A 57,671-nucleotide genomic window follows, 5' to 3' on the forward strand; every position below is an offset into this window, starting at 1 on the left:
GAAGTGAAACGCAGCTGCGCCGATGGTAGTGTGGCTCAAGCCATGCGAGAGTAGGTCATCGCCAGGGGCTTTACCCCAAATCCCCGTCCCAAAAGGACGGGGATTTTTTATTGCGCGGGGGAAAAGCTAAAGAAAGCAAACAGCGCCCACGGCACAACACAAAACACCGCGCAGCAACGGCTTGGTGGGCGCTGGTGGAGCCACCAGCGCCGCCGAGCAATGCGGTTGTCCGAACGACGCCGCAAGCAGCTTGGCTCAGCTCCATCACGACACCCGGCTACGCACCGTGCATGCGGATACGGCAATGCCTTGCCAGGGACAGCGTGGATGATCGGCCGCGTAAGTTGCGGATAGATCGCCAGAGCCACCCTCATGCATATCGCGGCTACCGCGTGGAGGCACAGCGCGGCTGCTGTCGGCCGCCAGACCCACTGCGATCCGGCTGTTAAACGACGTCCAACGCGCCCGCGTCACGTAGCGCCTCGCCTGCGCAGTCGAGCGTCAACGGCACGCGTGCCGCTGACTTGCGACACGCGGCGGGGCTGCGCTACCGCAGCCCGCCGGTCAGCAGGCTGATCCCCAACCGCCAGGACGGCGTCCCGTGACCCAACTGCTGCGCCAGGCGCGCGCATGCCGGATCGTAGCCCGCAGCAAGCACAAGCAGCGGCACCGCGCCCTCCGCCGCGTACGGCGTGCCGATCACGTGGCCGGATTTGTCATCGTCGGGCTGCAGCAGCTGCAAGAGTGCACTGTCAAAGAGTTTGCCGACATCTATGTGCTACCCAAGTATCGTGGACTCGGCATCGCCACCGACGTGATCCATCAAATGGTGGTGGTTTCACACCACGCGTGGCTTATCTGCGTATTCCGCCTGGACGTGAATGCGCAGAGATTCTGGGAGCGCGTATTCCGCAGGCTGCCACTCTCTTCGGTGCGAGAGTTGCTCCCGCCCGAGTATCCGGACCTGCGCGAGTTCATCGTGCACTCGCTCCATCGTCTTCCATGTCGCGCTTCTCATCGATCACTGCGGTCCGCCCGGAAGTGGGCTTCGCCGATGCATCCTCGCCATCGTCTGCATGCCATCAGTGAAGTGCATCGACGTTCAGCTGAACACGTGCGCCAGTCCACAACTATCGCGTCTGCGCCGAGTTTTGAGCGAGCGCATCGCACCGTTCCATATGGCGATGCGTGCCTTTCATGCCATGGCGCTTAGACTTTTTCCCGATTTCGGCGACCGCGTCGGCATCTTTGCCTGACTCGCGCATCGCCTTTCGGCCCCTTTCACCCACCACGAGGCCTTCCCCATGAGCCAAGCCAATGGATACGCCGCCCAGGCATCCGATCAGCCGCTGACTCCCTTCACCTTCGAGCGCCGTGCGCTCGGCGCGCATGATGTCAGCATCGAGATTCTCTACTGTGGCGTCTGCCACTCCGATCTGCACACCGCTCGCAATGAGTGGCACAACACCCAGTACCCGTCTGTGCCGGGCCATGAAATCGTCGGCCGCGTCACCGCGGTGGGCGATCAGGTCAGTGCCTTCAAGGTCGGCGACCTGGCCGGTGTCGGCTGCATGGTCGACAGCTGCCGCCATTGCACTTCCTGCGCCGATGGCGAGGAGCAGTATTGCGAGAACGGGTTCGTCGGTACCTACAACGGTCCGATGTTCGGTGGCGAGAACACCTATGGCGGCTACTCCGACCACATCGTGGTCGACGAGAAGTACACGCTGCACATCCGCCACGATGCCGACAAGCTGGCGGCGGTGGCGCCGCTGTTGTGCGCGGGCATCACCACCTATTCGCCGCTGAACCATTGGAAGGTGGGCCCGGGCAAAAAGGTCGGCATCGTCGGCCTGGGCGGTCTTGGCCATATGGGCGTGAAAATCGCCCACGCCATGGGCGCGCACGTGGTGCTGTTCACCACCTCGGCCGGCAAGCGCGAGGACGCGCTACGCCTGGGCGCGAACGAGGTGGTGGTGTCGAAGAACGCCGAGGAGATGGCGGCGCACACCAACAGTTTCGATTTCATCCTCAACACCGTGGCGGCGCCACACGACCTGGATGCGTTCCTGACCCTGCTCAAGCGCGACGGCACCATGACCCTGGTCGGCGCGCCCGCCGAGCCGCATCCGTCGCCGGCGGTTTTCAATCTGATCATGAAGCGGCGCCAGCTGGCCGGTTCGCTGATCGGTGGCATCCGCGAGACCCAGGAGATGCTGGATTTCTGCGCCAAGTACGGCATCGTGTCCGACATCGAGACGATCGAGATGGCGCAGATCAACGAGGCCTACGAGCGTATGCTCAAGGGCGACGTGAAGTACCGCTTCGTCATCGACATGACCAGCCTGGCGCAGACCAAGCAGGCGGCCTGAAGAGGTTGTCAGCGGTAGTGGCTGGCTACCGCGGACAAATCCCGCGTTATCGCGCGACCATGGAAGCCCGGGCAGGAGCATGCCCGGGCTTTTTTATTGGGAGCATGCCGCCGAAATCTTGATCTGCCGAAAGGGTAGTGGATCTATCGCCTCCAAGTGACAGATCGCGCATCTTAGGGATGCCGTCATCAGGCACCGGATGATCGAGGCAGCCGTTAGGCAGAGCAGTGTATGGACGCAGAGGGAGCCACGCGTGTTAGGGGCGCTGCTCCGTGACGGCCGCGAATGTGGACTGTCGCGATCGAAAAAGGTCGTAAAAAAGTACCAGTCCGAGTCGCTACGCTACCGACAGACCGGCCGGCAGCCTACGATTGCGCGTTGCACATCGATGAGACCCGCGGACATCCAAGCGACCGATGCGCTATCCGCCGCTGTAGGAGCGGCTTCAGCCGCGATGGGCTTTGCCGGTAACTCCTGTCGCGGCTGAAGCCGCTCCTACGGGTGTGTCGCCTATTGCTGTTCAAAGCGCCACGAAGTCACTCTGCAATGGCACACACCGTAGCGTGCCGTGAGAGTGATTCTGATCGAAGCCGGACAGCGACGATCGGAATGCAACGCCATCGTGTCTCGTATGCCGTACACCTGACGGCGCACACAGACGACAACGGCGCCGAAGCGCCGTTTCCATGGGACCGGAGGATGTACGGTCACCTACTTGCCGGCAGCAGGCTCCGCTGCCGGCAGCGACGTCGGCCTGCCCATCATCTTGTCGCGTGCGGCCTTGAACGGATTGTCCGAGTACCAGTTCGGCCAGCTGTCGCCGGCCGCCAGTTCCTTGCCGACGCCGTACACCGCCTGCAGGTCGTCCATCACGCCGTCGAGCTTCCAGGTCGCCGGATCGTACTCGTCGGCCGGCGTGTGATAGCGCTTGGCGTACTCCGCCGCGGCACGGCGTCCGGCCTCGATGCCGCCGTCTACCAGGTCTTCGCCGCCGTCGATGTACAGCGCCGGCACGCCGGCCTTGGCGAAGTTGAAGTGATCGGAACGGAAGTAGAACCCGCTCTGCGGCGCGTCCTCGGCGTGCAGCACGCGGCCTTGCGCGGCGGCGATCGGCTTGAGCAGGTCTTCCAACTGCGAGCTGCCGAACCCGTTGACCACCAGGTCCTTGGCGCGCCCGGCCACCGGCATCGCATCCAGGTTGATGACGCCGGCGATCTTGTTCAGCGGAAAGGTCGGGTGCGCCACGTAGTACTTGGAACCGAGCAGCCCCGACTCCTCCAGCGTCACCGCCAGGAACACCACCGAGCGCTCGGGCTTGGGCTGCTGATGCGTGAACGCCTCGGCGATTTCCAGGATGCCGGCCACCCCCGTGGCGTTGTCGACTGCGCCGTTGTAGATGTTGTCGCCCGGTTCGCCGTCGTGCTTGCCCAGGTGATCCCAGTGCGCCATGTACAGCACCGCTTCGTCGGCGCGGCTGCTGCCGGGCAGCACGCCGACCACGTTGCGCGAGGTCTTCTCGGCGATGGTGCTCTTCAGGTCCACCGAGAGCTTGGCCTTCAGCGGGACCGGCTTGAAGCCGCGCTTGCTGGCGTCCTTGTACGCCTGGGCCAGATCCAGGCCGGCGTCGGCGAACAGCTGCTTGGCCGCCTCGGCGGTGATCCAGCCCTGCACCGGGATGCGCGGCTCCGGATCGTCCTTCGCCGGCAGATCGTACTGCGCGCCGGACCAGGAGTTCTTGACCACGTCCCAGCCATAGCTGGCGCCGGGCGTGTCGTGCACGATCAACGCGGCAGCGGCGCCCTTGCGCGCGGCTTCCTCGAACTTGTAGGTCCAGCGCCCGTAGTAGGTCATGCGCTTGCCTTCGAACAGGCTGCCGTCGCCGGTGTGGAAGCCGGGGTCGTTGACGAACATCACCACGGTCTTGCCTTTCCAGTCCTGGCCGGCGTAGTCGTTCCACTTCTGTTCCGGCGCGTCCACGCCGTAGCCGACGAAGACCATGTCGCTGCCATCGAGCTTGACCTCGGGCTGGCCGGTGCGCGTGCCCACCACCATGTCGGTGCCGAAGGCCAGCTGCCGCGCTGCGCCGTCGTGGGCGATGGTGAGCATGGTGCCGGGCGCCGCCGTGGTCTCGGTCATCGCCACGTCCTGGAACCAGCTGTCGCCGTTGCCCGGCTGCAGGCCGATGCGCTGCATCTGGTCACGGATGTAGGCCACGGTCTTGTCTTCGCCGGGCGTTCCGGGACCACGACCTTCGAAGGCGTCGGAGGACAGCGTCTTGACCAGTTCGGCGAAGTCCGCCGGCGCGATCCCGGTGGAAAACGCATGCGCGGGCGCCGCAGTGGGCGCGGGCGCAGCGGCCGGCGGCGCGGCGTCGGCGGCCGGGGCGGGCGCTTCGCGTTTGCACGCGGTCAGCGCGGCCGCCGCGGCCAGGCACAGCACGAGCTTGCGGGTCATGAGGGCTCCTGATGGCGAGGGAACCCTGGATTCTATAGGCAAGCCGCATGCGCCCGGGTGGGCGCGGCGGCGCGGTGAGGCTCAGTTGTTCGGCGCGGTGTCGCCGTCGAAGGGCAGTGCGGTGGCGCCGGTGATCGGCCCGGTCTTGGCACTGCGGTGCACGTACAGGGTGACTTCGCGTTCGAAGCGCAGCGGACCGTCGATCACCGCACGTGGGCCGACGATGACCCGCGGCTTGCGTGTCGGCTTGAACGACATGCTGAAGCTGGGCTTGTTGATCGAGATGCCGCCACCGACATGCGAATCGTGGCCGACGGTGATGTCGCCGTTGACCGTCTCGATGCCGTTGTCCAACTGTGTGGCGACCAGGCCGATGCTGCCGTTGACGCTCTCGATGCCGCCGCCGACGCGGCCGCCGCGGTCGACGAAGATGCCGCCGTTGACGGTCTCGATGGAACCGGCGACCTGCGCGCGCTCGGCGATGGTGATGCCGCCGTTGACCGTGGACAGCGCCTTGGTCTGCGCACCGTCGGCGACCTTGACGCTGCCGTTGACCGTTTCCACGCTGCCCACCTGGGCGCCGGCCTGGACGTTGATGCTGCCGTTGACGGTCTCCAGATCCCCGTACTGCTTGCCGGCGTCGGCGGTGATGCTGCCGTTGACCTTGCTGATGCCCTCGCCCGCAAACGCCGGACCGGCCGACAGGGCCAGGGCCAGCACAACTGCCAGATGCATGCGTTTCATCCCTCACCTCCCGGGCGCCGGCGATGCGGCAGCAATCAATCGTGGGGCGATCACAACACGCTTCGCTACAATCCACACCTGCCTGAAGTCACTGGACCTCCTCTTGCCCGCAGCCGCCCCTGTCCCGTTGCGTTCCGCCGCGCCCCGCGCGGTCGAGCGGCCTGCGCCCGGACACTGGCGCGGGCTGGTGCGCAGCCTGCTGGCCGCGGCGTGGCTGCTGACCGCCGGGTTGGCCGCGGCGCAGAATCCGCGCGAGACCGAGAAGCGCCTGGAGAAGGTGCGCGGCGAGTTGAAGAGCGTGGCCGAGGAGCGGCGGCAACTGGAAGGCAAGCGCGGCGACGCCGCGCGCCAGTTGCGCGACGCCGACGAAAAGGTCGCCGCCACCCGCCGCAGCCTGGCGCAGACGCAACAGGCGCTGCAGCGGCATCAGCAGACCCTGGCCGAACTCGAACGCAAGCGCGATGGCCTGCGCAGCGGCTTGACCCGCCAGCGCGCCGAACTGGCGCAGCTGCTGCGTGCGGCCTATGCCATCGGCGGCAATGCGCCGCTGAAGCTGCTGCTGGCGCAGGACCGCGTGGCCGATGCCAACCGTCTGCTGGCCTATCACCGCTATCTGCAGCGCGAACGCGCGCAGCGCATCGCCACGCTGACCCACGAACTGCAGGCGCTGGAACAGGTGCAGCGCGAGGTCGTCGAACAGAAGCAGCAATTGAGCGAGGCCCAGCGCCGCCAACAGGAACAGGCCCAGGCGCTGCAGCGCGACCGCAAGCAGCGCGCCAGCGTGGTCTCGGAATTGGACCAGCGCTACCAGGATCGCAGCGAACGCGAGAAGGCACTGGGCCAGGATGCCAAGGCGCTGGAAACCCTGCTCGCCAACCTGCGTGCCGCCGCGGCCCGCGCGGAGGCCGAGCGTCGCGCCGCGGCCAGGCGCGAGGCGGCCGAACAGGCGGCGCAGGCCAAGGCTGCAGCGAAGGCCGGGCGTGGCGGCGGCAAGGTGCCGCCCAAGGTGGTCGCCTCGGCGCCGCCGCTGAAGGTCGGCGGCCTGGGCTGGCCGTTGTCGGGCGACCTGATCGCGCGCTACGGCGGCCGGCTGCCCGACGGGCGCACCAGCAGCGGCGTGCTGATCGCCGCGCCGGCCGGCAGCACCGTCACCGCGGTCGCCGATGGCACCGTGGTGTTCTCCGACTGGATGACCGGCTACGGCATGATCCTGATCGTGGACCACGGCAACGGCTACATGAGCCTGTACGCGCACAACGACACCTTGCTGCGCGACGCCGGTGCCAAGGTCAAGCGCGGCGATGCGGTGGCCAAGGTCGGCAATTCCGGTGGCCAGGGCCGCCCGGCGCTGTACTTCGAACTGCGCCGCAACGGCCAGCCGGTGGATCCGTCGTCGTGGCTGCAGCGCCGCTGAGCGGCGCCGGCCGCGCGCGTTCAACGCGAATTTAGCTCGGCTTCGCGCATAATCCGGACAACCGCGCCGTGCACGGTGCGGGTCTTCCCCAATCGGAGTGCTTCATGCGCGTAGTCCTGTCCGCAGCCCTGTTGCTCGCTCTGGCGCCGTTGCCGTCGATGGCGCAACGCGCCGAGACGCAGACGCCCACGGCCCCGGCGGCCAGCGCCGACGATCCGGATTCCACCGAATCGGCCAGTGCCAAGGTGCCGCTGGACGAGATCCGCCGCTACGTCGCGGTCTACAACGCGGTGAAGGAAGCGTACGTCGATCCGGTCGACGACAAGAAGCTGATGCAGTCCGCCATCCGCGGCCTGCTGCTGGACCTGGATCCGCACAGCACGTATTTCAGCAAGGAAGACGCCGAAGCCTTCGACGAGCAGACCAGCGGCGCCTACGACGGCATCGGCGTAGAGCTGCTGCAGTTGCCGGACAACACGCTCAAGGTGGTATCGCCGATCGACGACACGCCGGCCGCGCGCGCCGGCCTGCGCTCGGGCGACATCATCATCGCCATCGATGGCAAGCCGATCAGCGCGGTCAAGGCGATGGAGCCGCTGCGCGGCGAGTCGGGCAGCAAGGTCGTGCTGACCATCGCCCGCGACAAGGTGGCCAAGCCGTTCGACGTGACCCTGACCCGGCAGACCATCCGCGTGGCCAGCGTGCGCAGCCGCATGCTCGAACCGGGTTATGGCTACATCCGCATCAGCACCTTCCAGGCCGACACCGGCGCCGATTTCCACAAGCAGTTGCAGCAGTTGCAGGCGCAGGCCGGCGGCAAGCTGCGTGGGCTGGTGCTGGATCTGCGCAGCAACCCGGGCGGGCTGCTGACTGCGGCGGTGCAGGTCGCCGACGACGTGCTCGACAAGGGCACCATCGTCAGCACCCGCGGACGCATCTCGGTCAGCGATTCCAAGTTCGATGCCACCCCGGGCGACCTGCTCAACGGCGCGCCGATGGTGGTGCTGGTGGACGCCGGTTCGGCCAGCGCCTCGGAAGTGCTGGCCGGTGCGCTGCGCGACAACAAGCGCGCGCGCATCGTCGGCAGCCGCACCTTCGGCAAGGGCTCGGTGCAGACCGTGCTGCCGCTGGACAACGGCGACTCGGTCAAGCTGACCACGGCGCGGTACTACACCCCCAGCGGCAAGTCGATCCAGGCCAGCGGCATCGTGCCCGACGTGGTGTTGCACCCGGAGGCCAGCGCGGACGATGCCGACAAGCCGGCGTCGATTGCCGACTACAGCGAAGCGACCCTGCCGGGCCATCTGCATGGCGACGACGAGGGTGAGGAAGGCTACCGCGCCGGCGACGTGCTGCCGGGCGATGGCCCGATCGCGCAGGCGCTGGCCGAACTGAAGCAGCCCGGCGCCGTGGCGCGGGCGGCTGCGGCGGCACCGGCCGGCAAGGGCAAGGCCAAGCCGGCACACAAGCCGGCGGGCGTGGCGCCGAAGGTGGCGCCGGCGAAGCAGCCCGCGGCGGAACCGGCCAAGCCCGAGCCCGCCAAGTCCGAACCTGCAAGGACCCAGTCCGACAAGGCCGAACCCGCGCCGGCATCCGGTCCCTGAGCCGGCAGCGGCCCACCATCGCCATTGCGCGGCTTGCCTGCTGCGCGGTGGCGGCCACCGATTCAGTCGGCGACGCGTAGGACCTCGGGATTGGCCAGGCGCTGCGGCGTGCCGGCGGCGAAGGCCAGCACGTTGTCGAAGGCGGCGCCGAAATACAGGTCGTAGCTGCTCTGTTCGACGTAACCCAGGTGCGGCGTCGCCAGCACCCGCGGATGCCGCAGCAGCGGATGCTGCGGATCCAGCACCGGCTCCTGCTCGAACACGTCCAGTGCCGCCTGCCCGGGACGGCCGGCGTCCAGCGCCGCCAGCAGCGCGCCAGGGGCGAGCAGTTCGGCGCGGCTGGTATTGACCAGCAGCGCATCGGGTTTCATCCGCAGCAGGTCGTCCAATCCGATCTGGTGACGGGTGGCCGCGACCAGGCGGCGATGCAGGCTGAGCACGTCGCTTTCGGCGAACAGCGCTTCGCGGCTGGCGGCAACCGTAAAGCCGTCGGCGCGCGCCTGCGTGCAACTGTCCTCGCTGCCCCACACCTGCACGCGCATGCCGAACGCGCGGCCATAGGCGGCAACGCGGCGGCCGATCTTGCCGTAGCTCCAGACGCCCAGGGTCAGGCTCTCCAGGCTGCGGCCCAGGTGCGCATCGCCGGTGGCCTGCCAGTGCCCGCCCAGCAGCGCATCGCGGTAGGCCGGCAAGCGCCGGCTGGCGGCCATCAGCAGTGCCCAGGTCAGTTCCGCCGGCGCCACCGGCGAGCCGACGCCCTCGGCCAAGGCCACGCCGCGCGCGGTGCAGGTGGCCAGGTCGATGTGCTCGCCGATCCGTCCGGTCTGGCTGATCAGGCGCAGCTTCGGCAGTTGCGCCAGCAAGGCGGCGTCGATGCGGGTGCGCTCGCGGATCAGCACCAGCGCTTCGGCCTCGGCGGCGTGGTGGACCAGGGTCTGGCGGTCGGGCGCCAGCGCGGTCAGCACCTGTACGTCGTGCGCCTGCAGCCTTGCGAAGCAGGGCAGGTGGCGCACCGCATCCTGATAGTCGTCGGCGATCAGGATGCGCATCGGTTCAGCGTGGCTTGCCGGGCATCGGGAACGGCGTGACCACTTTCTCGCCGGTGGCCGCATCGCGGATCGCCGACGGGCCTTTCTTCTCCACCTCTTCGATGCGCACGATGCTCTGCATCGGCAGGTGCAGCGTCCTGGTGGCGCCGAACTCCTCGCGCAGGCGTTCCTCGGTGGGATCGATCACCAGCCCGTCGTGCACGTCGAACACCAGCGTGCCGATCTCGGTGAAGCCCCACAGGTGGCTGCTGCCGACGTGCTGGCAATACAGCTCGTAGACCTTGCCGTGGTTGAGGAAGGTCACTTTGTACAGGTGCTTGAACATGTGCGCAGTATACGGGCGCCGTTGCCGCAGGCGGCTCAGAAGCCCTTGCGCTTGCGCAGCCGCCGCGCGATCGCCGCGCGCACGTACAGCCCGTAGAACATGCCGAAGGCGAAGCCGGCCAGGTGCGCCGACCACGCCACCATGCCGAACGCCGGGCCGATGTAGGCGAACACCACCTGCAGCGCCGCCCAGGTGCCGATCAGCAGCGAGGCCGGGGCGCGCACGAACTCCAGGAACAGCCCCAGCGGCAGCACCACGCCGAGCTTGGCCCGCGGGAACAGCGCCAGGTAGGTGCCGATCAGCGCCGAGACCGCGCCGCTGGCGCCGATGATCACCCGGTCCGGGGTGCCGATCGCGAACACCGCGGCCAAATTGGAGATCGCTCCGCCGCCCAGGAACAGCAGCAGGAACCGCCACGGTCCCAGCACGCGCTCGGCAGGCAGGCCGAAGATCAGCAGGAACACCAGGTTGCCGAGCAGGTGCGACCAGTCCGCGTGCAGGAACAGCGCGGTGAACAGGCGCAGCACGCTGCCGTCCTGCACCGTCGCCAGCCAGTCGCGCGGGCTGCCGACCCCGGCCGACAGCGCGCCCCAGTCCAGCCACAGGGTCGCGCGCGCCTCGTCGGGGCGGCTGATCGACCACAGGAAGGCCAGCCACATCGCCGCGAACAGCAGCGGGGTGGCCCAGCGCAACGTGGTGCGCTCGCGGGAAGGGATGGAAACGAACATGCGAAGGAGGGGGAACCGGGGACAGCCAGGGACGCCACGATAACGGCTTCATCCGGCTGAACGCACGCCGACTCCACACGAAGCTGAACGCATCATGTCGTTATTGTTTAGTTAACGGTGCGGGGTATACTCGCATACGGCGTCGTATGTCGGGAGGGGACTCCGGCGCGCAGTCCTGGGCCTTTGCGGTCCGGGTTTGCGCAGGCGCGAACACAGACACTTCGTCTTCCGGAGAAAAACTAGCCATGCAAAACGCAACCCAGTTCGTCCGTTTCACCGCTCTGGCCGTCGGCATCGTCGGCGCGCTGGCCATGGGCCAGGCGCACGGCGCCGCGTTCCAGCTCAAGGAGAACAGCGCCAAGGGCCTGGGCCGCGCGTTTGCCGGCTCCGGCAGTGCCCCGGGCGATGCCTCGATCATCGCCGTGAACCCGGCCGGCATGCGCCAGCTCGACGGCAAGGTGTTCCAGGCCGACGTCAGCGCCATCCAGTTCTCCGCCAAGTTCAGCGGCAGCGGTACCTACGCCAACGGTGCGCCGATGTCCGGCGGCAACGGCGGCGACGCCGGCATGATCGCGCCGGTTCCGGCCGCGTACTTCCACATGCCGTTCGGCGAAAACAACAACATGCACTTCGGCACCTCGCTGACCGTGCCGTTCGGCTTCAAGACCGAATACGACCGCGACTGGGTCGGCCGCTACAACGGCGTGAAGACCGAGCTGCAGGCGATCGACCTGAACTTCGCGTTCTCCTACGACGTCAACCCGTACGTGTCGTTCGGCGCGTCGGTGTTCGCCGAGCGTCTGGACATCGATCTGAGCAACGCCATCGACTTCGGCAGCGTCCTGGCCGCGCGCCGCGTGCCGGGCTTCGCGCCGGGCAGCGCCGATGGGTTCTCGCGCATCAAGGGCGACAACACCGCGGTCGGCTTCACCCTGGGCGGCCTGTTCAGCGTCGACGAGCACACCCACATCGGCTTCAGCTACCGCTCGCAGGTCGAGCATAAGATCACCGACGGCGACGCCGACTTCACCGTGCCGGGCAATGCCGCCACCGTGCTGGCCTTCGCCGCGCCGGGGACCTTCGTCGACACCAAGGGCCGCGCCACGGTCAAGCTGCCGGCCAGCGCCACCGCCAGCTTCACCCACGACATCAACGAGCAGTGGACGGTGATGGCCGACGTCACCCGCACCGCCTGGAGCAAGTTCGACAAGGTCACCGTCGACTTCGCCTCCAACCAGCCCGACAGCGTGCTGGACTTCTCGTACCGCGACACCACCTTCGTGTCGCTGGGCGCCGACTACCGCATGAGCGACACGCTGACCCTGCGTGGCGGCCTGGCCTACGACCAGACCCCGACCACCGACCAGCATCGCGACGTGCGCGTGCCGGACGCGAGCCGCAAGTGGGTCTCGCTGGGTCTGACCTGGAAGCCGTCCGAGCAGGCCGAGTACAGCTTCGGCTACACCCACCTGTTCACCAGCGACCCGAGCGTCGCCACCACCAGCGCGACCGGCAACACCCTGGTCGGCGACTACGACGTGAGCGGCAACGTGCTGGCCGCCTCGGTCAACTACAAGTTCTGATCGCAGGCGCTTCGCAGTCCACGAAAAAGCCCCGCTTCGGCGGGGCTTTTTTTGTGCCGGTCCGCAGCGTGCGGCGCGCGCTGCGGCAGATTGAGCGCTCAGCGCAGGTTCCGGGCGGAACGCTGCGCCGAAGCGGGCCGGTCAGTCGCCCAGGGTCAGCAGCGAGGCGTTGCCGCCGGCGGCGGTGGTGTTGACCGTCACCACCTTCTCGGTGGCAAAGCGCAGCAGGTAGTGTGGGCCGCCGGCCTTGGGGCCGGTGCCGGACAGGCCCTGGCCGCCGAACGGCTGCACGCCGACCACCGCGCCGATCTGGTTGCGGTTGACGTAGACGTTGCCCACCGCCACGCGCGAGGCGATGCGCTCGATGGTTTCGTCGATGCGCGAATGCACGCCCAGGGTCAGGCCGTAGCCGGTGGCGTTGATCTGGTCGATCACCGCGTCGAGCTGGTCGGCCTTCCAGCGGATCACGTGCAGCACCGGGCCGAAGATCTCGCGCTGCAACTGCGCCAGCGACTGCAGTTCGTAGGCGCGCGGGGCGAAGAAGCTGCCGTGTGCGGTGGCGTCGTCGGTGGCGGCCACGGCGATCGCGCGCGCTTCGCGGCCCATGCGCGCGGCGTGATCGGTGAGGATCTGCAGCGCATCGGCGTCGATCACGGGGCCGACGTCGGTGGACAACAGGCCGGGATCGCCGACCTTCAGTTCGGCCATGGCGCCGGCCAGCATGGTCATCACCTTGTCGGCGATGTCGTCCTGCACGAACAGCACGCGCGCGGCCGAGCAGCGCTGGCCGGCGGAGATGAAGGCGCTGGAGATCGCGTCCTTGACCACCGCTTCCGGCAGCGACGAGGAGTCGGCGATGAAGGCGTTCTGGCCGCCGGTCTCGGCGATCAGCACGCCGATGGCGGCATCGCGCGCGGCCAGCGCGCGGTTGATCGCGCGCGCGGTGTCTGTGGAGCCGGTGAAGGCGACGCCGGCCACGCGCGGGTCGCGGGTCAGCACGGCGCCGACGGTGGCGCCGTCGCCGGGCAGGAACTGCACCACCGCTTCCGGTACGCCGGCTTCGTGCAGCAGCTTCACCGCGGCATGGCCGACCAGGTTGGTCTGCTCGGCCGGCTTGGCGATGACGCTGTTGCCGGCGGCCAGCGCCGCGGCGACCTGGCCGAGGAAGATGGCGAGCGGGAAGTTCCACGGGCTGATGCACACGAACACGCCGCGGCCGTGCAACTGCAGTTCGTTGGATTCGCCGGTCGGGCCGGGCAGGCGCTCGGGCGCACCGAACTGCGCGCGCGCCTGGCCGGCGTAGTAGCGCAGGAAATCCACCGCTTCGCGCACTTCGGCGACGCCGTCGGGCAGGGTCTTGCCGGCTTCCTTGACGCACAGCGCCATGAACTCGGGCATGCGCGCTTCCAGCAGGTCGGCGGCGTGTTCGAGGATGGTGGCGCGGCTGGCCGCCGGGGTGCGGTTCCAGGCCGGGTAGGCGGCTGCGGCATTGCTCAGCGCCTTCTCCACGGTGGCGGCATCGGCCGGCTTCCAGTGGCCGACGACCTGGCGATGGTCGGCCGGGTTGGCGACCGGCAGCGCGTCGCCGGCGATCACCGCGCCGGGCACCAGCGGCGCGGCGTGCCAGGGCTTGAGCGCGGTGTTGAGCTGGTCGGCCAGCGCGCGCAGGTCGTTGTCGTTGGCGAGGTTGGCGCCCATGGAGTTCTTCCTGTTGTGGTTCTGGCTGCGCAGCAGATCGACCGGCAGCGGAATCTTCGGATGCGGGATGGAGGCGAACGCGGACACGGCTTCGACCGGATCGCGGATCAGCTCTTCGATGGCCACGTCTTCGTCGGTGATGCGGTTGACGAAGCTGGAGTTGGCGCCGTTCTCCAGCAGGCGCCGCACCAGGTACGGCAGCAGGTCCTCGTGCGAGCCCACCGGTGCATACACGCGGCAGGGCACGCCGAGGCGGTCGGCGGGGATCACCTCGGCGTAGAGGTCGTCGCCCATGCCGTGCAGCTTCTGGTGCTCGTAGTCGCGGCCGCCGGCGATGGCGCGCACTGCGGCGATGGTCTGCGCGTTGTGGGTGGCGAACATCGGATACAGCGCATCGCTGTGCGCGAACAGGCGCTTGGCGCAGGCCAGGTAGGACACGTCGGTGTTCTGCTTGCGGGTGAACACCGGGTAGCCCGGATGGCCCTCGACCTGCGCACGCTTGATCTCCGCGTCCCAGTAGGCGCCCTTGACCAGGCGCACCGGGATGCGGCGGCCGACGCGGCGCGCCAGGTCGGCGAGGAAGTCGATCGTGTACGGCGTGCGCTTCTGGTACGCCTGCACCGCCAGGCCATAGCCTTCCCAGCCATCCAGCGAGGGATCGGAGAAGGTGGCCTCGATGATGTCCAGCGACAGTTCCAGGCGGTCGGCTTCTTCGGCGTCGACCGTGTAGCCGATGCCATAGGACTTGGCCAGTTGCGCCAGTTCCAGCACGCCCGGCACTAGCTCGGCCATCACCCGCGCGCGCTTGGCATGCTCGTAGCGCGGGTACAGCGCCGAGAGCTTGATCGAGATGCTGGGCGCGGCGAACACCGGATCCTTGCCGCCGCCCTGCTGGCGCTGCGCGGCGAAATGCTTGCCGATGGCGTGGATCGCCTGGCGGTAGGCATCGAGGTAGCGCTGCGCGTCCTTCATGGTCAGTGCGCCTTCGCCGAGCATGTCGAACGAATAGCGGTAGTTGGCGTTGTCGCCCTTCTTCGAGCGGGTCAGCGCCTCGCCGATGGTCCGGCCCATCACGAACTGGTGGCCCATGATCTTCATCGCCTGGCGCACGGCCAGGCGGATCACCGGCTCGCCGACGCGGCCGATCAGGCGCTTGAACGCGCCGGACACGTCGACGCGGGTGAGGTCGTTGATCTGCACCAGCTTGCCGGTGAGCATCAGGCCCCAGGTCGAGGCATTGACGAGAATCGAGTCGCTCTCGCCCATGTGCTTCTTCCAGTCCGCATCGCCGAGCTTGTCGCGGATCAGCTTGTCGGCGGTGTCCTGGTCGGGGATGCGCAGCAGCGCTTCGGCCACGCACATCAGCAGCACGCCTTCCTCGCTGCCGAGGTCGTACTGGCGCATGAAGGCTTCGATCGCGCCCTGGTCCTGGGCGCGTGCGCGCACGCGGGTGACCAGGTCGGCGGCCAGCGCCTGCACCTTGGCTTGGTCGGCCGCGGGCAGGCGCGCCTGCTCGAGCAGTTCGCGCACGTGTTCGGCTTCGTCCTTGAGCCAGGCGGCGGTGATCGCCGCGCGCAGGGCCTGCGGCGCGGGCGGGAGTTCGGGGGACAGCAAGGGCGAAGGAGACGCGGACGGCATCGCCGGAACAGAGCCGGCGCCAGGCAGAGCGTTCATGCGGGAAAGGCCAGGGACAGAGCCCGCTATTTTATGTCAGCGCCTGCACGCGCAGGGGATTGCCGGCATCGCCCAGGCGACGCTGGGAGCGCCGAGGCTGAACACAAATCTGGTTGCGCTGCAGCATTTTTTATGGTGAACGCGCGCTTGCCGCCGCGCAGGCCGGGGGCTACCATCCAGGCGTGCTCGCGGCTCGGGCGCGAGCGGTTCGGAAGCGCGGTTCGACATGATCGAAATGTTTCCGTTTTCTCCGGAGGGGTCGGGTACGCAGCTGCGGCTGCGACCGCCGCGGGCGTTGAATGCCCGGCAATTCGTTCTGTTGTTCCTTGCACTGGCCGGGGCGATGTGGGCCGTGGCTGGGCTGGGGTGGCTCGCCGGCAATGTGTTCGCGCCTGCGTTCGCCCTGTTGCACAGCATCGTGGTGGCGCTCGCGCTGCATTGGTCGTGGCGCGGCGGCGAGCGCGAAGAGGATATCCGGGTGGGTCCGGCCTGCGTGGAAGTGACCCGTCCGAATGCAGGAACGCCGGCGTTCCGCGCCCATCCGCATTGGGTGCGGTTGCGGATCGAAGGCGACGACAGGGTGGTGCTGGCATCCAGCGGCAAGCAGGTCCGGGTTGGCGAATTCCTCGGCCCCGACGAACGCCGGCAACTGGCGCAGACCCTGGAAGGCTTGCTCGCGGCCGTGACCGGCCGCAACCGATGACGCTCCAAGGGGTCTAGGCAATGAAGCAACGCGGCGGGTGGGTGCAACAGGCGGTCAGGGGCGGGGTGGCGTTGGCAGCGGCGATGGCCGCACCGCTGGCGTGGGCGCAATCGGCCGATCCCAAGCCGTGGCAGCTCAACATGGGCAGGGGCGTCACCCAGAGCGCGCGCAACGCCTACGACGCGCACATGGTCGCGTTGTGGGTCTGCGTGGTCATCGGCGTGCTGGTGTTCGGTGCGATGGCCTATGCGATCTTCAAGTTCCGCAAGTCCAAGGGCGCGGTGCCGGCGCAGTTCAGCCACAACACCAAGGCCGAGATCGTGTGGACGGTGATCCCGGTGCTGATCCTGATCGTGATGGCGTGGCCTGCCACCGCCAAGCTGATCGCAATGTACGACACCCGCGATGCCGAGATGACGGTGAAGGTCACCGGCTACCAGTGGATGTGGCGCTACGAATACCTGGGCGAGAACGTCTCGTTCACCAGCCGCCTGGCACGCAGTTCCGACCGCCTGCGGCAGAGCGGCGCGGTGCCCACGGTCGAGCACGATCCGCACTACCTGCTGGACGTGGACAACCGGCTGGTGCTGCCGGTGAACACCAAGGTGCGCTTCGTCATCACCGCCGACGACGTCATCCACGCCTGGTGGGTGCCGGCGCTGGGCTGGAAGCAGGACGCCATCCCCGGGATCATCAACGAGGCCTGGACCAGCATCGACACCCCCGGGGTGTACCGCGGCCAGTGCGCCGAACTGTGCGGCAAGGACCACGGCTTCATGCCGATCGTGGTCGAGGCAGTGAGCAAGCAGGACTTCCAGAAGTGGCTGGCATCGCGCAAGCCGGCGCCCGCCGCCGCGCCTGCGTCGGCCACGCCGGCGGCGACCCCGGCGGCTGCGCCGGCCTCCGCCGACCCCGCTGCCGCGCCCGCCGACGCCCAGGCGCCGGAGGCCCCGCCGCAGGCACGGCTGTCGCGTCCTCGTTCCGACTCGCACCTGACCGTGCAAGCCGCCTGATCTCCAGCATTCCTTTTCTGAGGTAGCCGCCATGGCCCATTCGGCAGTCGATCACCACGACGAGCACGGGCATCAGCAGAGCTTCGTCGAGCGTTGGTTCTTCTCCACCAACCACAAGGACATCGGCACGCTGTACCTGCTCTTCAGCTTCACCATGTTCATCGTCGGTGCGGCGATGAGCGTGGTGATCCGCGCCGAACTGGCGGAGCCGGGCCTGCAGTTCGTCAAGCCCGAATTCTTCAACCAGATGACCACCGTGCACGCGCTGGTGATGATCTTCGGCGGGGTGATGCCGGCCTTCGTCGGCCTGGCCAACTGGATGATCCCGCTGCAGATCGGCGCGCCGGACATGGCGCTGCCGCGCATGAACAACTGGTCGTTCTGGCTGCTGCCGGTGGCCTTCACCCTGCTGCTGCTGACCCTGTTCCTGCCCGGCGGTGCGCCGGCCGGCGGCTGGACCATGTATCCGCCGCTGATGCTGCAGGGTGGCTACAACGTCGCCTTCTCGGTGTTCGCCATCCACGTCGCCGGCATCAGCTCGATCATGGGCGCGATCAACATCATCGCCACCGTGCTCAACATGCGCGCGCCGGGCATCGACCTGCTGAAGATGCCGATCTTCTGCTGGGCCTGGCTGATCACCGCGTTCCTGCTGATCGCGGTGATGCCGGTGCTGGCCGGCGCGGTGACCATGCTGCTCACCGACAAGTTCTTCGGCACCTCGTTCTTCAATGCCGCCGGCGGCGGCGACCCGGTGATGTACCAGCACATCTTCTGGTTCTTCGGGCATCCCGAGGTCTACATCATGATCCTGCCGGCGTTCGGCGTGATCAGCGAAATCATCCCGACCTTCAGCCGCAAGCCGCTGTTCGGCTACCAGGCGATGGTCTACGCGATCGCGGCGATCGCGTTCCTGAGCTTCATCGTCTGGGCGCACCACATGTTCACCGTGGGCATGCCGCTGGGCGGCGAGATCTACTTCATGTTCGCCACCATGCTGATCTCCATCCCCACCGGGGTGAAGGTATTCAACTGGGTCAGCACCATGTGGCAGGGCTCGATGACCTTCGAGTCGCCGATGCTGTGGTCCATCGCCTTCGTCATCCTGTTCACCATCGGCGGTTTCTCCGGGCTGATGCTGGCGATCGTGCCGGCCGACTTCCAGTACCACGACACCTACTTCGTGGTCGCGCACTTCCACTACGTGCTGGTCACTGGCGCGGTGTTCGCGCTGATCGCGGCGGTGTACTACTGGTGGCCGAAGTGGACCGGGCGCATGTACAGCGAGGCCTGGGCCAAGTTCCACTTCTGGTGGACGATGCTGTTCGTCAACCTGCTGTTCTTCCCGCAGCACTTCCTCGGCCTGGCCGGCATGCCGCGGCGCATCCCCGACTACAACGTGGTGTTTGCCGACTGGAATCTGGTCAGCTCGATCGGTGCGTTCGGCATGTTCGTCACCCCGTTCCTGATGGCCGGCATCCTGCTGGCGTCGCTGCGCAACGGCGCCCGCGCCGAAGCGCGCTCCTGGGAAGGCGCGCGTGGCCTGGAGTGGACGGTGCCGTCGCCGGCGCCGGCGCACACCTTCACCCTGCCGCCGGTGCTCAAGCCCGGCGACCTGGCCCACGACGACATCAGCCACTGATGACCGCGCAACCGCCGCTCGACGACCTCGTCCTGCGCCGCAAGCGTGCGGCGCGCACCGCGCTGGTGGTCGGCGTGGTGGCGTTGGCGATCTATGTCGGCTTCATCCTCTCGGGGGTGCTTGGCCGATGAACGCGCCAGCGCCGCAGGTGCACAGCAGTGCCGGGCTGTTCAAGCTGGTCGGCGTGGCGCTGGCGGTGTTCCTGCTGACCTTCTCGCTGGTGCCGCTGTACCGCATCGCCTGCGAGAAGGTGTTCGGCGTTCGCCTGGAACGCGGCCCGGGCGAAGGCCCGCAGGCAGGCAAGCCGCTGGCGGGCAAGCGCACGGTGACGGTGCAGTTCGACGGCGGCGTGAATTCCAAGCTGCCGTGGTCGTTCCATCCGGAGCAGTTGACCATGCAGGTGGTGCCGGGCGAACTCAACGAGGCGCTGTACTACGCGCACAACGACGGCACGCAGGCCATCGTCGGCAGTGCGGTGCCGTCGGTGGCGCCGGCACGTGCCTCCGGCTACTTCACCAAGACCGAGTGCTTCTGCTTCACCGCGCAGACCCTGCAGGCCGGCGAGAAACGCGACATGCCGGTGCGCTTCATCGTCGACCCCAACCTGCCCAGCGACATCAGCACCATCACCCTGTCCTACACCTTCTACAAGAACGATGCGCTGAGCGCGGAACTGGGATCGCCGAAACTGGCCGGTTCCGCGCGCGCGGCTCCCTGACCCGACCGGAATGCCTGCCATGGCCCAGCCCAGCACCGACGCCACCGCCAACGCCTACTACGTGCCCAGCCAGAGCCGCTGGCCGTTCATCGGCTCGATCGCGATGTTCGTGACCATGATCGGCGTGGCCAGTTGGCTCAACGACGCGTCCTGGGGCAAGTGGACCTTCTTCACCGGCATCGCGATGCTGGTGGCGACGTTGTTCATGTGGTTCGGCGACGTGATCCGCGAATCGATCGCCGGGCACTACAACCGCCAGGTCGACGTGTCGTTCCGCATGGGCATGGTGTGGTTCATCTTCTCCGAAGTGATGTTCTTCGGCGCCTTCTTCGGCGCGCTGTTCTACACCCGCACCTTCATCCTGCCGTGGCTGGGCGGCGAGGGCGACGGGGTGATGACCAACGCGCTGCTGTGGGACGGCTACTCCGCCGCCTGGCCGACCAACGGCCCGGGCGGCATCGGCGGCCAGTTCCAGACCATCCCGGCCTGGGGCCTGCCGCTGATCAATACGCTGATCCTGCTCAGTTCCGGCGTGACCCTGACCATCGCCCACCACGCGCTCAAGGCCGGCCAGCGCACCCGGCTGATGGTGTTCCAGGCGCTGACCGTGCTGCTCGGCTGCACCTTCCTGTACTTCCAGGCCGAGGAGTACATGCATGCCTACAAGGAGCTCAACCTGACCCTGGGTTCGGGCATCTACGGCTCCACCTTCTTCATGCTCACCGGCTTCCACGGCGCGCACGTGCTGTTGGGCACGATCATGCTGCTGGTGATGCTGCTGCGGATCAGCCGCGGGCACTTCAGCCGCGACAACCACTTCGCCTTCGAAGCGGCGGCGTGGTACTGGCACTTCGTCGACGTGGTATGGCTGGCGCTGTTCCTGTTCGTGTATGTGCTTTGAGGGCGGGGATTGGGGAGTTGGGATTGGGGATTCGTGGGTTTCCGCGCGTGCCGGCGTCCCCGTCGGCGGCGTGTCGTAGGAGCGGCTTCAGCCGCGACCCGTCATCGATAAGGCGTCGCGGCTGAAGCCGCTCCTACAAGGAATCAGTGTTTTTATGGATCGCTTGCGGCATCGTGACCACGCGGCAGCATGCTGCCATCCCGAATCCCGAATCCCGAAAGCAACGTCTACCGCCCGAGTCCATGAGGCTTGATCACTCCGGTATAGATGCCCAGGATCACCAGCAGGATCAGGCACACCGATAGGCCGATGCGCCAGGTCAACGCGTTCACCGTGCGCTTGCTCTGGCCGCGGTCCACCAACAGGTAGTACAGGCCGGCGCCCAGGTTCCACAGGATGAGCAGCAGGAACGCGACGATCAGCAAAGTCTTCAGCGAGTCGTTCATGGGCGTCTCGGCACATGGTGTGTCCGCATTATGACCCTCGCCGCGGCCTCGCGCGTGGGCACGCGCCGACGCATGCCGTTGTGGCTAGGCTGGAGCGTCGCGCTGGCGGTGGCGGCGTGCTTCTGCATGCTCGGCCGCTGGCAACTGCAACGCATGCACGAAAAACAGGCGCTGCTGGCGCAGACGGCGCATGTGCGCGATCGTCCGCAGACGCTGGCCGATGCGCTGCGGGCGACGCCGCCGGGACAGTTGCGCTGGGTGCATGGCGCCGGCCGCTTCCTGCCCGGGCAGATCCTGCTCGACAACCAACTGCGGCAGGGCCGCAGCGGAGTGAAGGTATACCAGCCGTTCCTGGCCGACGGCGCCGCGGCGCCGCTGCTGGTGGAACTGGGCTGGTTGCCGTTGCCGGCCGACCGCGCGCTGCCGGCGCCGGCGCCGCTGCAGGGCCGCTACACGCTGGTCGGCCTGCTCGGGCCGGCACCGTCGCATGGACTGTCCTTGGGGCCGGCCCTGGTCGCGGCGCCGTCGCCGCAGCGCTGGCTGGCGATGCGCATCGAGTCGGGAGCGATCGGCGAGGCGCTCGGCCGCCGCGACATTTTGTCGCAGGTGCTGCGCCTGGATCCGGCCCTGCCGCTGGGCTATCCGCGCGACCTGGACCTGCTGCCGAACACGCTGCCGCCCGAGCGCCACTTGGGTTACGCGGTGCAATGGTTCGGCCTGGCGCTGGCGGCGCTGGTCACCGCGGCGCTGCTCAGCTGGCGTACGCGCAGGGGACGGGGCGGGCGCTGAGCGCGCGCGCATGAGAAAATCCCCGGCATGAATGCTCCCACCCCGGCCCCGCGCCAGGCGGCCGCACGCGGCCGCTGGCCGCTGATCGTGCTGTTCGTCCTGTTCTTCGGCTCGATGCTGGTCGCCGGCGCGTTGCGCTTTTCCGGCTGGCAGCCGGCCGCCAGCCGCAACCACGGCGAACTGCTGCAGCCGCCGGCCGACCTGCGCGCGCTGCAGCCGCGGCTGGCCGATGGCCGCGTCTACGCCTGGGAGCCGCAGCGTCGGCTGTGGCGCATCGCGCTGGCGCCGCCGGCGGACTGCGGCAGCGCCTGCGCTGCGCTGGCGCGCGATCTGGACAAGGTCTGGCAACTGTTCGGCCACGACGCCGACCACGTGCAGATCCTGTGGATCGGCACGCCGCCGGCCGCCGCCCAGGCCCTGCCGCAGGTGCAGGCGCTGCGCGCGGATCCGGCGCTGCTGGCGGCGCTGCCGCGGGTGCGCGATACGGCCGGGGTGCCGGTCTACGTCATCGATCCGAACGGTTTCGTGGTGCTGCGCTATGCCCCCGGGTTCGACCCGGCCGGGCTGCGCGCGGACCTGGCGAAGCTGCTGAAACTCCTGTGAGCCGCTCCCTATGACCCTGTTCGCGCGCCCGGCGCTGTTCCGGCATTTCCACCGCATGGCCTGGCTGGCGGCGCTGTTCACCGCCAGCACCATCATGTTCGGTTCGTTCGTGCGCCTGTCCGATGCGGGCATGAGCTGCCCGGACTGGCCGACCTGCTACGGGCGCATCACTTGGCCGCAGACCAGCGCCGAAGCCGACACCCACGCCGCCAGCAAGATCCGGCCGCTGGAGACGCACAAGGCCTGGCGCGAGCAGATCCACCGCTTCCTGGCCGGCGCGCTGGGCGTGGAGGTGCTGGTGCTGTCGCTGCTGGCGGCGCGGCGGCGCCGGCTCGGCATTGCCCAGATCGTCACGGCGGCGGCGCTGGTCGCGTTGTCGATCCCGCTGTACATGTCCGGCTGGCCTGGGCTGGCGATGCTGGTGGCGGTCGGCGGCGAGGCCATCCTGCTGCTGGCGGCGCTGCGCTGGTCCAACGACGACCTGGCCCGCGCCGCGGTGCTGACCCTGTCGGTGGTGATCTTCCAGGCCTTGCTCGGCATGTGGACGGTGACCCTGCTGCTCAAGCCGATCGTGGTGATGGGGCATCTGCTGGGCGGGTTGCTGATGTTCTCGCTGCTGGTATGGATGGCCTGGCGCGCCACCCACCTGCCGATCACCCTGGCCGATGCGCCGCGGCTGAAATGGCTGCTGCGCCTGGGCGTGGCGGTGCTGGTGCTGCAGATCGCGCTGGGCGGCTGGGTCAGCGCCAACTACGCGGCGCTGGCCTGTGGCGGCGGCAGCTGGTCGGCCGACAACTTCCCGCGCTGCGTCAGCCAGTGGTGGCCGCCGCACGATTTCCGCGAGGGCTTCACCCTGTGGCGCGGCATCGGCGTGGATTACGAAGGCGGCGTGCTCGACGGCGCGGCGCGCATCGCCATCCAGATGGCGCACCGGATGATGGCGATGGTGGTGGCCGCGTACCTGCTGTGGCTGAGCTGGCGGCTGAGCCGCACGCCGGGCATGCGTGGCTGGGCCGCGGCGCTGGCGCTGCTGCTGGTCACGCAGGTGTGCCTGGGCATCCTCAACGTCAAGCTGGCGCTGCCCCTGCCGGTGGCGGTCCTGCACAACGCCGGCGCGGTGGCGCTGCTGTTCGTGCTGGTGTCCTTGCTGGCGCGCTTGCGGGCGCCGCAATGAGCGCGCACCGCGTCCACTGGCGCGATTACTGGGACCTGACCAAGCCCAAGGTGGTCGCGCTGATCGTGTTCACCGCGCTGGTCGGCATGTGCCTGGCGATCCCGGGGCTGCCGACCTGGGAGCAGGTGCGCACCGGCCTGCTCGGTTTCTTCGGCATCTGGCTGGCGGCCTCGGCGGCGGCGGCGATCAACCAGTTGCTGGACGCGCGCATCGACGCGCAGATGGCGCGCACCTCCTGGCGCCCGCTGGTGGTGGGCAAGGTGTTGCCGTGGCAGGTGCTGCTGTTCGCCACTTTGCTTACAGCGCTGTCGATGACGGTGCTGGTGGTGTGGGTCAACGGGATCACCGCGGTGCTGACCTTCGCCTCGCTGATCGGCTACGCGGTGATCTACACCGTGTTCCTCAAGCGCACCACGCCGCAGAACATCGTCATCGGCGGCCTGGCCGGCGCGGCGCCGCCGCTGCTGGGCTGGGCCGCGATCACCGGCATGCAGGGCCAGTGGGACTGGGCCTACGCCTCGCTGCTGGTGCTGATCATCTTCGTGTGGACGCCGCCGCACTTCTGGGCGCTGGCGATCTTCCGCCGCGCCGACTACGCCAAGGCCTCGATCCCGATGCTGCCGGTCACCCATGGCGTGGCGCACACCCGCCGGCAGATCCTGGTGTACACGGTGCTGCTGGTGGTGGTGACGCTGCTGCCGGTGGCGGTGGGCATGAGCGGGGTGTTCTACCTCGGCGGCACCCTGGTGCTGGACGCGGTGTTCCTCTGGTACGCCTGGCGCATGCTCGACCCGCCGGACGAGATGTTCTCGATGCGCATGTTCGGCTACTCCATCGTGTACCTGATGGCGTTGTTCGCGTTCCTGCTGGTCGATCACTGGATCGCCTGAACCGCTGTTCAGTTCCCCGCTCAAGTGTTGCCGGTCGTGGTCGCTACCGAGCGATCGACCAAACTCGGCAAAGCCGCGGAGACACGTATGTGGGGCAAGAGCAAGCAAGACGCGGCGAAGCTGCAGGCACTGACCGAGCGACTACGCGAGGCCGAGGCCGAGCGTGATCGCGCGCGTGCGCAGGCCGACGGCGCACGCACCGACCTGGACTATCTGCGTGGCCGCTTCGATCTGGTCACCGCCGGCACCACCGACGGCCTGTGGGACATGAGCGTGATCGCCGGCGACCCGATCAACCCGGCCAACGAATTCTGGTGGTCCTCGCAGTTCCGCGCGATGCTGGGCTTCTCCTCCGAGCTCGACTTTCCCAACGTGCTCGACAGCTGGGCCTCGCGCCTGCACCCGGAGGACAAGCAGGCCACCCTGGACGCGTTCGCCAAGCACCTGGCCGACCGCAGCGGCCAGACCCCCTACGACGTGGAGTACCGGCTGCAGCTGAAGAATGGCCAGTACCGCTGGTTCCGCGCGCTCGGCACCACCCAGCGCGACGCCCAGGGCGCACCGCTGCGGGTGGCCGGCGCGCTCACCGACATCACCGAGCGGCGCGAGCGCGAGGCGTTCCTGGACGTGGTCCTGACCCGCTTCGAGCTGGGCGCGGAGATGCTCAACGACGGCCTGTGGGACATGAGCGTGATCGCCGGCGATCCGATCAATCCAGCCAACGAATTCTGGTGGTCGCCGCAGTTCCGCGCGCTGCTGGGTTTCTCCTCCGAGGCCGAGTTCCCCAACGTGCTCGAAAGCTGGTCCTCGCGCCTGCATCCGGAGGACGCGGAGTTCGCGCTCAATGCCTTCGGCTCGCATATCAACGACCGCACCGGCCGTACCGGCTTCGACATCCAGTACCGGATCCGGCAGAAGAGCGGCGAGTACCGCTGGGTCCGCGCGCGTGGCCTGACCAAGCGGGCCGCCGACGGCACGCCGTTGCGTGCGGTCGGCGCGTTGTTGGACATCCATGCCGCACGTCAGCTCGGCGAGGCGGCGCACACCCTGCAGGCGGCGGCAGCGGAGATGGTCGACGACAACAGCGACCTGGCCCGCCGCACCGAGCAGCAGGCCGCGGCGCTGGAAGAGGCGGCCAGTTCCATGGAAGAGATCACCGGCACCGTGCAGCGCAACGTCGAGCACGTCGGCCAGGCCAACCGGCTGGTGGACGGCGCCACCGACGTCGCCCAGCGCGGTGGCGAGGTGGTGCGCGATGTGGTCGACACCATGGCCGGCATCGAGAGCGCGTCGCGCAAGATCGCCGACATCATCAGCGTCATCGACGGCATCGCCTTCCAGACCAACATCCTCGCCCTGAACGCGGCAGTGGAAGCGGCGCGCGCTGGCGAGCAGGGCCGCGGCTTCGCGGTGGTCGCCACCGAAGTGCGCAGCCTGGCCCAGCGCTGTGCCGATGCGGCCAAGGAAGTGCGTGGCCTGATCGCCAGTTCCAGCGAGCAGGTCGATCGCGGCTCGGCGCTGGTCGCGCGTGCCGGCGCCACCATGGAAGAACTGCTCGGTTCGGTGCGCGAGGTGCAGCGCATCATGACCGACATCGCCGGTGCCAGCCGCGAACAGAGCGCCGGCATCGGCCAGGTCAACCAGATCGTGGTGCAGATGGACACGGCGACGCAGCAGAACGCAGCGTTGGTCGAAAAGATGGCCGAGGCCGCGCGCGAGCTGGAGGGCCAGGCGCAAGGCCTGAGTGCGCATACCGCCGGTAGCGGTGGTCGCACCGACAACCAGGGCGCTGGCCATACGGTGGAGCTGACACGCGCGGCGGCCTGACCAGGCGGTTGACGGCACGGTCCTGCGCGCTTCGCGCCCGACCGCGCCTATCCCCTCGTGCGGCGCGGAATGAAGCGAGTCTTGTCACCGGCCGGATGAGAAGCGGCCTGTGACGCATCGAGACACCGCAATGCGGCCTTGGCGCGTCACAGGCATCTTGCGCGTGGATCGGCTGTTCGCGGCGGGGCCGGCGTCGCACGGTTTGCCTTGGTGCGACGCAAGCTGGCGGCTCGCGCCTCGGGTTCTGCATTGTGGACAGCCCATGCTCCTCGCCTCGACGTGCATCGCACGCGCCAATATGGCGTGTGCTATGTGGCGGATGCCGGGGAACCATCTCCCGCGCTGGGGACGTCTGACGCTGTCGCGGCCGCCAGCGCGCACTGTCGCGCTCACCCCAACCAATGCTGGCAGCTGTCGCCCGCCTGGCTGCCGCAACTTTCCTGCATCTTGTGCTGCAGCCGTGCGAGTACCGCGCTGCCATCGTGGCGCTTGCTCCAGGCCTGCAGGGTCTTGGCCAGGGTGTCGAAGCGCTGCCGGGTGCGCTGGTGATAGCCGTCCGGCTGGCCGGCCAGTTCGCCGATCACCTGGCTGGCGGCCGCCTCGATCGCGGCCGTATTGTCCGGCTGTAGCCGGATCAGCCCATCGACGTAGAGCACGCCCCACTGCACGCGCGTGGCGGGGCCTTCGGCACTCTCGTAGGCTTTCTTCAGCCAGAACAGCGCCGTTTGCCTGTCGCCGCGCGCCTCTGCCAGGCTGGCCAGTTCCGGCATGTAGTAGTACGGCGTCTTGCTGCGCTGGAGCTCGGCCAGCAGCAGTTGTTCGGCGCCGGCGCTGTCGCCGGCGTCGTCGAGCAACGCGGCGGCGGTGCTGATCGTGGACTGGCGTTCGTAGTCGGTCCTGGCGGCCTGCTCGGCCCATTGCACGCGCTGCTGCACCTTGGCGACCACGGCGGGCGGCAGCGGCGGATGCGGGCCATCGCCGGTATCGGCCGGCTGGCCTTGCGCCAACCGTGCCAGAGCGATGTCCGCGGCGGCGGTGTCCAGGCGGTCGCTGATCGGCAGGCTGCTGTCGGCGTAGACCTGGTCCAGCGCATGGGTCAGCGCGCCCGACAGTGCGCTGCGCTCGGCGGCGTCGCTGGCCGCGGCCTGCACCAGCTCGCGCGCCGCATAGGTCAGCGTGCTGCGATTGGCACGCACTTCGGCCGGGTCGGACAGCACGGCCTGCAAGAGGGCGCGCTCGGTCGCGCGGCGCTTGGCGTCCGTGGCGGCGGCCTTGGCTGGATCCTGGGCGGCCAGCGCCAGCAATGCGAAACGGCGCTGCAAGGCCGGCTGTGGCGCCGCGGCGGCCAGGCGCGCCAGCACGTCGTGCGCCTGACCCGGCTCGACCAACTGCGCCGCATCCACGGCCCAGCCGTATTCGCCGAGCAGGGTCCAGTCGTCGGCGCCGAGCGTGGCCGGCGCCTTCAGCGCCTGCTGCAGCAACTGCGCCGAGGTGGTGGTGCGGGTCGCGGCCACGCGCAGGGCCTCGGCCAGGCGCTGGGTGTCACTGTCGCCGGCCAGGCGGGTGATCTCGCTGCGGTCCGGGCGCAGCACGATGATGGTCGGATAGCCCTTGATGCCGAAGCGTTCGCCCCAGGCCTGCGCCCCTTCCGAATCGCCGTCCAGGTGTACCGCGACGAAGGCACGGGTGCGGGCGATGAACGCCGGATCCTTGAACAGCGTGGCCTTGAGCCGGTTGCACGGAGGGCACCACGCGGCGCCCCAGTACAGCAGCACCGGCTTGTCGTGTTCGCGCGCTTCGGCGAAGGCATCGTCGACGTCGCCCTCGCGCCAGGCGATGCCGGCGCTGTCGGCGGCGGGTGCCGGTGTGGCGGCCTTGGGCGCGGCAGGCGCGGGCGGTTTCTGGCAGGCACTCAGCGCCAGGAGCGTGGCCAGGCTGGCGGAGATCGTCGCGGAACGGCGAAACATGCGGCTCATGGGGGCACCGGATGGGGAAGGAAGCACGGCACCGGCCGCGCCGGCCGTCCACTGTACGCAGCCCCCGCCGCGGTTGCATATGCCGGCTGGGCATCTGCATATGCCGCTCGTACCGGTGTTGCGGCGGTGCCGCCGCGGAACATCGGTTCGCCCGACGCACCGCGCGGCTGCCGCCCGCCGCTCGCTAGGGCCGTGCGTCTGCCTTCGCCGCGCGCGCGTAGCGTTGCGCGATCACGGCGCAGACGATCAGCTGGATCTGGTGGTAGATCATCACCGGCAACACGATCGCGCCGAGACTGCCGCTGGCGAACAACACCTTGGCCATCGGCACGCCGGTGGCCAGGCTCTTCTTGGAGCCGCAGAATACGATCGGGATTTCGTCCTCGCGCGAAAAGCCCAGGCGCCGCGCGCCAAAGGTGATCAACGTCATCGCCAGCGCCAGCAGCACCGCGCCGACCGCGGCGACGCCGAGCAGTGCCGGCAGCGGCGTCTTGTGCCACAGGCCTTCGACCACCGCCGCGCTGAACGCGGTGTACACCACCAGCAGGATGGTGCTCTGGTCGGTGTAGCGCAGCACCGCGCGGCGGCGTTCGACCCAACCGCCGATCCAGCGCTGCAGCAGGTGGCCGGCGACGAAGGGCACCAGCAGTTGCAGCATGATCTTGCCCATCGCCTCCAACGGATTGGACATGGCGCTCTGCGCGTCGGCCAGCACGCCCATCAGCAGCGGCGTCAGGAACACCCCAAGCAGGCTCGACAGCGAGGCGCTGCACACCGCCGCCGGCACGTTGCCGCCGGCCATCGAGGTGAAGGCGATCGACGACTGCACCGTGGACGGCAGCGTGCACAGGAACAGCACGCCGATGTACAGGTCCGGGGTCAGCAGCCAGTGCGACAGCGGCTTGAACAGCAGGCCCAGCAGCGGGAACAGGACGAAGGTGGCGGCGAAGATGGTCAGGTGCAGGCGCCAGTGCAGCGCGCCTGCGACGATGGCCTCGCGCGAGAGCCGCGCGCCATGCAGGAAGAACAGCGCGGCGATCGCCAGATCGGTGACCACGTCCATCACCGACGCCGCGCGTCCCTGCACCGGCAGCAGCGAGGCCAGCAGCACCGTGCACAGCAGCGCCAGGGTGAACGGTTCGATGCGCAGGCGCGCAAGCCAGGACTTGATCATCGGGAGAAGGTCGAGCGGGGGAGTGGTGCATTTTAGAAAGCATGGCGCCCGCACGCGAATCCGGACGCACGGCGTAGACAACTCGCAGACATGTTGCGGTGCCGGCCGTTTCGGTCGAATGCGTGGATCGGCGGCTTGCTAGATTGCGTTGGCCCGACCGAGTGGGGGAGCGCGTCGGGCACGTTGGCGCGCCGTACATGCGCCAGCGCCTCCCGCTTCTCCAGGGATCAGGAGCACGCACATGCAATACGATCAATATCAGACCGTGTTTGCGCTATCGAGCTTGGCCAATTGGGTGGGGACGCGGACCGGAACCGGCCCAGCACTGCAGTCCGACTATCAGCGCATGTTGCTGGATACCCTGAAGTCGACGCCAGCGCAGCATAAGATCGGGACCTGGGAGCTGGTCTGGGGACCGCAGGTGTGGCAGGGGCAACACTCCGACCTTTCGGACAATGCAATGTTCGTCGCCAAGTGCGCGGATATGCCTGGCTTTTCGACCGCTGTCTATGTGGTGGCGATCTGCGCCACCAATCCGAAGTCTCCCTACGACTGGTTGGTCGAGGATTTCGATGTCGCTTCGGTGGTCGACTTCGCCACCTACGATCCATTGGCAAGTGCAATGCCGACAAGGGCATCCAAGCCGATCCCGCAGGATGCCGTGGTCATCTCGATGGGCACTGCGCTGGGCGTATGGCATCTGCTCAATATGGTGAGTCCAGACACTGCCATGGCGCCAAAGACGACCTTGTGCAGCTTTCTGCAGAGCAACGCGAGCAACGATGCCACGGTGATCTTCGCCGGCCACAGCCTCGGTGGCGCGTTGTCGCCGACCACCGCGGCCTGGCTCAAGCAGGCAGGCAAGCTCGATGGATACAACGCGGTGTACTGCTATCCCACCGCAGGGGCAACACCGGGTAACGCTGCGTTCGCCAGTCTCTACGCGCAGCTGTTACCGCCCACGCCGGCCAACGGTTACCAGGCATGGAACCGCGATATGTGGAATACCCTGGACGCGGTGCCTCACGCGTGGGTCATTGCCATGCTTCGGCAGATCAAGACGCTCTACGACAACAAGCCCATCTCGGACGTCGATCTGGCGGTGAATGCGGCCATCGTGCAGGCATGGGCGTCGGGTGTGGCCTACACGCAGATTGCCAATCAGCCGCTGACGGGAACGCCCAGCGGTAGCCCGCCGACCGACCTGAAGACTTTCCTGCAGCAGGTGGCGTTCCAGCACACGAAGGCTTACGAGCCGCTGATCGCGAACTGGCTGCAGCCGGTGTTTCCGCCCGGTGCCACGCCGCAGACGCTGCCGCTGGATGCAGATGCGCTGCTGGATGCGCTGGTCGCGCGTATCGAAGCCAAGGGGGCGGAGTGGGAGAAGCTGGAGGCGGACGCAATAGCTGCGTTGGCGCGCGCAGAAACGTCGGTATAGTTCCGACGGGATGAGATCAGAGGTGGCGGTCCGGCATACGGATCGCCGCCATTTCGGACGTCCGTGCGCGTTGCGTCAATGCAGCCCCGCGCGCGCCTTCAACAGTTCCCGCAACTCGTACTTGTCGGTCTCGTCCAGGCCTTGCGCACGCTGCTTGGCCTGCAGTTCGTCCAGTCGCTGCTGAAGCGTCTGCTTTTCCAGCTGCACGACCACGTCGTGCAGTTCCTGACGCCAGCTGGCGGTCTCGCCGGCGATCTCCTGCACCGCCAGCTTCTGCAGCGCGGCCAGTTCCTCGCGCTCGTGGAAGTGTTCGAGCAGGGCGCCGGTGGTGATCTCCGGGCGCGCATGCACGATCTGCAGCAGTTCGATCATCAGTTCGATGCCGGGCAGGCGCAGGCCGGCGAACGGGTAGGGCGGCGGCAGGTCCAGCGCCAGCGACGGGGCCTGCAGCAGGCGCACGATCGCCTCGCGGACCAGGCTGCGCTTGTGCGTCGGGCGTGGCGCGCGCGGTGCTGGCCGGCTTGCCGTTGCCGTGGCCGCCGCCGGTGCGGCGGCACCGATGCCGGTGAGTTCGGCCAGGCGCTGGCGCATCAGGTCGCCGAAGGCGCCATCGGGAATCTGCGCCAGCATCGGCCGCGCGCGTTCGGCCAGTCGTGCCTTGCCGTCGAGCGTGCCGAGGTTGATCTCGCGCGAGAGTTCGTCGAAGAAAAATTGCGACAGCGGCGTGGCCTGGACCAGCCGCGCGTCGAAGGCCGCGGCGCCTTCCTTGCGCACGATGGTGTCCGGGTCCTCGCCGTCGGGCAGGAACAGGAAGAACGCCTGGCGTCCGTCCTTCATCCGCGGCAGCACCGATTCCAGCGCCTTCCAGCCGGCGCGACGGCCGGCGGCGTCGCCGTCGAAGCAGAAGAACACGTCCGGCGCATTGCGGAACAGCAGTTCGGCATGGTCCGGCGTGGTCGCGGGGCCCAGCGTCGCCACCGCCTGGGTGACGCCGAACTGGAACAGCGAGACCACGTCCATGTAGCCCTCGACCACGATCAGCCGCTCGATCTTCTGGTTGGCCTGGCGCACCTGCCACAGGCCGTACAGTTCGCGGCCCTTGTGGAACAGCGCGGTCTCCGGCGAGTTCAGGTACTTGGGGCCGTCGTCCTTGTCGAGCACGCGGCCGCCGAAGGCGATGACCCGGCCGCGGCGGTCGAAGATCGGGAACATCACCCGGTCGCGGAACTTGTCGTAGACGTGGCCGCGGTCGTTCTTGGAGAACAGCCCGGCACGGTCCAGCAGCTTGAGCCGGCGCTCGTCGGTGCCCAGTGCGTCCTTGAGCGCGCCGTAGCCGTCCGGGGCGTAGCCGATCTGGAAGCGCGCGCGGTTCTCGGCGTCCACGCCGCGCCCGTCCAGGTAGGCGCGTGCCTTGTCGCTGCCATCGAACTGGCGCTGGAAGAACTTGGCTGCCGCTTCCAGTGCCGAGTACAGGTCGCGGTGATCGTCGCCGGCAGCCTGCGCCGCGCCGCGCTGTTGGGCGTCGCGCGGGATTTCCATGCCGGCGCGCTTGGCCAGCTCGTCGACCGCGTCGAGGAATTCGAGGCGGTCGTAGTTCATCAGGAAGCTGATCGCGGTGCCGTGCGCGCCGCAGCCGAAGCAGTGGTAGAACTGCTTGGTCGGCGACACCGTGAACGACGCCGAGCGCTCGTCGTGGAACGGGCAGCGCGCCGCGTATTCCTTGCCCTGGCGCTTCAGCGGCACGCGCGTGCCGATCACCTCGACGATGTCGGTGCGGGCGAGCAGGTCGTCGATGAATGCGTCGGGGATGCGGGCCATCCGCATAGGATGCCACGCGCCTGTGCCGCCACGCTCGAGGCGCGGCCTGCGCGGTTCAGCGCCGTGCCATCACGGCGTCGGCGGCGCCTGCGTGGCGCCGCGCGGGTCGATCCCGGCGGCGGTGAGTTTGCTGTGCGAGCGCAGGCGCTCGTCGATCACCGCGGTGATCAGCGCGCCGACGAAGAACACCACGGTCGCGTAGTAGATCCACACCAGCAGGATCACCAGCGCGCCCATCGAGCCGTAGGCGCTGCCGGGCGCGGCGGTGGCGATGTACAGGCCGATCGCATAGCGCCCGGCCACGAACAGGCAGGCGGTGATGGCGCCGCCGATGACCGCCTGGCGCCATTCCACCCGGCGGTCGGGCAGGTAGTGGTAGAGCACGGCGAAGGCCAGCACGTAGATCGCCAGGGTCGAGACGTAGCCGACCGCCGGCAGCAGCGAGGGCATGCGCGCGAACACCACCTGCAGCACGGTGGTCAGGATCATCGAGATCAGCAGCAGGAAGCCCAGCCCCAGCACCACGCCGAAGGAGAACACACGCTTCTTCAACCACGCCATGATGCCGTCCAGGCGCTGCTTGTCGGTGCGGAAGATCAGGTTCAGCGCGTTCTGCAACTGCGCGAACACGGCGGTGGCGCCGACGAACAGCAGCAGAGTGCTCCACAGCCCGGCCAGCGAGCCGATGTTGGGCTGGTTCTTGGCGTTGTCGATCACCGTCTGCGCGACTTCGCGCGCGCCGTGCCCGGCCAGTTGCCCGATCTGTGCGATCAGCGCCTCCTGCGCTTGCGGGTACAGCGAGGCGGTGAGCCACAGCAGCAGCACCAGCAGCGGCGCCAGCGACAGCAGCGCGTAGAACGACAGCGACGCCGCCTGGGTCATCACGTCGATCTCGACGAAGCGCCGCGCCAGCGCGGCCGGCAGGCTCTGCTGCAGGCGGTCGAGATGTTTGTGCAGGCGATCGGACGACAGGGGCAGGGACATGGGCGCGGGACCTTCGGCGCGCGGCGTCGCAACGCCGGTCCCGCACTGCGCGCTGAAGGAAGGGCGCGGGCTTGCCGGGCGTTGTAGCAGCCCGGCATCGAAAGGCGGGTGAAGCCCGCCGCCCGCCAGTCCGTCAGCCGGCCAACTGCTGCTTGACCAGCACCGAGACCTGGCCCATGTCGGCCTTGCCGGCCAGCATCGGCTTGAGCACGGCCATCAGCTTGCCCATGTCGGCCGGGCTGGCGGCGCCGGTCTGCGCCTTCGCCGCCTGGATCGCGGCGACGATCTCGGCCTCGCCCATCTTGCTCGGCAGGTAGCGCTCGATCACCACGATCTCCTCGCGCTCCACCTGGGCCAGGTCGTCGCGGCCGGCGGCCTCGTACTGGGTCACCGAGTCCTTGCGCTGCTTGACCATCTTGTCCATCACCGCGATCACCGCGGCGTCGTCCATCTCCACGCGCTCGTCCACTTCCTTCTGCTTGATCGCGGCGTTGATCAGCCGGATCACGCCCAGGCTGTGCTTGTCGCCGGACTTCATCGCGGCCTTCATGTCGTCGGTGAGCTGCTGCTTGAGGGTCATGAGGGGCTCCACAGGGATAGAGAAAAGGGGAAGGGCATTCTAGGTAGGCGCGCTGGCGCTGGCCGTTGTGGCCGAGACGGCACGGGAGCGCCGAGAGAACAGGGACGGGACCAAGACCCTGCGCGAGGCAGCGTGCAGGGTCAAAACAGCGGACGCACAAAAAGCCGGCGACGCTTGCGCGTGCCGGCTTCGTGGGCTTACCGTAGCGGATGCCGAAACCGGCACACCCCGCTACCGCAGGCCGCGATCCTCAGTACAGACGCTGGCGCTTGGTGACGTCGCGCGAGGTGCGACGCAGCTGGCGCTTCACCGCGGCAGCGGCCTTGCGCTTGCGTTCCTGGGTCGGCTTTTCGTAGAACTCGCGCTTGCGGGTTTCGGCCAGCACGCCGGCCTTTTCGCAGGTGCGCTTGAAGCGACGGAGCGCAAACTCGAAGGGCTCGTTCTCGCGGACTTTAACGCTGGGCATGGAATCTCCGGGACACAATGGTGACCGGGTCACGCCCGGCGAGCCGCACATTATAGCGACAGTTTCCGCGGCTGCAAGCACCCCGTTTGGCCTGCCGCCGATTCGGCCGCACAATGCAGCGTATGAACGTTCTCGGCATCGAATCCAGTTGCGACGAAACCGGCGTCGCCGTCTACGACACCAGCCGCTCCGGGGCGGCCGCGCTGCGCGCCCACGCGCTGTACAGCCAGATCGCCCTGCACGCCGAGTACGGCGGGGTGGTGCCGGAGCTGGCCAGCCGCGACCACGTGCGCAAGCTGCTGCCGCTGATCCGCCAGACCCTGTCCGAGGCCGGCCTGCGGGTGCGCGACCTGGACGGGGTGGCCTACACCGCCGGCCCGGGCCTGGTCGGCGCGCTGCTGGTCGGCGCCGGCGTGGCCCGCGCCCTGGCCTGGGCGCTGGAGGTGCCGGCGATCGGCGTGCATCACATGGAGGGCCACCTGCTGGCGCCGCTGATGGAGGATCCGGACCCGGTGCACGGCGCGCCTGCGCCGCCGTTCGTGGCGCTGCTGGTCTCCGGCGGCCACACCCAGTTGATCGCGGTGGAGGCCATCGGCCGCTATCGCCTGCTCGGCGAGACCCTGGACGACGCCGCCGGCGAGGCCTTCGACAAGACCGCCAAGCTGATGGGGCTGCCGTATCCGGGCGGCCCGCAGCTGGCGGCGCTGGCCACGCAGGGCACCTCGGGGCGGTTCCGCTTCGCCCGGCCGATGACCGACCGGCCCGGCCTGGACTTCAGCTTTTCCGGCCTCAAGACCCAGGTGCTGCTGGCCTGGCGCGACAGCGACCAGTCCGACGCGGTACGCGCCGATATCGCCCGCGGCTTCGAGGATGCGGTGGTGGACACACTGGCGATCAAGTGCGAGCGCGCGCTGGAGGCGGCCGGCAGCGACACCATCGTGGTGGCCGGCGGCGTCGGCGCCAACCTGCGCCTGCGCGCCAGGCTGCAGGCGATGGCGCAGGCCCGCGGCGGCTGTGCCTGCTTCCCGCGCCCGGCGCTGTGCACCGACAACGGCGCGATGATCGCCTTCGCCGGCGCCCTGCGCCTGCAGGCCGGGCTGCACGACGCCACGTCCGCGGTGCAGGTGACGCCGCGCTGGGATATGGCGGCGCTGCCGCCGCTTGCGGCGGCAGCGCGGGATTCGGGAGTGGGGATTGGGGATTCGTAACGCGGCTCCGCTGCTGCCTCTGCTTTTGCCTTTGCTCTTACCATTCCCGAATCCCCATTCCCCAATCCCGGCTCCTCATGGATAAAGTCTTCATCGAAGGTCTGGAAATCGACGCGCTGATCGGCATCTACGATTGGGAGCGGCGGATCCGGCAGACGCTGCGCTTCGATCTGGAAATGGGCTTCGACAACCGCAAGCCCGCGGCCAGCGACGACATCGCCGATACGCTCAACTACAAGGCGGTGAGCAAGCGCCTGGTGGAGCTGGTCGAGCAGTCCGGCTACGGGCTGGTCGAGACGCTGGCCGAGCGGTGCGCGGCGGCGGTGCTGGACGAGTTCGACGTGCAGTGGTTGCGGCTGAAGCTGAGCAAGCCGGGCGCGGTGCGCGGGGCGCAGGCGGTGGGGGTCATCATCGAGCGCCGCCGCGCATGACGGTGCAGGCGTTGCCGCCGTTCGCCAGCGCCGCGTTGACGGCAGCGCCCGGCGCGAATTTCTTCGCCGACCTGCAGCGCACCCTGGCACCGTATCCCTGGGCCTACGACGCGATGGTGATCGTGGCGCTGCTGCTGGCGGCGTGGCTGGCCAACTGGGTGACCAAGCGCATCCTGCTGCGCGGGCTGCGACGCGCGCTGCGCGCCACCGTGCTCAGCGACAAGGAAGTGAAGCTGAGCGTGATCCCGCGCTTGGCCAACGTGATCCCGGCGCTGGTGCTGTCGCTGGGCATCGGCGCGGTGCCGCACCTGCCGGTGGCGATGGTCAGCGTGGTGCGCAACGTCTGCGCCGCCTTCATCGTGCTGACCGTGGCGCTGGCGGTGTCGCGCGTGCTGGATCTGCTCAACCACGTCTACGAGCGGCGCCCGGACGCGCACAACAAGCCGATCAAGGGCTACATGCAGTTGCTCAAGATCGTGCTCGGCGTGGTCGCCGCGGTGCTGATGGTGTCGGTGCTGGTCGACAAGTCGCCGGTGATCCTGCTGTCGGGCGTGGGCGCGATGATGGCGGTGCTGATCCTGGTGTTCCAGGACACGCTGCTGTCGCTGGTGGCCAGCGTCACCATCAGTTCCAACGACATGGTCCGCGTCGGCGACTGGATCGAGATGCCGCAGCAGAACGCCGACGGCGACGTGATCGACATCGCGCTGCATACGGTCAAGGTCCAGAACTGGGACAAGACCATCACCACCATCCCGACCAAGAAGCTGATCAGCGACTCGTTCAAGAACTGGCGCGGGATGAGCGAGGCCGGCGGGCGCCGGATCAAGCGCGCGCTGTATCTGGACCAGCACAGCGTGCGCTTCCTCGACGCCGCCGAGATCGAGCAGATGCGGCAGTTGACGGTGCTGCGCGAGTACATCGATCGCAAGCGCACCGAACTCGACGCGTGGAACGGGGCGCTGGCCGAGCGCGGGGTGGCGCCGATCAATGGCCGCCGGATCACCAATCTCGGCACCTTCCGCGCCTACGTCGAGCACTACCTGCGCGCCAGCCCGCACGTGCGCCAGGACATGACCCTGCTGGTACGGCAACTGGAGCCCGGCGCCAACGGCCTGCCGCTGGAACTGTACTGCTTCGCCAACGACACCCGCTGGGCGATGTACGAGCAGATCCAGGCGGACCTGTTCGACCACCTGCTGGCGATCCTGCCCAATTTCGACCTGCGCGTGTTCCAGGCCTCCAGCGACGCGATGTTCATGGACAGCGCGCGCATCCGCCGCGCCCCGGACGCCGTGCCGCCGCCGGCGACTTGACGGCCGTCACGTCTGCGGGCATGTTGCGGGACAACATGCCGGCGCCTCTCGCCGCCGGCCCGCAGCAACAAGGGGCGCGATGGACTGGAGCAAGTACCGCACGGCCACCTTCGACGAGCTGATCCAGTCCGACGGGCAGCCACGTCCAGCCGCGCGCCGGGTCATCGAGTACCTGTCCAGCCTCAGTGGACGCGAATTGTCCGAACGCCAGCTCGCCGCCGACGTCGCCGCGCGGGTCATGGGCATCACCTTCACCGTCTACTCCGACGGCCGCAACGTCGACCGCACGCTGCCGTTCGACCTGATCCCGCGGGTGATCCCGCTGCACGAGTGGCAGCGCACCGAGGCCGGGCTGAAGCAGCGCATGCGCGCACTCAACCTGTTCATCGGCGACATCTACGGCGCCCAGCGCATCGTCAAGGACAAGGTGTTCCCGGCGATGCTGCTGGAGCACTCGGTGAACTTCCGCCCGCAGTGCGTGGGCATCACCCCGGCGCTGGGGGTGTGGGCGCACGTGTGCGGCTCGGACCTGGTGCGCGACGCCGACGGCACCCTGTACGCGCTGGAGGACAACCTGCGCATCCCCAGCGGCGTGTCGTACATGCTCGAGAACCGCATGGTCGCCAAGCGGGTGTTCCCCGAACTGTTCGAGACCAGCGCGATCCTGCCGGTGGACGACTACCCGGCGCAGCTCTACGACACCCTGGCCGCGCTGTCGCCGCGCCCGGGCGATCAGCCTGTGATCGCGCTGCTGACCCCGGGCATCTTCAACAGCGCCTACTTCGAACACGCCTACCTGGCACAGGCGATGGGCATCGAACTGGTCGAGGGCGACGACCTGTTCGTGGCCGACGACGACTGCACCTACATGCGCACGGTGTACGGGCCGCGCCGGGTCGACGTGATCTACCGCCGGGTCGACGACCTGTTCCTGGATCCGGAGGCGTTCCGCGCCGATTCGGTGCTGGGCGTGGCTGGGCTGATCCGCAGCTGGCGCGCCGGCAAGGTGGCGCTGGCCAATGCGCCGGGCGCCGGCGTGGCCGACGACAAGGTGGTGTTCGCCTACGTGCCGAAGATGATCCGCTACTACCTGGACGAGGAGCCGATCCTGCCCAACGTGCCCAGCTACCTGTGCCACGACGACACCGACCGCCAGTACGTGCTCGAGCACCTGGACGAGCTGGTGGTGAAGCCGGCCAACGAGTCCGGCGGCTACGGCATGCTGATCGGCCCGCGCTCGACCACGCGCCAGCGCGAGCAGTTCCGCAAGCTGATCCTGGCCGATCCGCGCAACTACATGGCGCAGCCGACCCTGGGCCTGTCCACCGCGCCGATCGTGACCGAGGCCGGGCCGGCGCCGCGGCACCTGGACCTGCGCCCGTTCATCCTGTCCCGCGATGACGTCTACGTCACCACCGGCGGGCTGACCCGGGTGGCGATGGAGGAGGGCTCGCTGGTGGTCAATTCCTCGCAGGGCGGCGGCGCCAAGGACACCTGGGTGGTGGATCTGGACGAGGAACTGGACTGATGCTCTCGCGCGTTGCCGACAACCTCTATTGGTTCAGCCGCTACGTGCGCCGTGCCGAGACCACCGCGCGGCTGGTCGGGGTGGGCAGCCTGCTGCAGCTGGACCTGCCGCGCTCGGTGCGCTTCGCCTGGCGGCCGATGATCGACACGGTCGGCGCTGGCGAGATCTTCGCGCTGTGGTTCCCGAATGCCGGTGACGACGTCGGCGACACCGACGTGGTGCGCTTCCTGCTGCTGGACGAGCGCAACCCGTCCTCGCTGCGCAGCTCGGTGCGCTACGCCCGCGAACTGCTGCGCAGCATCCGCGACACCCTGCCGCAGGAGATCTGGGAAGCGGTCAACGACCTGCACCTGCATATCGACGCCAACGGCGAGCGCAGCGTCGGCCGCCGCTACCGCATGGAGTTCCTGTCCCACGTCACCGACGCCTGCCTGAAGGTGTCCGGGCTGCTGACTGCCAACGTCAGCCGCGACATCGGCTTCCAGTTCCTGCGCCTGGGCACCGCGATCGAGCAGGCCGACATGACTACGCGCATCATCGATGCCGGCGCCTCGGGCCTGATCACCCCGCGCCAGGCCGACGACCGCGAGGCCTACCAGGCCATGCAGTGGATGAGCGTGCTGCGCGCGCAGGCCGCCTACCAGATGTACCGCCGGCACGTGCGGCAGCGCGTCACCGGCGAGCAGGCGCTGCGCTTCCTGCTGCAGAACAACGATTTCCCGCGCAGCGTGCAGTTCTGCCTGGTCCGCGCCCAGCACATCCTGCCGACCATGCCGCCGCGGCCGCCGGTGGAGCGCGCACTGATGCGCATCAGCGGGTTGGTGCGCAATGCCGACCCGGCCTACCTGGCCCAGCACAACCCGGCCGGGTTCATGGACGAGATCCAGACCCACCTCGGCCACCTGCACAGCGCCATCGCCGAGGCCTACTTCAGCTCCTGAGCCGCCGCAGGCACCGCCTTGGCTGTGGCCGGCGGTCGCGGCGCGGCGCCTGGTGCGCCGGGGTCACCCCTGCCGAGTCCCGCCGTCGCCCCCCTAGGCGGCGTACGTCCGCAGGCGTATGGTGCGCGGCGGCTTGGCCGCCCCCGGTCCGTAGACAGTTTTCTGAATAGGCGATTCTGGCGCCGGAACTTGCCCCATCGACTGGCCGCAGAGCTAGAATTGGCGGCTATGTAAACGTTTTCTCAAAGGACCCCATGGCTTCGGATCGTATCGAATCGCTCATCGCCCGCATGACCGTCGAGGAGAAGGTCGGCCAGCTCGGCGTTTTCGCCGACATGGTGCGCCCGTTCGCCCCCGACGTGAATCCGGAAGCCAACGTCCGCAATGCCGACGAGGTGCTGCAGCAGGTGCGCGCCGGCCGGGTCGGCTCGCTGTTCAACGGCGTCGGCGCGGAGCTGGGGCGGCGCATCCAGCAGGTGGCGCTGGAGGAGAGCCGGCTGGGGATCCCGGTGATCCTGGCCGCGGACGTGATCCACGGCATGCGCACGGTGTTCCCGATCCCGCTGGGCGAGGCCGCCAGCTTCGAGCCGGAGCTGGCCGAGCGCACCGCGCGCGCCACTGCGGTCGAGGCCACCGCCGCCGGCATCCACTGGACCTACGCGCCAGCGGTGGACATCGCCCGCGACCAGCGCTGGGGCCGCGGCGCCGAGGGCGCCGGCGAGGACGTGGTGCTGGGCTGCGCCTTCGCCGCCGCGCGCGTGCGCGGCTTCCACGGGCCGGACCTGCGTGCCGACGATGCATTGCTGGCCACGCCCAAGCACTTCGCCGCCTACGGCGCGGTCGCCGCCGGCATGGAGTACGCCAGCGTCGACATCGCCCCGCAGACCTTGCGCGACGTGCACCTGCCGCCGTTCCAGGCCGCCCTCGGCGCCGGCGCGCTGAGCGTGATGACCTCCTTCAACGACATCAACGGCGTGCCGGCCAGCGCCAACCACGAGCTGCTGACCGAGATCCTGCGCGGCGAATGGAAATTCCCCGGCGTGGTGATCTCCGACTACACCGCCGACATGGAGCTGATCGCGCACGGCTATGCCGCCGACGAGCGCGACGCGACCAAGAAGGCGTTCCTGGCCGGCATGGACATGAGCATGCAGAGCGGCTTCTACGCCGCGCACCTGCCGTCGCTGGTGGAGGACGGCGAGGTGCCGATGGCGCTGCTGGATGCTTCGGTGCGCCGCGTGCTGGAACTGAAGGAGGCGATCGGCCTGCTCGACGATCCGTACCGTTCGCTGGATCCGGCACGTGAAGCCGACCCGTCGCACATCGCCGCGCACGATGCGCTGGCGCGCGACGCGGCGCGGCGTTCGATCGTGCTGCTGAAGAACGACGGCCCGGTGCTGCCGCTGCGCAAGCAGGGGCAGAAGATCGCGCTGATCGGCCCGTTCGTGCAGGACCGCGACAACATCGAGGGCTGCTGGACCCTGTTCGGCGACAAGACCCGCTACGTGACCCTGGAGGCCGGCGTGCGCGCCGCGCTGGACGACGCGCAGGCGCTGACCGTGGTGCCGGGCTGCGCGCTGGAAGCGCCGCTGGACGGCGGCATCGAAGCGGCAGTGGCCGCCGCGCGCGCCGCCGACGTGGTGGTGCTGGCGCTGGGCGAGCCGCAGCGCTACAGCGGCGAGGCGCAGTCGCGCACGCAGATCGTGCTGCCGCCGGCGCAGCAGGCGCTGGCCGAGGCGGTCGCCGCCACCGGCACGCCGCTGGTGGTGCTGCTGCGCAACGGCCGCGCGCTGGCGCTGCAGGGCGCGGTGCGCGACGCCGCGGCGATCGCGGTGACCTGGTACCTGGGCACGCAGACCGGCCCGGCGGTGGCCGACGTGCTGTTCGGCGACTACAACCCGTCCGCGCGCCTGCCGGTGAGTTTCCCGCTGGATGCCGGGCAGCAGCCGTACTTCTACAACCACCCGCGCACCGGCCGGCCGGAACTGCCGACGATGAGCGAGTTCAAGTCGCGCTGGCGCGAGGTGCCGAACGCGCCGCTGTATCCGTTCGGCCATGGCCTCGGCTACACGCAGTTCGCCTACGGCACGCCGCAGCTCGACCGCACCCAGGTCGGCTGGGACGACACCCTGACCGTGACCGCGCGCATCGACAACATCGGCGAGCGCGAGGGCGAGGAAGTGGTGCAGCTGTACATCCACGACCGCGTCGCCAGCCGGGTGCGCCCGGTGCGCGAGCTGAAGGCATTCCGCAAGGTGCGGTTGGCGGCAGGCGAGGGCATGGAGGTCAGTTTCACTCTCGACCGCCACGCGCTGGCCTTCACCGGCCGCGACGGGCAGTGCACGGCCGAGCCGGGCCTGTTCGACCTGTGGGTGTGCGCGTCCTCGGCCAGCGGCGAGCCGGTCGCCTTCGAGCTGCTGCCGCAGGGCTGATCGCCGCGGCGCGGCAGTGCGGCAAGGCCTGCCGCCGCCGGTCGATGGAGGTGAATACGCGACGTGTCTACCGGACCCGTCGCCGTGACGTGACCGCGGCCACGCCCTTGGCCGCGGCATGCTTGCCGTGCACGCGGGGTCTGCTAGGTTCGGGATTCGACCCCAACCGATAGGTGCACGTCATGCAACGTACTCCCCTGGGTTTGGCTTGCGCGCTGGCCATGGGCCTGGCGATGTCTGCGGCACAGGCCGCGCCCGCCGACAAAGCCGCCGAGCGGCGCGGCGACTGGCCGTTCTCGGCGACACCGGTCGCCAGCTTCAACGAACCGTGGGCGATGAGCTTCCTGCCCGACGGCACCGCCCTGGTCAGCGAGAAGGGCGGCACGCTCAAGCGCATCGACCCGGTCAGCGGCCACACCGGCGCGGTCAGCGGCGTACCCACCGTGGCGTATGGCGGCCAGGGTGGCCTCGGCGACGTGCTGCCGCATCCGGGCTTCGCCAAGAACGGCTGGGTCTACCTGAGCTACGCCGAACCCGGCAGCGGTGACACCCGCGGCGCGGCGGTGATGCGCGCCAAGCTGACCCTGGACGCCAATGGTGGTGGCACCTTGTCGCAGCAGCAGGTGATCTGGAGGCAGCAGCCCAAGGTGTCCGGCAACGGCCACTTCGGCCACCGGCTGGCGTTCGGCCCGGACGGCAAGCTGTGGATCAGTTCCAGCGAGCGGCAGAAGTTCGATCCGGCGCAGGACATGAGCGGCAACCTGGGCAAGATCGTACGCCTCAACGACGACGGCAGCGTGCCGGCCGACAATCCGTTCGCCAACCGCGGCGGCGTCGCCGCGCAGGTGTGGTCGCTGGGCCACCGCAACGTGCTCGGCCTGGCCTTCGACGCCAACGGCCGGCTGTGGGAACACGAGATGGGTCCGGCCGGCGGCGACGAATTGAACCTGATCCAGCGCGGCGCCAACTATGGCTATCCGATCGTGTCCAACGGCGACCATTACGACGGGCGCCCGATCCCCGATCACAGCACGCGCCCGGAATTCGCCGCGCCCAAGGTGAGCTGGACGCCGGTGATCTCGCCGGCCGGCTTCGTCATCTACAACGGCAGCCGCTTCCCGCAATGGCGCGGCAACGGCTTCATCGGCGGGCTGTCGTCGCAGTCGCTGGTGCGGATCGAGTTCAACGGCGAGACCGCACGCGAGGCGGCGCGCTACGACATGGGCAAGCGCATCCGCGAAGTGGAGCAGGGGCCGGATGGCGCGCTTTGGCTGCTGGAGGATGGCGCGGGTGGACGGTTGCTGAAGTTGCAGCCGCTGGAGAGCTGAGGAGCGCGCCCGGCAGCGGCGGTTGCGCCGCTGTCGGGTGAGAGCGGCATGGGGCTTGCGCGCCTACCGGTGCGTCGGCGCGGGCGGGCGGTGGACATGCCCGTGCTGCCATCGTGGGAGCGGCTTCAGCCGCGATGGGCTTTTCCGGAAAAGCCCATCGCGGCTGAAGCCGCTCCTACATGTTCCGATAGCGCGCACCTGTGTCGGATGGCGGGCAAGCCCACCATCCGTCGACCATGTGCTCCCGCTATCGGGCGACGTGGCGCGCCCGCCTTATTCGCCGTTGCCAGCGCGCTCCCAGGCGCGGCGCACCGCGTGGCGCGCCTTGCTCCAGCTCAGCGTCTGCGAACCCTTGTTGTTGTCCCAGTCGCGGTGCAGTTCCGCTTCCACCTGCTCGTAGGCGCGGTTGAAGTCGCGGATGCGCGCCTCGTGGCCGGCGTGGTAGGCGGGCTCGTAGTCTTCGAATCGCTCGCCCTCGCTGTAGTAGGGCTCGTCGGCGAAGCGATCGCGCCAGTATTGCGAGACGCTATCGCGGTCGTTGTCGTTGGGGGCGCGGCCGGGAATCTGATACGGAACGCTCATCGTGGGTCTCCGTTGCGATGAATGCGCTCCACGCTAGCCATGCGGGCGTTAAACCGACCCCTGCGCGGCGTGATCGCGATATGAAACATTCATGCCTTCTGGCAGGCTGCGCCGACGCCCCGGGTGGCTTACGATCCGCCGCTACGCCCCCTCTCCGGCAGACCTCATGGCCGCCAACGGCATCGCCTTGTTGACCCCGTACCTGGCCACGGCCGGCGTCGGCTGGCTGTACTACCGGCGCATCCGCCGCTACTTCGGCCGCCAGCCCTGGCAGCCGCGACGTACCGGCTTGCGGCTGGGGTTCCTGCTGCTGGTTGCGGCCTTGCTGACCTGGCTGGCCGCGCAGCTGCCCGCCGTGCGCCTGGGCATGGGGCTGGGCGCGCTGGGCGGCGCCGCGCTGGGCGCCTTCGCCCTGCACCACACGCGCATCGAGCTACAGGATGGCGCGCGCTGGTACACGCCCAATCCGTGGATCGGCGCCGCGCTGAGCGTGCTGCTGCTCGGGCGCCTGGCCTGGCGCTGGGCCAGTGGCGCCTTCGCCGGCGGCAGCGCGGAGACCCTGCAGAACGCCAGCCCGCTGACCATGAGCATCGCCGCGGCGCTGATCGCGTATGGGCTGGTGTACGCCGCGGGCATGTTGGTGCGCATGCGGACGCTGACGCGGGCCTGATAGGCGGCACGCCCGTCGACGACGACGCGGTGGCGGTCGTCTCGGGGGCTTCAGGCCGCGCAAGCAGTCCAGCGGCAATAGCGAACTCTCGCGCAACGCGCCCAGCTGCTGGCGTGATGTCAGTGCGCGGCAGCCGCCGCTTCGTAAGGCAAGGCCGTCGTGCCGGCCGCGCGCAACGGCGCATCGGCGGCGTCCAACTGTTCGGGTTCGCCTTCGATCACCACCAGGATGCGGCCGGCTTCGATCTCCTCTTCGAAATTGCGCCGCACCGGATCCGGCACGGTGGACCCGACCAGGGCCGAGGACCAACTGCCGACCAGCGCCCCGGCGATCGCCATCACCCCGGCACCGGCCAGGGTGATGCCGAGCGGCGGCACCGCGATCGCCGCCAGCCCGGCCAGCAGCCCGGCAGCACCGCCGCCGAGGGCGCCACGTGCGGCGGCCGGCACGGTGTCGGTCTTGCCTTCCTTGCGATCGTCGGGGATGGCCTCCAGCTCGATGTCGCCACGCGCGACCAGCGACAGGTCGTCGTTGTCGAGGCCGGCGCTGCGCGCGGCCTGCAGCGCACGGGTGGCGGTGGGCAGATCCGGAGCGCTGTAGACGCGGCGTCGTTTCATGGCGGGCGACCCTTGCTGGCAGGCGTCCAGCGTCCGGGCGCCGCGGTTATCCGCGCGTGACCTGCGCGCAAGGCGGCGTGAAGGCGTTCACGCCGCATCCTTGCGCGGGAACCGATAGAACAGCGCGCCGACCAGCAACGCCACGCCCGCGGCGGCCAGGTTCTGCCAACTGGCGCTGAACAGCAGCGCCAACGCCAGCAACAGCGCCGCCAACGGAATCAGCGGCCCGCCCGGCAACCGCAGCGCGCCGGGACGGTCGCGGTAGCGCCGTGCCAGCACCAGCACCGCGGCGGCGGTGCCGATGTAGGCGAACAGGCGGGTGACCATCGACAGCAGCGCCAGTTGCACGAACGAGCCGGACAGCGCCAACGCCAGCGACAGCACGCCCTGCAGCAGGATCGCCGCGGCCGGCGTGCGGAAGCGCGGGTGCACCCGCGCCAGGAATGCCGGGCCATAGCCGTCCTTGGCCAGCGCGAACAGGAAGCGCGGCCCCAGCATCACCGTGTTGCTGGTGGTGCCGAGGATGGAGATGGTGGCGCCGACGGTGAGGATCAGCGCCAGCGCCTCACCGCCGAAGCCGCTGGCGGCATCGGCCAGCGGCGTGGCCGATTGCGCCACGTTGGGCAGGGTGCCCTGCGCCACCACCTGCACCGCGGCGTAGATCAGGGTGACGGTGACGATCATGGTGATCAGCGCGAACGGCACGTCGCGGCGCGGGTTGCTGTATTCGCCGGCGGCGGCCGGGATGTTCTCGAAGCCGGCGTAGGCGAACAGCAACAGCAACGCCGCCTCGCCGAGGTTGCCGACATCGCGCGGGTCCGGAGTCTTGCCGGAGAACGCCCACGACCAGTCCACGTAGAACACGCCGATGGCCACGAACAGCAGCAGCGGCACCAGCTTGCCGATCACCAGCGCCACGCCGGTGCGCGCGGCCGACTTCACCCCGATCACGTTGATCGCGGTGAGCAGGCCGAGCGAGCCGACCACGATGCCCAGGCGCGCGCCGCCGCCGGACGCGGCCGGCCAGAAGCGCACCACCGCATCGGCCAGGCCGTTGCTCAGCGCCGCCGCCGAACTGATCCGGGTCAGCCAGATCATCCAGCCGATCTCGAAGCCGGCGAAGCGGCCGAACGCCTCGCGCGCGTACAGATAGCTGCCGCCGGGTTCGTCGAAGTAGCTGGCCGCCTGCGCGTAGCACAGCACCAGCAGCGCCACCGCCACACCGGCCAGCAGCACTGCCCACAGGCTCAGCGGCCCGAGCAGGGCGGCGGTGGCAGCGGGCAGCAGATAGATGCCGCTGCCGATCACGTCGTTGATCGACAGCCCGACGATCTGCCAGCGGCTGACCGCACGCACCAGCCCGGGTTGCGGCGTCTCGCTCACGGTGCCGGCTCCACGGCCGGCAATGCCCAGTCGGCCCGCAGGCGCTGGTAGTCACTGCGCGGCAGCAGCACGAACAGCGGCGCCGCCGACGGCCGCAGCCATGCCAGCAGCCGCTGCATGTCGGCCGGCTGCATCGCGGTGCAGCCCGCGGTCGGGGCGCCCGGGGCGCGCCACAGGTGGGCGAAGATGCAGCTGCCGGCGCCGGGCGTGGCCTGCGCGTTGTGCTGGATCACGAAGCCTTCGCGGTAGCGCTGGTCGCCTTCGTGTTGGAGATCCAGGCGCATCGGTTCGGTGGACCCGGCGACCGCGGCGCTGCCGACCTCCTTGGCATCGACGATGCGGTTGTACAGCGGCGAGTCCGGCACGTCGATGCAATAGCTGCTCGCCTGCATCGCCTGGTAGGGCATGGCGCTGTCGATGCGCGGTGCATAGCCGAACGCCTCGCCGATGGTGAACACTCCAGCGGGGCTGCGGCCATCGCCTTCGCGCTTCTGCGGGCCGTCGCCTTGCGCCGGATGCAGGCCCAGGCCCCAGGCGCTGCCGTGACTGCCAAGACTCACGTCGAAGGCCTTGCCATGCGCGCGCCAGCCCTGCGCATCGCGTTCGAATGCCTGCAACGTGCCCTGCGGGCTGTCCCAATCCGGCGCCAGCACCAGGATCAGCTGTTGCGCGCGCTGCAGCGCGGGCACGGCACCGGTGTCGGTGTCGGCGGCCATGCTGGGCGCGGCGATCAGGGCGCACAGCAGCGCCAGGCCGATGCGCCAGGCGCGACGGCGGCCGGTGTGCGCTGACGCGGCAGGGGACCGATGGAGCAGGGGCATGGGGATCTCCGGTGGCGGCATGGCGCAATCGACGCGCCGTGGGTGAACGGTAGCGCAGTTGCAAGGTGGATGGCGCGGGCTGATGCGGCGGGCTTGTCGACGACTCGACTGATGCCGTGGATGACGGGTGGTGCATGGGCTTTTGACGCGTGGGCGGCGGTATGGGTGTTGTGTCGTGGGTACTTGTTCGGAACTCACGCAAGCTGATCCTTGCCGCTGCCGCTGCCGCTGCCGCTGCCGCTGCCGCTGCCGCTGCTGTTGTTGTTGTTGTTGTTGTTGTTGCTGCTGTTGCTCGTGCTTTTGCCGTGGCTTTGGCTTTTGACTTACCGGGTTCCCTTCCGAAGCGGCGGCCGGCCCGGGGAAAAACCCCGAAGGGGCGGCGCACATGGATGTGCGCCGTTCGCGGCAGGGGCAGGATGCCCCTTCCGCGAATCCCCGGGGTGGACGCGGACCCGGAGCGCGTTAGCGCGGAGGGCGCGAGGCAGGGTGTGCTTTCTTTTGGTTACTTTTCTTTGCACAAGCAAAGAAAAGTAACTCGCCGCAAGGCGAAAGCTTTGCTCGTGCTCTTGCTGCTGCGGCTGGGTTGCAGAAGCGGCTTCAGCCGCGACCAACGCTCGGTAATGCTGTCGCGGCTGAAGCCGCTGCTACGGTCTCTCTCACCTGACACTCAAGCTTGAAGCAACAGCAAAGGCTTTCGCCCTTTCGGGCGAGTTACTTTTCTTTGCTCGCGCAAAGAAAAGGTAACCAAAAGAAAGCGCGCCCTGCCTACGCGCCCTCCGCGCTGCGCGCTCCGGGTCCGCGAACCAGACGGGATCCGCGGAAGGGGCATCCTGCCCCTGCCGCGGACGGCGCACATCCCTGTGCGCCGCCCTTCGGGTGTTTCCCGCCTGGTTCGCCGCTTCGGAAGGGAACCCGGTAAGTCAAAAGCCAAAGCGACAGCAACAGCAACATCAGGAGCAACAACAACAACAACAACAACGGCAACGGCAACGGCAAGAGCAAGAGCGATGGAAAAGACTCGACTACCGTGCGCAAGCATGAGATGCAGCCGCAAGCGGACGCTGCGCCATCTTCCCAGTCTCGAGCCCGACGCTATGAAACTAGCGAACCGACAGCGGCCGCAACACCGAATCGCGCGAGACCAGTCGATGCGGCACCACATGATCGACATAAGCGTGCTCGGAACCAGCCGCCTGCCGGATCTCCCGCAGCAGCACGTCGATCGCCGTGTCGGTCATGTCCGCCACCGGTTGATGGATGGTGGTCAGTTCTGGCCACACCATCGTCGATGCCGACGTGTCGTCGAATCCCACCACCGACAGATCCTCCGGCACCTTCAGACGGCGGCGATGCGCCACCGACACCACCGCCGAGGCCATGTCGTCGTTGCTCGCGAAAATCGCGCTGGGGCGCTGCTGCAGCGCCAACAACCGTTCGGCCGCCTCCAGTCCGGCGCGATAGGTGAAGTCGCCGGGCTGCACCAGCGCGTCGTCATAGTCGATGCCCGCATCCGCCAGTGCATCCCGGTAGCCCTGCCAGCGGTGCGCACTGGCCGTCTGGTTCGGGTCGCCGGTGATGTAGCCGATGCGGGTGTGCCCGTGCGCGATCAGGTGCGACACCATGTCATGGCTGGCACGGCGGTCGTCGATGCGCACGCAGGAGACCCTGTCGCTGAACCGGCCTGACGCGATGGAGACGACGGGAATCCCGGCGTCGGCGAACACGGCGACGATCGCCTTCGATTCGCACAGCGGCGCCGGCAGGATCACTCCCGCCACGCTGCTGCAGAGCGTGCGCGCGGCGGCGCGACGCGCCCGCGGACCCAGTCCATCCCAGGTGGCGATCACCAGTTGCGCCGCCACGCGGGTGGACCCGCGCAGCGCGCCGACCAGCAGTTCGCGCAGATAACTGGAGCTGGGATTGGTGTAGATCAACGCGATGCAGGTGTGCTGCGCCGCGGCGAGCGCGCTGGCCGCCGGGTTGGGCCGGTAATCCAGTGCGCGCACGCTGCGCATCACCCGCTCGCGGGTGCTTTCGCGCACGCCGGCGTGCCCATGGGTGACGCGCGAGACGGTCATGGGCGAGACGCCCGCATGCGCCGCGACGTCGTCGATGGTGATGGCGCTCGCTTTTCGACGCAGCGTTTTGGGGGTGTTCTTCAAGGAATGCGTTCCTTTGTTGCGACGCATGATGACAAGCGAGGTCCCGGATGCGTAGTCTGCGGTCGACGCGATGATAGCGCTATCAATCAGCGACAGTCGGGCTCGGGGGGAGCCTTTATCGCGCGTCGTCTGGCAATCCTGAAACGGAGTTTTGAATCGCAGCGAACGCTCAGCGCGCTGCGATGTTCGGCGTGGAAGACGGGCATCGCCCGTGCGTGCCTCTTGGGGGAGGGGCGGTACATCCATCGATCGCATGTCAGAGGGGAGAGTCATGAGCGCTTCTATGTTTCGTCGCACGCCAGACCTGAGGGCTCGTCCATGAGCCGTGCACTGGCGAAGTTCAAATCCACGGCCATGTTCACCTTCGTCGGTGGCGTCCTGGTCATCAATCCCGCCTTCGCACAGGACGCCACGACGCCGGCGCCTGCCGCGCAGCAGCAGGCCCAGAGCAGCCCGACGCAGCTGGACACCGTCCAGGTCACCGGCCTGCGCAACAGCCTGAGCCAGGCGATGGACATCAAGCGCGACGCCGCGGGCGTGGTGGATGCCATCAGTGCCGAGGACATCGGCAAGTTCCCCGACACCAACCTGGCCGAGTCGCTGCAACGCATCACCGGCATCTCCATCGAGCGACGCGACGGCGAAGGCGCCCAGGTCACCGCGCGCGGCTTCGGTCCGCAGTTCAACATGGTGACGCTCAACGGGCGGCAGATGCCGGGCGCCGATGCGTTCGGTGCCGCCGGGCAGGTCGCCATCGGCGGCGTCGATGGCGGCACCCGCGCCTTCAACTTCGCCCAGCTTGCGGCCGAGGCGATCAACGGCATCGAGGTCTACAAGACCAGCCAGGCCAACATGCCCAGCGGTGGCATCGGCGCTACCATCAACATCCTGACCGCGCGCCCGTTCGACCATCAGGGCATCGTCGCCAGTGCCGGCGCCAAGGCCGTCTCCGACCGCAGCCAGCCGTTCGATAACGACATCACCCCGGAACTGTCCGGCATCTTCAGCTACAGCAATCCGGACAAGACCTTCGGCGTCGGCGTGAGCGCGAGTTACCAGAAGCGCAAGGGCGGCTCGGTGCAGGCCACCGAGAACTACTGGAACGTGCAGCCGTGGACCGGCTCGATGCCCGGCAACCCGACGGTGGTCAATGCGCCGCAGGTCGGTGCGCTGTACGCCCGCCCGAACGACCTGCGCTATGCGTTCTCCGAGTTCGAACGCGAGCGCGTCAACGGCCAGGCGGTGCTGCAGTTCGCGCCCACCGACAGCCTGACCCTGACCCTGGACTACACCTATTCGACCAACGAGATCACCGAGAATCGTGGCGAGCAGGGCATGTGGTTGCAGAACAGCAACTACACCGACGTGACCTTCGATACCAGCGGTGCGGTGGCTGTGCCGACCTATATCCGCGAAATCGCCGGCACCAAGGATTTCGGCCTCGAGCAGCAGCGCAGCATGCAGAAGTACAAGCTGGGTTCGCTCGGTCTGAACGCGGTCTGGAACGTGACCGATCGGCTCAAGCTCAGTTTCGACGCACACGACTCGAAGAACGAGAGCCGCCCGAACGATCCGCTGACCGGCGGCGGTTCCATCTTCATGAGCATCGCCGGCACCAACAACTGCACCACCGGTCCGCACTGTGGCGGCTCCTGGGTGCAGGAACTGAACTTCAACAACGGCCTGCCGATCGGCACCCAGGTCTGGTATCCGAGCGACGCCGCCGCCGCGGCCAAGGCCAATGGCGTGGTCAACCCGGGCTTCGTGCCGGGCGAGATCGGTTCGCAGGTGCTGCGGGTCAACTCGCAGAGCCAGATCAGCCAGATCAAGCAGGCCCGCGTCGACGGCGAGTGGAGCTTCGACCAGGGCCGCTTCCAGTTCGGCGTGGACAGCAGCAAGTCCAGCACCCATCGCATCCAGGCGGCCGAGGCGTATTCCACCCTGGGCGACTGGGGCGTGGCCAACGTCGACCGCGATACCGCCGGCGGCCTGATGAACCTGATGCAGCCGGTCAACATCATCGGCCTGTTCCATGACTACAGCGGCAGCAGTTGGCCCGCATGGCGGGGCGATGCCGGCCGGCTCGCGGAGTGGGCGGCCAGCCAGTACGGCGTCGGCCTGGGCGTGAGCCCGCAGCGTGCCGCCGACAACTTCGTGGAGGAGAAGACCCGCTCGGCGTATTTCCAGGTCGAGCTGGATGGCGAGTTGGCCGGTCGGCGCACCAACACCCGCCTGGGCGTGCGCTACGAGACCACCGATGTGGTGTCGACCTCGGTCATCGCCACGCCCGAAGCGATCCAGTGGCAGTCCAACAACGACTTCCGCGTGGTGCTGTCCAACGAGCAGCAACCCTTCAGCGAAAAGACCACGTACAGCTACATCCTGCCGAACCTGGATTTCAGCATCGATCTCACCGACACGCTGAAGGGCCGCGTTTCGTTCGGCAAGAGCATCGCGCGCGCGCCGATCGGCAATCTCTATGCCGGCCCCGGGGCGCAGCAGCCGTTCGGGTCGGTGCTGATCGATCCGTCCTCGCGCGCCAGCGGCACGGCACAGAACCCGGCACTGAAGCCGCTGGAGTCCGACAACCTCGACCTGGCGCTGGAGTGGTACTTCGCCGACGCCAGCTACCTGTCGGTGACGTACTGGAACAAGTCCGTCAACAACTTCATCGGCAACACCGTGGTGCAGGAGAATCTGTACGGCCTGCGCGATCCCACTTCGGGTCCGGACGCGAAGTCGGCGTTGGCGTTCCTCACCAGCGGCGCCTGTCTCGCCCAGGTCGGCCCGGCCAACGCGGCGGCCTGCTCGGCCAACGATACCTCCCTGTTCACCGCGCTGGCCCTGCTGCGCAACAACCCGGCCGGCCTGGCCGCCTACAACGGCACCGGCGCGCAGGTGCTGGCGACCGAAGCGGCCTACGATCTCTACGGCGAGGCCGACGATCCGTTGTACGAGTTCAACGTCAACCGTCCGATCAACCAGAACCAGGCCAAGCTGCATGGCTGGGAACTGGGCGGGCAGTACTTCCTTGGCGACACCGGGTTCGGCATCCTCGCCAACTACACCATCGTCAAAGGCGACGTCGGTTACGACAATGGTGGCGATCCGAGCATCGACCAGTTCGCGCTCACCGGCCTGAGCGACACCGCCAATGCGGTGCTGATGTACGAAAAGTACGGCTGGTCGGTACGCCTGGCCTGGAACTGGCGCGACCAGTACCTGATCCTGGCCAACCAGGGCACCAGCCGCAATCCGTACTATGTGGAACCGTATGAGCAGTGGGACCTCAGCGTGAACTACACGTTGAACGACAACTGGTCGTTCGGCCTGGAGGCGATCAACCTGACCGGCGAGGACGTGCGCTGGCGCTCGCGCACCTCGCAGATGATCGTGAAGCTGGCCGACCAGAGTCCGCGGTATATGCTGGGCGTGCGCTACAAGTTCTGAGGAAGGCGAAGAGGATCTCTTCGCATGTCGCCACGGATGCCGCCGCTGTCGCGGCGGCATCTCGTGCAAGGCTCCAACCGGGAGTGCGCACCACCATGCCGCGTTACGAAATGCTCAACAACATCGCGCACCGCGACCTGCGCGTGGCCACCGACTTCGGCCCCGAGTTCGGCGACGCGGTGGGCATGCTGCCGGCCTATCCGAGCGAGTTCGCCGAGTTGCAGCGCGAGTATCCGATCTTCCTGCGCAAGGACCCGGCGACCGGCGCATGGCAGTCCGTGGCGCTGCTGGGGTTCGAACAGCACGAGAATCTGTTCCTGCACGAGCGGCGCTGGACGGCCTCGTATCTGCCCGGGGCGGCGGCCAAGGGGCCGTTCCTGATCGGCTTCCAGGAGCAGAGGATCGACGGCGTGCTCAGCCAGGAAGCGGTACTGCACGTGGACATGGAGCATCCGCGGGTGACGGCGATGCAGGGCGAGCCGGTGTTCCTGCCGCAGGGCGGCAACACGCCCTATCTCGACCACATCGCCGGGGTGCTGCGCGGCATTCACGAGGGCCATGCGTTCGGCGCGGACATGTTCGCCGCGCTCGATGCACAGGGGCTGATCCAGCCGGTGTCGCTCGACGTGCAACTCGATGCGCAGCATCGCGTCGGCGTCAACGGCCTGCATGCGATCGACCGCGAACACCTGGCCGAGCTGGACGGCGCCGCGCTGGCCGCGCTCAACCGCGCCGGCTATCTGGAAGGCGCGTACCTGATGCTGGCCTCGCTGCACAACATGCGCCGCCTGATCGCCGAGAAACAGCGGCGCCTGCGCGTGCAGGATGCCGCCGGCGCGGCAGGCAGGAACTGAGCGTGGCGGACGGCGGGGCCATGCGGACACTGGAGGGCGTGCAGCCCACGGCCCTGCCATTGCAGGCGCTGGCGGCGGCGGGGGAGCCGGTGGTGTTGCGCGGCATCGCGCGCGACTGGGGCCTGGTCCAGGCCGGGCTACGCTCCACGCAGGACGCACTGGCCTACCTGCGCGGTTTCGATGCAGGCGTGCCGGTTCCGTATTCCTTCGGCGAACCCGGGATCGAGGGGCGCCCGTTCTACAACGCAGACTTCACCCAATTGAATTTCGAGGTCCGCCGCGGGCCGCTCGCACAGGTGCTGGACGCGATCGCCGCGACCTTCGAGGACCCGCGGCCGCCCACCTACTATGTCGCGTCGTTGCCGATCGAGCGGGCGCTGCCGGGGTTCGCGCAGGCCAACGATGCCGGCCTGGCCGGGCAGGGTATCGATGCGCCGGCCAGCATCTGGATCGGCAACCGGGTCACCGCCTCCTGCCATTTCGACACGCCGGACAACCTGGCGTGCTGTGCCGTGGGCCGGCGCCGCTTCACCCTGTTTCCGCCGGAGCAGATCGACAACCTGTACCCGGGGCCGCTGGAACCCACGCCGGGCGGCCAGGTGGTGAGCGTGGTGGATGTCGATCGCCCCGACTTCGCGCGCCACCCGCGCTTCCGCGATGCCCTCGCCAGCGCGCAGCACGCCGAGCTGGAGCCGGGCGATGCGCTCTTCATCCCGAGCATGTGGTGGCACCACGTACGCAGCCTGGCGCCATTCAACGTGCTGGTGAACTACTGGTGGCGCAGTGCGCCGGCCTTCCTGCCCTCGCCGCTGACGGCGCTGCAGCACGCGATGTGGGCACTGCGCGATCTGCCGGCGCGCGAGAAGCAGGCCTGGGCGAAGCTCTTCGACTACTACGTGTTCGGTCCCGGCGAACGTGCAGGCCAGCACCTGCCCGAGGCCGCCCGGGGCGAGCTGGCCCCGTTCGACGAGGCACGGGCGCGCCGCACGCGCGCGCAGTTGCTGGCGCGGCTCAATCGCTGATGGGGATCTTGTCGTGAACCTTGCCACCACAACGGACGGACGTATCCGCAAGGTCGTCATCGCCGGCGGCGGCACCGCGGGCTGGCTCGCCGGCTGCGCGCTGGCCCACCAGTTCCGCGATCGCCTGGACATCACCCTGGTGGAGTCCGAGCAGATCGGCACGGTGGGCGTCGGCGAGTCGACCGTGCCGCCGATCCGCACCTTCCACCGTTTCCTGCAGATCGACGAGCAGGAGTTCCTGCGCGCCGTGGCCGGCACGTTCAAGCTGTCGATCTCGTTCGAACATTGGCGCCGCCCCGGCGATCGCTTCATCCATCCGTTCGGCACGATCGGGCAGGGCACCTGGGCCACGCCGTTCCATCACTTCTGGCTGGACAGCCTGCGCCGCGGCATGCCGTCGGACCTGGGCGATTTCTGCCTGGAAAGCGTCGCCTCGCGTGCGGACCGGTTCTCGCTGGACACCCAGCCGCAGGTCAACTACGCCTATCACTTCGATGCCGCGCTCTACGCGAAATTCCTGCGCAAGAAGGCCGAAGCGCACGGCCTGCGCCGGGTGGAAGGCCAGATTCGCGAAGTGCGGCAGCACGCGCACGACGGGTCCGTCGCGTCGCTGCTGCTGGAAGACGGGCAGGTCATCGAAGGCGACCTGTTCATCGACTGCACCGGCTTCCGTGGCCTGCTGACCGAGCAGACCCTGCACACCGGCTACGAGGACTGGCACGAGTGGTTGCCCAGCGATCGTGCCGTCGCGGTGCAGACCGAGGCGGTTGCGCCGCCGGTGCCGTATACCCGCGCCATCGCGCACGAGGCCGGGTGGCGCTGGCATATCGCGCTGCAGCACCGGGTCGGCTGCGGACTGGTGTTCTCCAGCCGCCACATGTCCGACGACGAGGCGCACGCCAAGCTGCTGCGCGACGTCGACGGCCCGCCGCTGCGAGATCCCTGGCTGGTACCGTTCCGCAGCGGACGCAGGTTGCAGGCGTGGAACAAGAATGTGGTGGCGCTGGGTCTGGCCAGCGGCTTCATCGAGCCGCTGGAATCGACCAGCATCCACCTGACCATCAGCGCCGTGGTGCGCCTGATCCAGTTGTTTCCGCACGAGGGCATCAGCCCGGCGCTGGTGGAGCTGTACAACACGGTCAGCCGCCAGGAGATGGAGCACGTACGCGACTTCATCATCCTGCACTACCACGCCACCCAGCGCGGCGAGCCGATGTGGAAGGCATGCCGCGAGATGGCGCTGCCCGAGTCGCTGGGGATCCGTTTGCGCGCCTGGCGCGAGCGCGCGCATGCCTGGCAGGACCCGGGCGAACTGTTCCGCGTGGATTCCTGGACCAGCGTGTTGCTGGGGCAGGGCATCCAGCCGGGACCGCCGCATCCGCTGGCCGCCGCCATCGACGACGCGGATCTGCGCACGCTGTTGACGCGGATCCGGCAGCCGCTGCAGCAGGCGAGCGCGGCGATGCCGTCGCAGGCCGAATTCATCGAACGCTATTGCAAAGCGGCGCCCGACGTCTGGCAACGAGGCGTTTCCCTGGCGTAACGGCGCACACGCTGTCGTCGAAAAATGATAGCGCTAACTAGAAGGCGGGTACGACGTGGAAGATCGGGAACTGGTGGCCGGAATCGATGCGGGAACGCAGAGCCTGAAGGTCGTGGTCTATGACCCGGTCGGGCTTAGCGTCGTGGCCAGCAGCAGTGCGCCGCTGAGCCTGGATGCCGCCGCCGACGGCAGCCGCGAACAGCGGCCGGCCGACTGGGTCGCGGCCCTGCAGGCCTGCTTCCAGGCGATCGATCCGTCGCTGCGTTCGCGCCTCGCCGCGCTGGCGGTGTCGGGCCAGCAGCACGGCTTCGTGCCGGTCGATGCGGCAGGCGAGGTGCTGGCGCCGGCCAAACTGTGGTGCGACACCAGCACCTCGGCCGAGTGCACACAGATCATGGACGCGGTCGGCGGTGCGGCGCGCACCATCGCATTGGCGGGCAATCCGATCCTCGCCGGCTATACCGCCTCCAAGCTGCCGTGGACCAGGGCGCACCGGCCCGATGCCTACGCGCGCCTCGCCACGATCCTGCTGCCGCACGACTACCTCAACTTCGTGCTGACCGGCCAGCGCTTCTGCGAGTACGGCGACGCATCGG

At 68.5% G+C, this 57,671-nt stretch carries 48 protein-coding genes (1 of these 48 running past the window's edge); 30 read left to right on the forward strand and 18 right to left on the reverse strand.

Features of this window, described 5'->3' with window-relative positions:
- The first annotated feature begins 601 nt into the window (after positions 1–601).
- Positions 602–1,213 (forward strand): GNAT family N-acetyltransferase, encoded by a 612-nt coding sequence (locus tag ACP93_RS21995; protein ID WP_157862426.1) that lies wholly within the window; start codon positions 602–604, stop codon positions 1,211–1,213.
- A gap of 91 nt (positions 1,214–1,304) precedes the next feature.
- Positions 1,305–2,372, forward strand: a complete 1,068-nt coding sequence (locus ACP93_RS04380) for an NAD(P)-dependent alcohol dehydrogenase (protein WP_048489560.1) — start codon at positions 1,305–1,307, stop codon at positions 2,370–2,372.
- Positions 2,373–3,083: 711 nt separating this feature from the next.
- Here the strand turns inward: ACP93_RS04380 and ACP93_RS04385 are convergent.
- Together ACP93_RS04385 and ACP93_RS04390 are read right to left on the reverse strand one after the other, a co-directional pair.
- The gene (locus tag ACP93_RS04385) at positions 3,084–4,826 is read right to left on the reverse strand and encodes a M28 family metallopeptidase (RefSeq protein ID WP_048489561.1); all 1,743 of its coding nucleotides are present in this window, start codon (positions 4,824–4,826) and stop codon (positions 3,084–3,086) included.
- An 81-nt stretch (positions 4,827–4,907) separates the two neighbouring features.
- Positions 4,908–5,570: a hypothetical protein gene (locus ACP93_RS04390; protein WP_048489562.1), complete on the reverse strand. Its 663-nt coding sequence runs from the start codon at positions 5,568–5,570 to the stop codon at positions 4,908–4,910.
- Positions 5,571–5,757: 187 nt separating this feature from the next.
- Here ACP93_RS04390 and ACP93_RS04395 point away from each other — a divergent pair, with 187 nt between their 5' ends.
- Positions 5,758–6,984, forward strand: a complete 1,227-nt coding sequence (locus tag ACP93_RS04395; RefSeq protein WP_048489695.1) for a murein hydrolase activator EnvC family protein — start codon at positions 5,758–5,760, stop codon at positions 6,982–6,984.
- A 104-nt stretch (positions 6,985–7,088) separates the two neighbouring features.
- Complete coding sequence (locus ACP93_RS04400) at positions 7,089–8,588, forward strand: S41 family peptidase (RefSeq protein WP_048489563.1); 1,500 nt, start codon at positions 7,089–7,091, stop codon at positions 8,586–8,588.
- A gap of 62 nt (positions 8,589–8,650) precedes the next feature.
- Here the strand turns inward: ACP93_RS04400 and ACP93_RS04405 are convergent, their stop codons facing one another.
- The 3 genes from ACP93_RS04405 to ACP93_RS04415 are packed head-to-tail and all read right to left on the reverse strand — an operon-like array spanning position 8,651 to position 10,690.
- Complete coding sequence (locus ACP93_RS04405) at positions 8,651–9,637, reverse strand: D-2-hydroxyacid dehydrogenase family protein (RefSeq protein WP_048489564.1); 987 nt, start codon at positions 9,635–9,637, stop codon at positions 8,651–8,653.
- Positions 9,638–9,641: 4 nt separating this feature from the next.
- Positions 9,642–9,962 (reverse strand): DUF1820 family protein, encoded by a 321-nt coding sequence (locus ACP93_RS04410; RefSeq protein WP_048489565.1) that lies wholly within the window; start codon positions 9,960–9,962, stop codon positions 9,642–9,644.
- A 35-nt stretch (positions 9,963–9,997) separates the two neighbouring features.
- Positions 9,998–10,690 (reverse strand): rhomboid family intramembrane serine protease, encoded by a 693-nt coding sequence (locus ACP93_RS04415; protein WP_048489566.1) that lies wholly within the window; start codon positions 10,688–10,690, stop codon positions 9,998–10,000.
- Between the two features lie 245 nt (positions 10,691–10,935).
- Here ACP93_RS04415 and ACP93_RS04420 point away from each other — a divergent pair, with 245 nt between their 5' ends.
- On the forward strand, positions 10,936–12,273 hold the full coding sequence (locus ACP93_RS04420) for an outer membrane protein transport protein (RefSeq protein WP_048489567.1): 1,338 nt from the start codon (positions 10,936–10,938) through the stop codon (positions 12,271–12,273).
- 141 nt (positions 12,274–12,414) lie between these two features.
- Here the strand turns inward: ACP93_RS04420 and putA are convergent, their stop codons facing one another.
- A complete protein-coding gene (gene putA, locus ACP93_RS04425; RefSeq protein WP_106407057.1) occupies positions 12,415–15,609 on the reverse strand; it encodes a bifunctional proline dehydrogenase/L-glutamate gamma-semialdehyde dehydrogenase PutA in 3,195 nt (1,064 codons plus the stop codon).
- Positions 15,610–15,871: 262 nt separating this feature from the next.
- Here putA and ACP93_RS04430 point away from each other — a divergent pair, with 262 nt between their 5' ends.
- The 6 genes from ACP93_RS04430 to ACP93_RS04450 are packed head-to-tail and all read left to right on the forward strand — an operon-like array spanning position 15,872 to position 20,622.
- Positions 15,872–16,348: a DUF2244 domain-containing protein gene (locus tag ACP93_RS04430; RefSeq protein ID WP_029561818.1), complete on the forward strand. Its 477-nt coding sequence runs from the start codon at positions 15,872–15,874 to the stop codon at positions 16,346–16,348.
- A gap of 20 nt (positions 16,349–16,368) precedes the next feature.
- A complete protein-coding gene (gene coxB, locus ACP93_RS04435) occupies positions 16,369–17,361 on the forward strand; it encodes a cytochrome c oxidase subunit II (protein ID WP_048489569.1) in 993 nt (330 codons plus the stop codon).
- 31 nt (positions 17,362–17,392) lie between these two features.
- Positions 17,393–19,003, forward strand: a complete 1,611-nt coding sequence (gene ctaD / locus ACP93_RS04440) for a cytochrome c oxidase subunit I (protein WP_048489570.1) — start codon at positions 17,393–17,395, stop codon at positions 19,001–19,003.
- Complete coding sequence (locus ACP93_RS22440; RefSeq protein ID WP_255347926.1) at positions 19,003–19,134, forward strand: hypothetical protein; 132 nt, start codon at positions 19,003–19,005, stop codon at positions 19,132–19,134. The genes ctaD and ACP93_RS22440 overlap by 1 nt, the downstream gene beginning before the upstream one ends.
- Positions 19,131–19,721, forward strand: coding sequence for a cytochrome c oxidase assembly protein (locus ACP93_RS04445; protein WP_048489571.1), 591 nt, complete (start codon positions 19,131–19,133; stop codon positions 19,719–19,721). The genes ACP93_RS22440 and ACP93_RS04445 overlap by 4 nt, the downstream gene beginning before the upstream one ends.
- A 19-nt stretch (positions 19,722–19,740) precedes the next feature.
- Positions 19,741–20,622 (forward strand): cytochrome c oxidase subunit 3, encoded by an 882-nt coding sequence (locus ACP93_RS04450; RefSeq protein ID WP_048489696.1) that lies wholly within the window; start codon positions 19,741–19,743, stop codon positions 20,620–20,622.
- Between the two features lie 227 nt (positions 20,623–20,849).
- Here ACP93_RS04450 and ACP93_RS04455 read toward each other — a convergent pair whose 3' ends face one another.
- Positions 20,850–21,068 carry a twin transmembrane helix small protein gene (locus tag ACP93_RS04455; protein WP_010341612.1) on the reverse strand — a complete coding sequence of 73 codons (219 nt, stop codon included), beginning with the start codon at positions 21,066–21,068 and terminating at the stop codon, positions 20,850–20,852.
- A gap of 30 nt (positions 21,069–21,098) precedes the next feature.
- On the opposite strand from ACP93_RS04455, the gene ACP93_RS04460 reads away from it, so the two are divergent.
- The 5 genes from ACP93_RS04460 (at position 21,099) to ACP93_RS04480 (ending at position 26,351) form a co-directional block, all read left to right on the forward strand.
- Complete coding sequence (locus ACP93_RS04460) at positions 21,099–21,857, forward strand: SURF1 family protein (protein ID WP_048489572.1); 759 nt, start codon at positions 21,099–21,101, stop codon at positions 21,855–21,857.
- A 27-nt stretch (positions 21,858–21,884) separates the two neighbouring features.
- Positions 21,885–22,460, forward strand: a complete 576-nt coding sequence (locus ACP93_RS04465; protein WP_048489573.1) for a hypothetical protein — start codon at positions 21,885–21,887, stop codon at positions 22,458–22,460.
- Between the two features lie 10 nt (positions 22,461–22,470).
- Complete coding sequence (locus ACP93_RS04470; protein ID WP_048489574.1) at positions 22,471–23,634, forward strand: COX15/CtaA family protein; 1,164 nt, start codon at positions 22,471–22,473, stop codon at positions 23,632–23,634.
- The gene (gene cyoE / locus ACP93_RS04475; RefSeq protein ID WP_048489575.1) at positions 23,631–24,524 is read left to right on the forward strand and encodes a heme o synthase; all 894 of its coding nucleotides are present in this window, start codon (positions 23,631–23,633) and stop codon (positions 24,522–24,524) included. Before ACP93_RS04470 ends, cyoE begins: the two co-directional genes overlap by 4 nt.
- Positions 24,525–24,611: 87 nt before the next feature.
- Positions 24,612–26,351 carry a methyl-accepting chemotaxis protein gene (locus tag ACP93_RS04480; RefSeq protein ID WP_048489576.1) on the forward strand — a complete coding sequence of 580 codons (1,740 nt, stop codon included), beginning with the start codon at positions 24,612–24,614 and terminating at the stop codon, positions 26,349–26,351.
- 389 nt (positions 26,352–26,740) lie between these two features.
- Here ACP93_RS04480 and ACP93_RS04485 read toward each other — a convergent pair whose 3' ends face one another.
- Together ACP93_RS04485 and ACP93_RS04490 are read right to left on the reverse strand one after the other, a co-directional pair.
- Complete coding sequence (locus ACP93_RS04485; protein ID WP_048489577.1) at positions 26,741–28,327, reverse strand: thioredoxin family protein; 1,587 nt, start codon at positions 28,325–28,327, stop codon at positions 26,741–26,743.
- Between the two features lie 184 nt (positions 28,328–28,511).
- A complete protein-coding gene (locus tag ACP93_RS04490) occupies positions 28,512–29,501 on the reverse strand; it encodes a bile acid:sodium symporter family protein (protein ID WP_048489578.1) in 990 nt (329 codons plus the stop codon).
- A gap of 241 nt (positions 29,502–29,742) precedes the next feature.
- Between ACP93_RS04490 and ACP93_RS04495 the strand changes: the two genes are divergently transcribed.
- Positions 29,743–30,939 (forward strand): lipase family protein, encoded by a 1,197-nt coding sequence (locus tag ACP93_RS04495; protein ID WP_048489579.1) that lies wholly within the window; start codon positions 29,743–29,745, stop codon positions 30,937–30,939.
- Positions 30,940–31,014: 75 nt separating this feature from the next.
- Here ACP93_RS04495 and dnaG read toward each other — a convergent pair whose 3' ends face one another.
- The 4 genes from dnaG to rpsU form a co-directional block, all read right to left on the reverse strand.
- On the reverse strand, positions 31,015–32,757 hold the full coding sequence (gene dnaG / locus ACP93_RS04500; RefSeq protein WP_048489697.1) for a DNA primase: 1,743 nt from the start codon (positions 32,755–32,757) through the stop codon (positions 31,015–31,017).
- A gap of 69 nt (positions 32,758–32,826) precedes the next feature.
- Positions 32,827–33,741, reverse strand: a complete 915-nt coding sequence (locus ACP93_RS04505) for a YihY/virulence factor BrkB family protein (RefSeq protein WP_048489580.1) — start codon at positions 33,739–33,741, stop codon at positions 32,827–32,829.
- Positions 33,742–33,874: 133 nt separating this feature from the next.
- Positions 33,875–34,321, reverse strand: a complete 447-nt coding sequence (locus ACP93_RS04510) for a GatB/YqeY domain-containing protein (RefSeq protein WP_048489581.1) — start codon at positions 34,319–34,321, stop codon at positions 33,875–33,877.
- Between the two features lie 250 nt (positions 34,322–34,571).
- Positions 34,572–34,787: a 30S ribosomal protein S21 gene (gene rpsU, locus ACP93_RS04515; RefSeq protein WP_003465342.1), complete on the reverse strand. Its 216-nt coding sequence runs from the start codon at positions 34,785–34,787 to the stop codon at positions 34,572–34,574.
- A 122-nt stretch (positions 34,788–34,909) separates the two neighbouring features.
- Between rpsU and tsaD the strand changes: the two genes are divergently transcribed.
- From tsaD to ACP93_RS04550, 7 genes are all read left to right on the forward strand, one after another.
- The gene (gene tsaD, locus ACP93_RS04520) at positions 34,910–35,995 is read left to right on the forward strand and encodes a tRNA (adenosine(37)-N6)-threonylcarbamoyltransferase complex transferase subunit TsaD (RefSeq protein WP_048489582.1); all 1,086 of its coding nucleotides are present in this window, start codon (positions 34,910–34,912) and stop codon (positions 35,993–35,995) included.
- Between the two features lie 77 nt (positions 35,996–36,072).
- Positions 36,073–36,426 (forward strand): dihydroneopterin aldolase, encoded by a 354-nt coding sequence (folB, locus tag ACP93_RS04525; protein WP_048489583.1) that lies wholly within the window; start codon positions 36,073–36,075, stop codon positions 36,424–36,426.
- Positions 36,423–37,742, forward strand: coding sequence for a mechanosensitive ion channel family protein (locus ACP93_RS04530; RefSeq protein ID WP_048489584.1), 1,320 nt, complete (start codon positions 36,423–36,425; stop codon positions 37,740–37,742). The genes folB and ACP93_RS04530 overlap by 4 nt, the downstream gene beginning before the upstream one ends.
- A gap of 79 nt (positions 37,743–37,821) precedes the next feature.
- Complete coding sequence (locus tag ACP93_RS04535) at positions 37,822–39,270, forward strand: circularly permuted type 2 ATP-grasp protein (protein WP_048489585.1); 1,449 nt, start codon at positions 37,822–37,824, stop codon at positions 39,268–39,270.
- Positions 39,270–40,211, forward strand: coding sequence for an alpha-E domain-containing protein (locus tag ACP93_RS04540; RefSeq protein ID WP_048489586.1), 942 nt, complete (start codon positions 39,270–39,272; stop codon positions 40,209–40,211). Before ACP93_RS04535 ends, ACP93_RS04540 begins: the two co-directional genes overlap by 1 nt.
- Before the next feature lie 254 nt (positions 40,212–40,465).
- A complete protein-coding gene (locus ACP93_RS04545; protein WP_048489587.1) occupies positions 40,466–42,643 on the forward strand; it encodes a glycoside hydrolase family 3 N-terminal domain-containing protein in 2,178 nt (725 codons plus the stop codon).
- Between the two features lie 182 nt (positions 42,644–42,825).
- Positions 42,826–43,971 (forward strand): PQQ-dependent sugar dehydrogenase, encoded by a 1,146-nt coding sequence (locus ACP93_RS04550; protein ID WP_048489588.1) that lies wholly within the window; start codon positions 42,826–42,828, stop codon positions 43,969–43,971.
- A 273-nt stretch (positions 43,972–44,244) separates the two neighbouring features.
- Here ACP93_RS04550 and ACP93_RS04555 read toward each other — a convergent pair whose 3' ends face one another.
- The gene (locus tag ACP93_RS04555) at positions 44,245–44,553 is read right to left on the reverse strand and encodes a hypothetical protein (protein WP_048489589.1); all 309 of its coding nucleotides are present in this window, start codon (positions 44,551–44,553) and stop codon (positions 44,245–44,247) included.
- 166 nt (positions 44,554–44,719) lie between these two features.
- On the opposite strand from ACP93_RS04555, the gene ACP93_RS04560 reads away from it, so the two are divergent.
- Positions 44,720–45,223, forward strand: coding sequence for a CcdC protein domain-containing protein (locus tag ACP93_RS04560; protein WP_048489590.1), 504 nt, complete (start codon positions 44,720–44,722; stop codon positions 45,221–45,223).
- Between the two features lie 119 nt (positions 45,224–45,342).
- Here ACP93_RS04560 and ACP93_RS04565 read toward each other — a convergent pair whose 3' ends face one another.
- From ACP93_RS04565 to ACP93_RS04580, 4 genes are all read right to left on the reverse strand, one after another.
- On the reverse strand, positions 45,343–45,840 hold the full coding sequence (locus ACP93_RS04565) for a hypothetical protein (RefSeq protein WP_048489591.1): 498 nt from the start codon (positions 45,838–45,840) through the stop codon (positions 45,343–45,345).
- A gap of 87 nt (positions 45,841–45,927) precedes the next feature.
- Positions 45,928–47,223, reverse strand: a complete 1,296-nt coding sequence (locus ACP93_RS04570) for an APC family permease (RefSeq protein ID WP_048489592.1) — start codon at positions 47,221–47,223, stop codon at positions 45,928–45,930.
- On the reverse strand, positions 47,220–47,939 hold the full coding sequence (locus ACP93_RS04575) for a L,D-transpeptidase family protein (protein ID WP_048489698.1): 720 nt from the start codon (positions 47,937–47,939) through the stop codon (positions 47,220–47,222). Before ACP93_RS04575 ends, ACP93_RS04570 begins: the two co-directional genes overlap by 4 nt.
- A gap of 1,205 nt (positions 47,940–49,144) precedes the next feature.
- Entirely contained in the window at positions 49,145–50,122 is a 978-nt protein-coding gene (locus ACP93_RS04580) for a LacI family DNA-binding transcriptional regulator (protein WP_255347927.1), read from the reverse strand.
- 402 nt (positions 50,123–50,524) lie between these two features.
- Between ACP93_RS04580 and ACP93_RS04585 the strand changes: the two genes are divergently transcribed.
- The 5 genes from ACP93_RS04585 to xylB all read left to right on the forward strand — a co-directional run.
- A complete protein-coding gene (locus ACP93_RS04585; RefSeq protein ID WP_048489594.1) occupies positions 50,525–53,656 on the forward strand; it encodes a TonB-dependent receptor in 3,132 nt (1,043 codons plus the stop codon).
- 95 nt (positions 53,657–53,751) lie between these two features.
- On the forward strand, positions 53,752–54,510 hold the full coding sequence (locus tag ACP93_RS04590) for a SapC family protein (protein ID WP_048489699.1): 759 nt from the start codon (positions 53,752–53,754) through the stop codon (positions 54,508–54,510).
- 20 nt (positions 54,511–54,530) lie between these two features.
- The gene (locus ACP93_RS04595) at positions 54,531–55,532 is read left to right on the forward strand and encodes a cupin-like domain-containing protein (RefSeq protein WP_082143375.1); all 1,002 of its coding nucleotides are present in this window, start codon (positions 54,531–54,533) and stop codon (positions 55,530–55,532) included.
- Positions 55,533–55,545: 13 nt separating this feature from the next.
- Positions 55,546–57,075, forward strand: a complete 1,530-nt coding sequence (locus ACP93_RS04600; RefSeq protein WP_048489596.1) for a tryptophan halogenase family protein — start codon at positions 55,546–55,548, stop codon at positions 57,073–57,075.
- A 55-nt stretch (positions 57,076–57,130) separates the two neighbouring features.
- On the forward strand, positions 57,131–57,671 hold the beginning of the coding sequence (xylB, locus tag ACP93_RS04605; protein ID WP_048489597.1) for a xylulokinase. 962 nt of this gene lie beyond the right edge of the window; the window shows 541 of its 1,503 coding nt (coding positions 1–541); it begins with the start codon at positions 57,131–57,133; the stop codon falls past the right edge of the window.

This window comes from Xanthomonas sp. NCPPB 1128 (genome assembly GCF_001043115.1).
Lineage (GTDB): Bacteria > Pseudomonadota > Gammaproteobacteria > Xanthomonadales > Xanthomonadaceae > Xanthomonas_A.

Coding starts and splice junctions, on each gene's coding strand:
- ACP93_RS04415 (WP_048489566.1), bottom strand. CDS start 10,690: ATGTTCGTTTCCATCCCTTCCCGCGAGCGCACCACGTTGCGCTGGGCC.
- ACP93_RS04465 (WP_048489573.1), top strand. CDS start 21,885: ATGAATGCTCCCACCCCGGCCCCGCGCCAGGCGGCCGCACGCGGCCGC.
- ACP93_RS04595 (WP_082143375.1), top strand. CDS start 54,531: ATGCGGACACTGGAGGGCGTGCAGCCCACGGCCCTGCCATTGCAGGCG.
- ACP93_RS04565 (WP_048489591.1), bottom strand. CDS start 45,840: ATGAAACGACGCCGCGTCTACAGCGCTCCGGATCTGCCCACCGCCACC.
- ACP93_RS04455 (WP_010341612.1), bottom strand. CDS start 21,068: ATGAACGACTCGCTGAAGACTTTGCTGATCGTCGCGTTCCTGCTGCTC.
- ACP93_RS04485 (WP_048489577.1), bottom strand. CDS start 28,327: ATGAGCCGCATGTTTCGCCGTTCCGCGACGATCTCCGCCAGCCTGGCC.
- ACP93_RS04470 (WP_048489574.1), top strand. CDS start 22,471: ATGACCCTGTTCGCGCGCCCGGCGCTGTTCCGGCATTTCCACCGCATG.
- ACP93_RS04495 (WP_048489579.1), top strand. CDS start 29,743: ATGCAATACGATCAATATCAGACCGTGTTTGCGCTATCGAGCTTGGCC.
- putA (WP_106407057.1), bottom strand. CDS start 15,609: ATGCCGTCCGCGTCTCCTTCGCCCTTGCTGTCCCCCGAACTCCCGCCC.
- ACP93_RS04445 (WP_048489571.1), top strand. CDS start 19,131: ATGAACGCGCCAGCGCCGCAGGTGCACAGCAGTGCCGGGCTGTTCAAG.
- cyoE (WP_048489575.1), top strand. CDS start 23,631: ATGAGCGCGCACCGCGTCCACTGGCGCGATTACTGGGACCTGACCAAG.
- ACP93_RS04430 (WP_029561818.1), top strand. CDS start 15,872: ATGATCGAAATGTTTCCGTTTTCTCCGGAGGGGTCGGGTACGCAGCTG.
- ACP93_RS04380 (WP_048489560.1), top strand. CDS start 1,305: ATGAGCCAAGCCAATGGATACGCCGCCCAGGCATCCGATCAGCCGCTG.
- tsaD (WP_048489582.1), top strand. CDS start 34,910: ATGAACGTTCTCGGCATCGAATCCAGTTGCGACGAAACCGGCGTCGCC.
- ACP93_RS04580 (WP_255347927.1), bottom strand. CDS start 50,122: ATGACCGTCTCGCGCGTCACCCATGGGCACGCCGGCGTGCGCGAAAGC.
- ACP93_RS04585 (WP_048489594.1), top strand. CDS start 50,525: ATGAGCCGTGCACTGGCGAAGTTCAAATCCACGGCCATGTTCACCTTC.
- rpsU (WP_003465342.1), bottom strand. CDS start 34,787: ATGCCCAGCGTTAAAGTCCGCGAGAACGAGCCCTTCGAGTTTGCGCTC.
- ctaD (WP_048489570.1), top strand. CDS start 17,393: ATGGCCCATTCGGCAGTCGATCACCACGACGAGCACGGGCATCAGCAG.
- coxB (WP_048489569.1), top strand. CDS start 16,369: ATGAAGCAACGCGGCGGGTGGGTGCAACAGGCGGTCAGGGGCGGGGTG.
- ACP93_RS04450 (WP_048489696.1), top strand. CDS start 19,741: ATGGCCCAGCCCAGCACCGACGCCACCGCCAACGCCTACTACGTGCCC.
- ACP93_RS04490 (WP_048489578.1), bottom strand. CDS start 29,501: ATGATCAAGTCCTGGCTTGCGCGCCTGCGCATCGAACCGTTCACCCTG.
- ACP93_RS22440 (WP_255347926.1), top strand. CDS start 19,003: ATGACCGCGCAACCGCCGCTCGACGACCTCGTCCTGCGCCGCAAGCGT.
- ACP93_RS04535 (WP_048489585.1), top strand. CDS start 37,822: ATGGACTGGAGCAAGTACCGCACGGCCACCTTCGACGAGCTGATCCAG.
- ACP93_RS04545 (WP_048489587.1), top strand. CDS start 40,466: ATGGCTTCGGATCGTATCGAATCGCTCATCGCCCGCATGACCGTCGAG.
- ACP93_RS04555 (WP_048489589.1), bottom strand. CDS start 44,553: ATGAGCGTTCCGTATCAGATTCCCGGCCGCGCCCCCAACGACAACGAC.
- ACP93_RS04420 (WP_048489567.1), top strand. CDS start 10,936: ATGCAAAACGCAACCCAGTTCGTCCGTTTCACCGCTCTGGCCGTCGGC.
- ACP93_RS04400 (WP_048489563.1), top strand. CDS start 7,089: ATGCGCGTAGTCCTGTCCGCAGCCCTGTTGCTCGCTCTGGCGCCGTTG.
- folB (WP_048489583.1), top strand. CDS start 36,073: ATGGATAAAGTCTTCATCGAAGGTCTGGAAATCGACGCGCTGATCGGC.
- ACP93_RS04560 (WP_048489590.1), top strand. CDS start 44,720: ATGGCCGCCAACGGCATCGCCTTGTTGACCCCGTACCTGGCCACGGCC.
- ACP93_RS04505 (WP_048489580.1), bottom strand. CDS start 33,741: ATGTCCCTGCCCCTGTCGTCCGATCGCCTGCACAAACATCTCGACCGC.
- ACP93_RS04575 (WP_048489698.1), bottom strand. CDS start 47,939: ATGGCCGCCGACACCGACACCGGTGCCGTGCCCGCGCTGCAGCGCGCG.
- ACP93_RS04480 (WP_048489576.1), top strand. CDS start 24,612: ATGTGGGGCAAGAGCAAGCAAGACGCGGCGAAGCTGCAGGCACTGACC.
- ACP93_RS04540 (WP_048489586.1), top strand. CDS start 39,270: ATGCTCTCGCGCGTTGCCGACAACCTCTATTGGTTCAGCCGCTACGTG.
- ACP93_RS04460 (WP_048489572.1), top strand. CDS start 21,099: ATGACCCTCGCCGCGGCCTCGCGCGTGGGCACGCGCCGACGCATGCCG.
- ACP93_RS04405 (WP_048489564.1), bottom strand. CDS start 9,637: ATGCGCATCCTGATCGCCGACGACTATCAGGATGCGGTGCGCCACCTG.
- ACP93_RS04385 (WP_048489561.1), bottom strand. CDS start 4,826: ATGACCCGCAAGCTCGTGCTGTGCCTGGCCGCGGCGGCCGCGCTGACC.
- dnaG (WP_048489697.1), bottom strand. CDS start 32,757: ATGGCCCGCATCCCCGACGCATTCATCGACGACCTGCTCGCCCGCACC.
- ACP93_RS04590 (WP_048489699.1), top strand. CDS start 53,752: ATGCCGCGTTACGAAATGCTCAACAACATCGCGCACCGCGACCTGCGC.
- ACP93_RS04410 (WP_048489565.1), bottom strand. CDS start 9,962: ATGTTCAAGCACCTGTACAAAGTGACCTTCCTCAACCACGGCAAGGTC.
- ACP93_RS04390 (WP_048489562.1), bottom strand. CDS start 5,570: ATGAAACGCATGCATCTGGCAGTTGTGCTGGCCCTGGCCCTGTCGGCC.
- ACP93_RS04510 (WP_048489581.1), bottom strand. CDS start 34,321: ATGACCCTCAAGCAGCAGCTCACCGACGACATGAAGGCCGCGATGAAG.
- ACP93_RS04530 (WP_048489584.1), top strand. CDS start 36,423: ATGACGGTGCAGGCGTTGCCGCCGTTCGCCAGCGCCGCGTTGACGGCA.
- ACP93_RS04550 (WP_048489588.1), top strand. CDS start 42,826: ATGCAACGTACTCCCCTGGGTTTGGCTTGCGCGCTGGCCATGGGCCTG.